Origin of the sequence: Aurantiacibacter rhizosphaerae (assembly GCF_009807005.1) — a bacterium.
GTDB lineage: Bacteria > Pseudomonadota > Alphaproteobacteria > Sphingomonadales > Sphingomonadaceae > Alteraurantiacibacter > Alteraurantiacibacter rhizosphaerae.
On sequence record NZ_WUBR01000003.1, the window covers coordinates 56,152 to 110,354 of the forward strand.

General features: G+C 61.3%; 63 protein-coding genes and 1 pseudogene (2 of these 64 only partly in view). 37 read left to right on the forward strand and 27 right to left on the reverse strand.

The features are described 5' to 3' along the window. Positions 1-346, forward strand: the end of a protein-coding gene (gene pheT, locus GRF63_RS12565; protein ID WP_160486411.1) for a phenylalanine--tRNA ligase subunit beta. 2,045 nt of this gene lie to the left of the window's left edge; only the last 346 of its 2,391 coding nucleotides appear in the window; its start codon lies off the left edge, out of view; its stop codon occupies positions 344-346. 39 nt (positions 347-385) lie between these two features. Here the strand turns inward: pheT and GRF63_RS12570 are convergent, their stop codons facing one another. Then, positions 386-985 carry a hypothetical protein gene (locus tag GRF63_RS12570; RefSeq protein WP_160486412.1) on the reverse strand — a complete coding sequence of 200 codons (600 nt, stop codon included), beginning with the start codon at positions 983-985 and terminating at the stop codon, positions 386-388. Positions 986-1,175: 190 nt separating this feature from the next. Between GRF63_RS12570 and GRF63_RS12575 the strand changes: the two genes are divergently transcribed. From GRF63_RS12575 to GRF63_RS12605, 7 genes are all read left to right on the forward strand, one after another. Further along, a complete protein-coding gene (locus GRF63_RS12575; protein WP_160486413.1) occupies positions 1,176-2,711 on the forward strand; it encodes a peptide chain release factor 3 in 1,536 nt (511 codons plus the stop codon). Positions 2,712-2,742: 31 nt separating this feature from the next. Next, positions 2,743-3,315, forward strand: a complete 573-nt coding sequence (locus GRF63_RS12580) for a pyridoxamine 5'-phosphate oxidase family protein (RefSeq protein ID WP_160486414.1) — start codon at positions 2,743-2,745, stop codon at positions 3,313-3,315. Further along, the gene (locus tag GRF63_RS12585) at positions 3,315-4,028 is read left to right on the forward strand and encodes an endonuclease/exonuclease/phosphatase family protein (protein WP_160486415.1); all 714 of its coding nucleotides are present in this window, start codon (positions 3,315-3,317) and stop codon (positions 4,026-4,028) included. Before GRF63_RS12580 ends, GRF63_RS12585 begins: the two co-directional genes overlap by 1 nt. Before the next feature lie 162 nt (positions 4,029-4,190). Then, positions 4,191-4,529, forward strand: a complete 339-nt coding sequence (locus tag GRF63_RS12590; RefSeq protein ID WP_120076376.1) for a P-II family nitrogen regulator — start codon at positions 4,191-4,193, stop codon at positions 4,527-4,529. A gap of 17 nt (positions 4,530-4,546) precedes the next feature. Then, positions 4,547-5,887: an ammonium transporter gene (amt, locus tag GRF63_RS12595; RefSeq protein ID WP_237392481.1), complete on the forward strand. Its 1,341-nt coding sequence runs from the start codon at positions 4,547-4,549 to the stop codon at positions 5,885-5,887. A 236-nt stretch (positions 5,888-6,123) separates the two neighbouring features. Next, positions 6,124-6,462 (forward strand): P-II family nitrogen regulator, encoded by a 339-nt coding sequence (locus tag GRF63_RS12600; protein WP_160486416.1) that lies wholly within the window; start codon positions 6,124-6,126, stop codon positions 6,460-6,462. Between the two features lie 277 nt (positions 6,463-6,739). Then, positions 6,740-7,852 carry an OmpA family protein gene (locus GRF63_RS12605; protein WP_160486417.1) on the forward strand — a complete coding sequence of 371 codons (1,113 nt, stop codon included), beginning with the start codon at positions 6,740-6,742 and terminating at the stop codon, positions 7,850-7,852. Positions 7,853-7,935: 83 nt separating this feature from the next. Here GRF63_RS12605 and GRF63_RS12610 read toward each other — a convergent pair whose 3' ends face one another. From GRF63_RS12610 to GRF63_RS12620, 3 genes are all read right to left on the reverse strand, one after another. Further along, the gene (locus GRF63_RS12610; RefSeq protein WP_160486418.1) at positions 7,936-8,829 is read right to left on the reverse strand and encodes a sterol desaturase family protein; all 894 of its coding nucleotides are present in this window, start codon (positions 8,827-8,829) and stop codon (positions 7,936-7,938) included. A 93-nt stretch (positions 8,830-8,922) separates the two neighbouring features. After that, positions 8,923-9,312: a hypothetical protein gene (locus GRF63_RS12615; RefSeq protein WP_160486419.1), complete on the reverse strand. Its 390-nt coding sequence runs from the start codon at positions 9,310-9,312 to the stop codon at positions 8,923-8,925. Positions 9,313-9,316: 4 nt separating this feature from the next. Next, entirely contained in the window at positions 9,317-9,757 is a 441-nt protein-coding gene (locus GRF63_RS12620; RefSeq protein WP_160486420.1) for a protein tyrosine phosphatase family protein, read from the reverse strand. 244 nt (positions 9,758-10,001) lie between these two features. On the opposite strand from GRF63_RS12620, the gene GRF63_RS16695 reads away from it, so the two are divergent. The 4 genes from GRF63_RS16695 to hslO all read left to right on the forward strand — a co-directional run bounded on the left by GRF63_RS16695 (position 10,002) and on the right by hslO (position 13,992). After that, on the forward strand, positions 10,002-10,766 hold the full coding sequence (locus GRF63_RS16695) for a cold-shock protein (RefSeq protein ID WP_160486421.1): 765 nt from the start codon (positions 10,002-10,004) through the stop codon (positions 10,764-10,766). A gap of 141 nt (positions 10,767-10,907) precedes the next feature. After that, the gene (locus tag GRF63_RS12630; RefSeq protein ID WP_160486422.1) at positions 10,908-12,098 is read left to right on the forward strand and encodes an aspartate aminotransferase family protein; all 1,191 of its coding nucleotides are present in this window, start codon (positions 10,908-10,910) and stop codon (positions 12,096-12,098) included. Beyond that, positions 12,095-13,057 (forward strand): ornithine carbamoyltransferase, encoded by a 963-nt coding sequence (gene argF / locus GRF63_RS12635; protein ID WP_202131744.1) that lies wholly within the window; start codon positions 12,095-12,097, stop codon positions 13,055-13,057. Before GRF63_RS12630 ends, argF begins: the two co-directional genes overlap by 4 nt. 29 nt (positions 13,058-13,086) lie before the next feature. Next, positions 13,087-13,992, forward strand: coding sequence for an Hsp33 family molecular chaperone HslO (gene hslO / locus GRF63_RS12640; RefSeq protein ID WP_237392482.1), 906 nt, complete (start codon positions 13,087-13,089; stop codon positions 13,990-13,992). 140 nt (positions 13,993-14,132) lie between these two features. Here the strand turns inward: hslO and GRF63_RS12645 are convergent, their stop codons facing one another. Continuing rightward, a complete protein-coding gene (locus GRF63_RS12645; RefSeq protein WP_160486424.1) occupies positions 14,133-14,420 on the reverse strand; it encodes a hypothetical protein in 288 nt (95 codons plus the stop codon). A 98-nt stretch (positions 14,421-14,518) separates the two neighbouring features. Here GRF63_RS12645 and queC point away from each other — a divergent pair, with 98 nt between their 5' ends. Further along, positions 14,519-15,211: a 7-cyano-7-deazaguanine synthase QueC gene (queC, locus tag GRF63_RS12650; RefSeq protein WP_160486425.1), complete on the forward strand. Its 693-nt coding sequence runs from the start codon at positions 14,519-14,521 to the stop codon at positions 15,209-15,211. A 32-nt stretch (positions 15,212-15,243) separates the two neighbouring features. Here the strand turns inward: queC and GRF63_RS12655 are convergent, their stop codons facing one another. The 4 genes and pseudogenes from GRF63_RS12655 to GRF63_RS12670 form a co-directional block, all read right to left on the reverse strand. Further along, a complete protein-coding gene (locus GRF63_RS12655; protein ID WP_160486426.1) occupies positions 15,244-15,774 on the reverse strand; it encodes a superoxide dismutase family protein in 531 nt (176 codons plus the stop codon). Positions 15,775-15,831: 57 nt separating this feature from the next. Further along, a complete protein-coding gene (locus GRF63_RS16565; protein WP_237392483.1) occupies positions 15,832-16,242 on the reverse strand; it encodes a DUF2793 domain-containing protein in 411 nt (136 codons plus the stop codon). Beyond that, positions 16,232-16,687: pseudogene (locus tag GRF63_RS12665) on the reverse strand (terminase large subunit domain-containing protein); the annotation flags it as partial. The pseudogene GRF63_RS12665 and the gene GRF63_RS16565, both read right to left, overlap by 11 nt. Next, entirely contained in the window at positions 16,674-17,153 is a 480-nt protein-coding gene (locus GRF63_RS12670; protein WP_160486429.1) for a hypothetical protein, read from the reverse strand. The pseudogene GRF63_RS12665 and the gene GRF63_RS12670, both read right to left, overlap by 14 nt. A gap of 236 nt (positions 17,154-17,389) precedes the next feature. Between GRF63_RS12670 and GRF63_RS12675 the strand changes: the two genes are divergently transcribed. Genes GRF63_RS12675 through GRF63_RS12685 form a run of 3 tightly spaced genes read left to right on the forward strand, consistent with a single transcriptional unit; the run spans position 17,390 to position 19,277 of the window. After that, positions 17,390-18,046 carry a YqaA family protein gene (locus GRF63_RS12675; protein WP_160486430.1) on the forward strand — a complete coding sequence of 219 codons (657 nt, stop codon included), beginning with the start codon at positions 17,390-17,392 and terminating at the stop codon, positions 18,044-18,046. 27 nt (positions 18,047-18,073) lie between these two features. Continuing rightward, positions 18,074-18,589 carry an arsenate reductase ArsC gene (locus tag GRF63_RS12680; protein ID WP_160486431.1) on the forward strand — a complete coding sequence of 172 codons (516 nt, stop codon included), beginning with the start codon at positions 18,074-18,076 and terminating at the stop codon, positions 18,587-18,589. Further along, a complete protein-coding gene (locus GRF63_RS12685; RefSeq protein WP_237392484.1) occupies positions 18,582-19,277 on the forward strand; it encodes an aquaporin in 696 nt (231 codons plus the stop codon). Before GRF63_RS12680 ends, GRF63_RS12685 begins: the two co-directional genes overlap by 8 nt. Here the strand turns inward: GRF63_RS12685 and GRF63_RS12690 are convergent, their stop codons facing one another. The 4 genes from GRF63_RS12690 to GRF63_RS12705 form a co-directional block, all read right to left on the reverse strand. Further along, entirely contained in the window at positions 19,278-19,709 is a 432-nt protein-coding gene (locus GRF63_RS12690; protein ID WP_160486432.1) for an OsmC family protein, read from the reverse strand. A gap of 52 nt (positions 19,710-19,761) precedes the next feature. Next, positions 19,762-21,012 (reverse strand): serine palmitoyltransferase, encoded by a 1,251-nt coding sequence (gene spt / locus GRF63_RS12695; protein ID WP_160486433.1) that lies wholly within the window; start codon positions 21,010-21,012, stop codon positions 19,762-19,764. Between the two features lie 7 nt (positions 21,013-21,019). Next, entirely contained in the window at positions 21,020-21,262 is a 243-nt protein-coding gene (locus GRF63_RS12700; RefSeq protein ID WP_160486434.1) for an acyl carrier protein, read from the reverse strand. 246 nt (positions 21,263-21,508) lie between these two features. Continuing rightward, positions 21,509-21,898, reverse strand: coding sequence for a response regulator (locus GRF63_RS12705; RefSeq protein ID WP_160486435.1), 390 nt, complete (start codon positions 21,896-21,898; stop codon positions 21,509-21,511). A 159-nt stretch (positions 21,899-22,057) separates the two neighbouring features. Here GRF63_RS12705 and GRF63_RS12710 point away from each other — a divergent pair, with 159 nt between their 5' ends. From GRF63_RS12710 to GRF63_RS12730, 5 genes are read left to right on the forward strand one after another with little or no spacing between them, the layout of a single operon-like run. Then, the gene (locus GRF63_RS12710; protein ID WP_419865962.1) at positions 22,058-22,267 is read left to right on the forward strand and encodes a DUF3572 family protein; all 210 of its coding nucleotides are present in this window, start codon (positions 22,058-22,060) and stop codon (positions 22,265-22,267) included. Beyond that, complete coding sequence (locus tag GRF63_RS12715) at positions 22,264-22,893, forward strand: HAD family hydrolase (RefSeq protein WP_160486436.1); 630 nt, start codon at positions 22,264-22,266, stop codon at positions 22,891-22,893. The genes GRF63_RS12710 and GRF63_RS12715 overlap by 4 nt, the downstream gene beginning before the upstream one ends. Then, positions 22,890-23,351: a RidA family protein gene (locus tag GRF63_RS12720; protein ID WP_160486437.1), complete on the forward strand. Its 462-nt coding sequence runs from the start codon at positions 22,890-22,892 to the stop codon at positions 23,349-23,351. The genes GRF63_RS12715 and GRF63_RS12720 overlap by 4 nt, the downstream gene beginning before the upstream one ends. 3 nt (positions 23,352-23,354) lie before the next feature. Next, a complete protein-coding gene (locus GRF63_RS12725) occupies positions 23,355-24,101 on the forward strand; it encodes a glycerophosphodiester phosphodiesterase family protein (RefSeq protein WP_160486438.1) in 747 nt (248 codons plus the stop codon). Positions 24,102-24,111: 10 nt separating this feature from the next. After that, positions 24,112-25,248, forward strand: coding sequence for a GNAT family N-acetyltransferase (locus tag GRF63_RS12730; RefSeq protein ID WP_160486439.1), 1,137 nt, complete (start codon positions 24,112-24,114; stop codon positions 25,246-25,248). A gap of 15 nt (positions 25,249-25,263) precedes the next feature. On the opposite strand, the gene GRF63_RS12735 is transcribed toward GRF63_RS12730, so the two are convergent. Beyond that, on the reverse strand, positions 25,264-25,596 hold the full coding sequence (locus GRF63_RS12735; protein WP_160486440.1) for an SEL1-like repeat protein: 333 nt from the start codon (positions 25,594-25,596) through the stop codon (positions 25,264-25,266). A gap of 287 nt (positions 25,597-25,883) precedes the next feature. Here GRF63_RS12735 and dksA point away from each other — a divergent pair, with 287 nt between their 5' ends. The 6 genes from dksA (at position 25,884) to kynU (ending at position 30,923) form a co-directional block, all read left to right on the forward strand. Further along, complete coding sequence (dksA, locus tag GRF63_RS12740; protein ID WP_160486441.1) at positions 25,884-26,342, forward strand: RNA polymerase-binding protein DksA; 459 nt, start codon at positions 25,884-25,886, stop codon at positions 26,340-26,342. 185 nt (positions 26,343-26,527) lie between these two features. Beyond that, positions 26,528-26,887, forward strand: coding sequence for a PilZ domain-containing protein (locus GRF63_RS12745; RefSeq protein WP_160486442.1), 360 nt, complete (start codon positions 26,528-26,530; stop codon positions 26,885-26,887). 53 nt (positions 26,888-26,940) lie between these two features. Continuing rightward, complete coding sequence (locus GRF63_RS12750) at positions 26,941-28,422, forward strand: ABC transporter substrate-binding protein (RefSeq protein WP_160486443.1); 1,482 nt, start codon at positions 26,941-26,943, stop codon at positions 28,420-28,422. A 19-nt stretch (positions 28,423-28,441) separates the two neighbouring features. Continuing rightward, positions 28,442-28,870 carry a DUF4112 domain-containing protein gene (locus GRF63_RS12755; protein WP_419865963.1) on the forward strand — a complete coding sequence of 143 codons (429 nt, stop codon included), beginning with the start codon at positions 28,442-28,444 and terminating at the stop codon, positions 28,868-28,870. 35 nt (positions 28,871-28,905) lie between these two features. Further along, entirely contained in the window at positions 28,906-29,700 is a 795-nt protein-coding gene (locus tag GRF63_RS12760; RefSeq protein WP_160486444.1) for a tryptophan 2,3-dioxygenase, read from the forward strand. Beyond that, a complete protein-coding gene (gene kynU, locus GRF63_RS12765) occupies positions 29,697-30,923 on the forward strand; it encodes a kynureninase (RefSeq protein ID WP_160486445.1) in 1,227 nt (408 codons plus the stop codon). Before GRF63_RS12760 ends, kynU begins: the two co-directional genes overlap by 4 nt. 75 nt (positions 30,924-30,998) lie before the next feature. Here kynU and GRF63_RS12770 read toward each other — a convergent pair whose 3' ends face one another. The 3 genes from GRF63_RS12770 to GRF63_RS12780 all read right to left on the reverse strand — a co-directional run bounded on the left by GRF63_RS12770 (position 30,999) and on the right by GRF63_RS12780 (position 32,402). Then, a complete protein-coding gene (locus tag GRF63_RS12770; protein WP_160486446.1) occupies positions 30,999-31,406 on the reverse strand; it encodes a GNAT family N-acetyltransferase in 408 nt (135 codons plus the stop codon). Positions 31,407-31,526: 120 nt separating this feature from the next. Further along, positions 31,527-31,739: a hypothetical protein gene (locus GRF63_RS12775; protein ID WP_160486447.1), complete on the reverse strand. Its 213-nt coding sequence runs from the start codon at positions 31,737-31,739 to the stop codon at positions 31,527-31,529. 54 nt (positions 31,740-31,793) lie between these two features. Further along, a complete protein-coding gene (locus tag GRF63_RS12780; protein ID WP_160486448.1) occupies positions 31,794-32,402 on the reverse strand; it encodes an HNH endonuclease in 609 nt (202 codons plus the stop codon). 121 nt (positions 32,403-32,523) lie between these two features. Between GRF63_RS12780 and gluQRS the strand changes: the two genes are divergently transcribed. Genes gluQRS through GRF63_RS12800 form a run of 4 tightly spaced genes read left to right on the forward strand, consistent with a single transcriptional unit; the run spans position 32,524 to position 34,585 of the window. Next, a complete protein-coding gene (gene gluQRS / locus GRF63_RS12785; protein WP_160486449.1) occupies positions 32,524-33,381 on the forward strand; it encodes a tRNA glutamyl-Q(34) synthetase GluQRS in 858 nt (285 codons plus the stop codon). Beyond that, positions 33,378-33,605, forward strand: a complete 228-nt coding sequence (locus GRF63_RS12790; RefSeq protein ID WP_160486450.1) for an HIG1 domain-containing protein — start codon at positions 33,378-33,380, stop codon at positions 33,603-33,605. The genes gluQRS and GRF63_RS12790 overlap by 4 nt, the downstream gene beginning before the upstream one ends. Before the next feature lies 1 nt (position 33,606). Then, the gene (locus GRF63_RS12795; RefSeq protein WP_160486451.1) at positions 33,607-34,188 is read left to right on the forward strand and encodes a cob(I)yrinic acid a,c-diamide adenosyltransferase; all 582 of its coding nucleotides are present in this window, start codon (positions 33,607-33,609) and stop codon (positions 34,186-34,188) included. A 52-nt stretch (positions 34,189-34,240) separates the two neighbouring features. Continuing rightward, positions 34,241-34,585 (forward strand): hypothetical protein, encoded by a 345-nt coding sequence (locus GRF63_RS12800; RefSeq protein ID WP_160486452.1) that lies wholly within the window; start codon positions 34,241-34,243, stop codon positions 34,583-34,585. Here GRF63_RS12800 and mutS read toward each other — a convergent pair whose 3' ends face one another. Next, positions 34,586-37,195, reverse strand: coding sequence for a DNA mismatch repair protein MutS (gene mutS / locus GRF63_RS12805; protein WP_160486453.1), 2,610 nt, complete (start codon positions 37,193-37,195; stop codon positions 34,586-34,588). A gap of 115 nt (positions 37,196-37,310) precedes the next feature. On the opposite strand from mutS, the gene GRF63_RS12810 reads away from it, so the two are divergent. Together GRF63_RS12810 and GRF63_RS12815 are read left to right on the forward strand one after the other, a co-directional pair. Beyond that, positions 37,311-39,575 carry an NADP-dependent malic enzyme gene (locus GRF63_RS12810; RefSeq protein WP_160486454.1) on the forward strand — a complete coding sequence of 755 codons (2,265 nt, stop codon included), beginning with the start codon at positions 37,311-37,313 and terminating at the stop codon, positions 39,573-39,575. A 189-nt stretch (positions 39,576-39,764) separates the two neighbouring features. Beyond that, positions 39,765-40,367 carry an outer membrane protein gene (locus GRF63_RS12815; RefSeq protein WP_160486455.1) on the forward strand — a complete coding sequence of 201 codons (603 nt, stop codon included), beginning with the start codon at positions 39,765-39,767 and terminating at the stop codon, positions 40,365-40,367. A gap of 56 nt (positions 40,368-40,423) precedes the next feature. Here the strand turns inward: GRF63_RS12815 and trmB are convergent, their stop codons facing one another. Next, the gene (gene trmB, locus GRF63_RS12820) at positions 40,424-41,125 is read right to left on the reverse strand and encodes a tRNA (guanine(46)-N(7))-methyltransferase TrmB (RefSeq protein ID WP_160486456.1); all 702 of its coding nucleotides are present in this window, start codon (positions 41,123-41,125) and stop codon (positions 40,424-40,426) included. A gap of 100 nt (positions 41,126-41,225) precedes the next feature. Between trmB and GRF63_RS12825 the strand changes: the two genes are divergently transcribed. Continuing rightward, positions 41,226-42,437 carry a mechanosensitive ion channel family protein gene (locus GRF63_RS12825; RefSeq protein WP_160486457.1) on the forward strand — a complete coding sequence of 404 codons (1,212 nt, stop codon included), beginning with the start codon at positions 41,226-41,228 and terminating at the stop codon, positions 42,435-42,437. 16 nt (positions 42,438-42,453) lie between these two features. On the opposite strand, the gene GRF63_RS12830 is transcribed toward GRF63_RS12825, so the two are convergent. The 7 genes from GRF63_RS12830 to lptB all read right to left on the reverse strand — a co-directional run bounded on the left by GRF63_RS12830 (position 42,454) and on the right by lptB (position 49,997). Further along, positions 42,454-43,557: a S41 family peptidase gene (locus tag GRF63_RS12830; protein ID WP_160486458.1), complete on the reverse strand. Its 1,104-nt coding sequence runs from the start codon at positions 43,555-43,557 to the stop codon at positions 42,454-42,456. A 134-nt stretch (positions 43,558-43,691) separates the two neighbouring features. Then, positions 43,692-44,393 carry a response regulator transcription factor CtrA gene (ctrA, locus tag GRF63_RS12835; RefSeq protein WP_160486459.1) on the reverse strand — a complete coding sequence of 234 codons (702 nt, stop codon included), beginning with the start codon at positions 44,391-44,393 and terminating at the stop codon, positions 43,692-43,694. A 318-nt stretch (positions 44,394-44,711) separates the two neighbouring features. Further along, positions 44,712-45,647 carry a hypothetical protein gene (locus GRF63_RS16570; RefSeq protein WP_237392486.1) on the reverse strand — a complete coding sequence of 312 codons (936 nt, stop codon included), beginning with the start codon at positions 45,645-45,647 and terminating at the stop codon, positions 44,712-44,714. Continuing rightward, complete coding sequence (locus GRF63_RS12845) at positions 45,644-47,110, reverse strand: glycosyltransferase family 2 protein (RefSeq protein ID WP_202131746.1); 1,467 nt, start codon at positions 47,108-47,110, stop codon at positions 45,644-45,646. The genes GRF63_RS16570 and GRF63_RS12845 overlap by 4 nt, the downstream gene beginning before the upstream one ends. A 244-nt stretch (positions 47,111-47,354) precedes the next feature. Then, entirely contained in the window at positions 47,355-47,567 is a 213-nt protein-coding gene (locus GRF63_RS12850) for a hypothetical protein (RefSeq protein WP_160486460.1), read from the reverse strand. A 175-nt stretch (positions 47,568-47,742) separates the two neighbouring features. Further along, complete coding sequence (gene rpoN, locus GRF63_RS12855; RefSeq protein WP_160486461.1) at positions 47,743-49,200, reverse strand: RNA polymerase factor sigma-54; 1,458 nt, start codon at positions 49,198-49,200, stop codon at positions 47,743-47,745. A 32-nt stretch (positions 49,201-49,232) separates the two neighbouring features. Further along, on the reverse strand, positions 49,233-49,997 hold the full coding sequence (gene lptB, locus GRF63_RS12860) for an LPS export ABC transporter ATP-binding protein (protein ID WP_160486879.1): 765 nt from the start codon (positions 49,995-49,997) through the stop codon (positions 49,233-49,235). Positions 49,998-50,256: 259 nt separating this feature from the next. Between lptB and GRF63_RS12865 the strand changes: the two genes are divergently transcribed. Next, complete coding sequence (locus GRF63_RS12865) at positions 50,257-50,679, forward strand: hypothetical protein (RefSeq protein WP_237392487.1); 423 nt, start codon at positions 50,257-50,259, stop codon at positions 50,677-50,679. 25 nt (positions 50,680-50,704) lie between these two features. Further along, positions 50,705-52,138 (forward strand): mechanosensitive ion channel family protein, encoded by a 1,434-nt coding sequence (locus GRF63_RS12870; protein WP_202131747.1) that lies wholly within the window; start codon positions 50,705-50,707, stop codon positions 52,136-52,138. Between the two features lie 128 nt (positions 52,139-52,266). Here GRF63_RS12870 and ppa read toward each other — a convergent pair whose 3' ends face one another. After that, complete coding sequence (gene ppa / locus GRF63_RS12875; RefSeq protein ID WP_160486462.1) at positions 52,267-52,812, reverse strand: inorganic diphosphatase; 546 nt, start codon at positions 52,810-52,812, stop codon at positions 52,267-52,269. Positions 52,813-53,010: 198 nt separating this feature from the next. Between ppa and hisS the strand changes: the two genes are divergently transcribed. Next, a protein-coding gene (gene hisS, locus GRF63_RS12880) for a histidine--tRNA ligase (RefSeq protein WP_160486463.1) crosses the window boundary here: on the forward strand, positions 53,011-54,203 show its 5' portion. The gene runs 64 nt beyond the window's last position; only the first 1,193 of its 1,257 coding nucleotides appear in the window; its start codon is at positions 53,011-53,013; its stop codon lies beyond the right edge, outside the window.

The window sequence follows — 54,203 nt, forward strand, 5'->3', positions numbered from 1 at the left end:
TCTCGACGCCATTCCCGCAAAGAAGGGCAAGAGCGGTTTCGAAAAACCCGCCTACGCGCCGCCCGCATTGCAATCGGTGGAGCGCGACTTCGCTTTCCTGGTGCCGCAGGATCTTGCGGCCGGTGATCTGCTGCGCGCGGTGAAGGGTGCGGACAAGGCCAACATCGTCGATGCCCGCGTGTTTGACGTGTTTGCCGGTCAGGGCGTGCCCGAAGGCAAGAAGAGCGTGGCCATCGAAGTCACGCTCCAGCCGGGCGAGAAGAGCTACAAGGACGAAGAACTGAAAGCGATCAGCGACAAGGTGGTGGCCGCGGCTGCAAAGCAGGGAGCGGAACTGCGGGGCTAGCGCAGCCTTGCAATCCATTTTGGCGCGCTGGCGGGTAGCCTAATAACCGACGCCCCAGTCGTCCGCGCTGCTGCCGGTTTCGTCGCCCCAGCCGCTGACTGCACTGGGCGCGGCGTAGGAGCCTTGTTCGCTGCGTGACCATTCATCGGCGGCACGGTTTGCGCTTTCAACCTCTGAGGCAGCGTCCGGCATTGCGCCGATCATGGCGTTGGCAGCCGGGTTCATCGCCAGCATGTTGAACGGCCGTTTCTCGATCGCCGCGGCAACATGCTCGTCCGCCACCAGCGCCAGCAAGGATACAGCGTAGCCCTGCTTCTTCATCGCCTCCACGGCGCGCTCGGCATTCTCGCCTTGCGGCGGCTCGATCTCGGTATCGACGAGTGAACCCGTGCCGTCCGCCTCCACGGTGGTGACGAAGCGCATCAGTTCATTGTGGTTTTCGTCAAGCAAGGCGGTGACGATTGTGTTGTCGTCTGGCGTGGTGACGCGGGAGCCCATCACATAGCTGCCCAGCACGTGAAGAGGCACGCTCGCCTGCTTCAGCGACGCCCGCACCTGATCTGGTGGCTGCTCGAAATGCTTGCCGCCGCCGCTCCAGCCCATCCACAGGATACTGGCCAGGAACGGCACAAACATCATCAGTAGGCGTATTTTGAAGAAACCCCAGGCCAAAACGATAGCTCCCCAGCCGTAACGGCGAAGAGCATCCCGCCGATTTGCTAAATTGTGGTAAAACGGCAGAAAATCGTGTGGCCACGGGCGGGAAAGGCCCATTTGCACAACGCCCGAGTGGACGGCAACTGATAGCGGCGCTATCTGCGCGCCTCCCATGACTTCCAATCGCCGCACCTTCGCCATCATTTCGCACCCTGACGCGGGCAAGACCACGCTGACGGAAAAGCTGTTGCTGCAAGGCGGGGCTATCCATCAGGCGGGCCTGGTAAAGGCGCGCGGGCAGGCGCGGCGTGCCCGGTCCGACTGGATGAAGATCGAGCAGCAGCGCGGCATTTCCGTCACCTCCAGCGTGATGACGTTCGAAAAGGACTATGATGGTGAGACGATCACCTTCAACCTGCTCGATACGCCGGGGCATGAGGATTTCTCCGAAGATACCTATCGCACGCTGACCGCGGTGGATTCCGCCATCATGGTGATCGATGCTGCCAAGGGTATCGAGCCGCAGACGCGCAAGCTGTTCGAAGTGTGCCGTCTGCGATCCGTGCCGATCATCACCTTCGTCAACAAGGTGGACCGCGAAGGCCGCGACCCGTTCGAGACGCTGGACGAAGTGGCCGATATGCTGGCGCTGGATGTCAGCCCGCAGATGTGGCCCATCGGCATGGGCGGCCTGTTCGAAGGCCTGCTTGATTTCCGCACCGGCGAAGTGGCCCGGCCCGAAGGCGGTTCGAGCGAATATCTGGGCAAGCGCGATGTCGATGCGGAGATCCCGGAGAATTTCGAGGAAGAATACCAGCTGGCACAGGCAGGCTATCCAGAGTTTGACCTGGAAGCCTATCGCAATGGCGATCTGACGCCGGTCTATTTCGGATCGGCCCTGAAGAATTTCGGTGTGGAGGAGCTGATCGATGCCATCGCGCGCCTCGCCCCGCCGCCGCGCCCGCAGCCGGCCGGGGATGAACTGATCGAGCCGAGCCTTGACGAGGTGACAGGCTTCATCTTCAAGGTGCAGGCCAACATGGACCCGAACCACCGCGACCGCATCGCCTTCATGCGGCAGGTTTCGGGCACCTTCAAACGCGGCATGAAGCTGACGCCAAGCGGCCTTGGCAAACCTATTGCCGTGCATTCGCCCATCCTGTTCTTCGCGCAGGACCGCGAGATTGCTGACACCGCAGAGCCGGGCGACATCATCGGCATTCCGAACCACGGTACATTGCGCGTGGGCGATACGCTGAGCGAAAAGAACGAGATCCGTTTCACCGGCCTGCCAAACTTCGCGCCGGAAATCCTGCGCCGCGTGCAGTTGAAGGATCCCACCAAGACCAAGCAATTGCGAAAGGCGCTGGACGATCTTTCCGAAGAGGGCGTGATTCAGGTCTTCTATCCCGAAATCGGCGGCAGCAGCATCGTGGGCGTCGTCGGCCAGTTGCAGCTGGACGTGCTGGTTTCGCGCCTCTCCGCAGAATACAAGGTGGAGGCAGGGCTTGAGGCATCGCCCTTCGCCACCGCCCGCTGGCTGAAGGGCAGCGATGCGGCGCTGCGCGATTTCGAGAAGTTCAACCAGGGCAATCTGGCGCGGGACCGGGACAATGATCTTGTGTTCATGGCGAAAAGCGCGTGGGACGTGGGCTATCAGGAAGAGAAAAATCCCGACCTGAAGTTCTCCGCCACCAAGGAGCGGTGACACGCGCCGCGTTCGAGCGTAGTCTTTGGCGATGGAATTTTTCGACGCCCTGAACTTCAAGCATGTCGAGATGATCGAATCGCAGCCGGTCTTCTTCGTCGCCACCGCCGCCGATGACGCGCGCATCAATCTTTCGCCCAAGGGCCTGCAGGACACTTTCCGCGTCATCTCTCCCACGCGCGTCGCCTATCTGGATCTTGGCGGCTCCGGCAACGAGACGAACGCGCACCTGCTGGCCGATGGCCGCATCACCGTGATGTTCTGCAATTTTCAGCAGCCCGCACTGATCCTGCGCATCTATGGCACGGGCAAGCCGGTACTGCCGTGGGAAAGCGGGTGGGACGAGATTTCGCAGCACTTCACTATGCTTCCCGGCACGCGGCAGATCTTCGATATCGCGGTGGAAAGCGTGCAGACATCATGCGGCTGGGGCGTTCCGATCATGGAGCATGACCGCGAGCGCAAAACGCTGATCAAGGCGCATAGCAATGCCGATCCGCAGGAATGGGCAGGCAAGCACAAGCGCCGCCGGGAAAGCATAGACGGGCTGCCAACGCGCACCACCGATCGCTATATCGCCGGTGAAACACCGACAGACAGCTGATGCAGCTCACCTTCGCCAGCTACAATATTCACAAGGGCATCGGCGCGGATCGCCGGCGCGATCCCGATCGCATCCTCTCCGTTATCGAGGAGGTCGATGCCGATATCATCGCGCTGCAGGAAGTGGACGAACGCTTCGGCTCTCGCCGTGCAGTGCTGGACAAGGATGATATCGCCGCGCTGGGATGGAATGTGGCGGCCCACTCCACCAAGCCTGCCAGCATGGGTTGGCACGGCAATGCGCTGCTGGTGCGCAGCCATATCAACGTGCTGAAAGTGGATGCCGAAACCCTGCCACGGCTGGAGCCGCGCGGCGCAGTGCGGGTGAAGCTGGACACCGGCGGCGGTGAAATCTGCGTTACCTGCATGCATCTGGACCTGTCCGGCCTCAGGCGAAAACGGCAGTTCGCGCATCTTTGCACCAACAGCCGCGCACCCGGCCTGCCTGCGGTGATGATGGGTGATTGCAACGAATGGATCCGCCCCATCGGCGAGGAGCGCGGCCTTGCCGCACACTGGCAGATGGTGGAACCCGGACCCAGCTTTCCCGCGCGCCGACCGCTGCTGGCGCTGGATCGGGTGATGCACACACCGCATTGGGAGATGCTGGGCGCAGAGGTGCATTCCAGCCGCATGGCGCGGCAGGCATCCGATCACCTGCCCATAAAGGTAACATTGCGATTGCAGGATGCGCCTAATGTGCACGATTCTTAGGCACGCTGCCTGAGAATTAGGCGCGGCGCCCGGTTCGGTGGGCAGCATGAACGCCGAATGTTCGCTCAAGTTCCCGAAATATAACCTTTCATCACTTCTGGCACGGCTGTTGCATTGCACAATCGCGGCCGGGAGCGACCCGGCAAGTCATAGGGGTCAGGGATGAAATTCGTCATCGCCATCATCAAACCATTCAAGCTCGACGAAGTGCGCGAAGCACTCGCCGGATTGGGCGTCGCCGGCATGACCGTGTCGGAAGTGAAGGGCTTCGGTCGCCAGAAGGGCCAGACCGAAATCTACCGCGGCGCCGAATATTCGGTGAACATGCTGCCGAAGGTGAAGCTGGAAATCGCGGTGAGCGATGAGCTGATGCCGAAGGTCGTCGAGACCATCCAGGAAACGGCCAGCACGCAAAGCATCGGTGACGGGAAGATCTTCGTGCTCGAACTGGCTTCGACCACGCGCATCCGGACCGGTGAGACCGACGAAACCGCGCTTTGATCAGGGGGTCAGACACAATGAAATCTGCACTAATGAAATTTGGCGCTGTCGGTGCGATGGCACTGATGGCCACCAGCCCGGCTCATGCCGCCGCGCCTGCTGTCGATGCTGCGGCAGAGGCAGTGGGCGGCGGAACGGCCTATATCTTCAACACGCTGCTGTTCCTTATCGGCGGCTTCCTGGTCATGTGGATGGCAGCGGGCTTTGCCATGCTGGAGGCGGGCCTCGTGCGCGCCAAAAACACCTCCACGCAGTGCCTCAAGAACATCGGCCTCTATTCCATTGCCGGCCTGATGTTCTGGGTAATCGGCTATAACATCGCCTACCCTGGCGACATGGGCACCGACTGGAACGGCTTTATCGGCGGCTTCAGCGGCGTTTATTCGATGCAGGGCGTTGGCGAGGCTGACACCGGCACGGGCTATTCCGTTGCTTCCGACTGGTTCTTCCAGATGGTGTTCTGCGCCACCACGGCCTCGATCGTTTCGGGCACGCTGGCCGAACGCATCAAGATCGTGCCGTTCTTCATCTTCGTCACCATCCTTACCGCCGTGATCTATCCGGTCGTGGTGAGCTGGGAATGGGGCGGCGGCTTCCTTGATACCGACTGGGGCTTCTCCGACTTTGCAGGTTCCACGCTGGTTCACTCTACCGGCGGCTGGGCTGCCCTGGTTGGCGCGCTGATCCTGGGGCCACGTCTTGGCCGCTATGTGGACGGCAAGGTGCAGGTCTTCCCCGGCACCAACATCCCGCTGGCAACGCTGGGTACCTTTATCCTGTGGCTCGGCTGGTTCGGCTTCAACGGCGCCTCGCAGCTTGCGATGGGCACCGTGGGTGACGTGTCCGACGTGTCGAAGATCTTCGTGAACACCAACATGGCTGCCTGTGGCGGCGTGGTGATCGCGATCATCCTGACGCAGATCCGTTACAAGAAGGCCGACGTTACCATGGCCATGAACGGCGCGCTGGCCGGCCTCGTGTCGATCACCGCAGAGCCGCTGGCACCCACCGTTGGCCAGTCGATCCTGATCGGCATGATCGGCGGCGCCATCGTGGTGTTCACCGTTCCGCTGCTCGACAAGCTGAAGATCGACGATGTTGTCGGCGCCATTCCGGTCCACCTCGTGGCTGGCATCTGGGGCACGCTGATCGTGGCCTGGACGGGCGATGCCACCTTCGTGGGTCAGCTGGTTGGCGTTCTTGCCACCATGGTCTGGGTCTCGGTTGTCTCGGCAATCGTCTGGACGGTCCTCAAGGTCACCATTGGTCTGCGCCCATCCGAGGAAATCGAGCTTGCTGGTCTCGATATCCATGAGACCGGCGTGGAAGCCTATCCGGGGCTCGCCAACCAGGCGTAACCCCACACCGAATTGGCGGGGGCGGGACCTTCCTCCTCTCCCCCCGACCCCGCCAACAATCGTTCCTCCTGCGAACGTACAACTTGACAAGGGCCGGAGCCGTAAAGCTCCGGCCCCTTTTTTTGCCTGTTTGCAGGGTCCGATCTTTTTAGTTGCCAGCCGCCCCGCCTGTTCGTTTACAAGCGTCGCTCATGTCGCGCGGATACGGCGCACGCTCAACTATCGGGGGAACATCCATGAAAATGGTCGTCGCAATCATCAAGCCGTTCAAACTGGAAGAGGTTCGCGAAGCGCTGGCCGCCATCGGTATCTCTGGCATGACAGTGTGCGAGGCCAAGGGCTTCGGGCGGCAGAAAGGCCAGACCGAAATTTATCGCGGGGCAGAATATGCCGTGAACATGCTGCCCAAGGTGCGCCTGGAAATTGTGACGAGCGACGAGATAGCGCCAAAGATCGTCGAAACCATTCGTGAAGCGGCGAACACCAATTCTATCGGCGATGGAAAGATTTTTGTGCTGGAGGTGGGCGACGTTACGCGTATTCGCACAGGTGAAACCGGCGAATTGGCTGTTTGAATTGACGCTGCCAAAGAATTGTCACTGAAGAACGCGCGGCTGCTTAAGCCAGGATTGTGACATTCCGGCAACAGCAACCAGGCGCTGGCCCGCATTGACCGGGCGAAGCACTTGAATTACATGGCCGATCTGTGCCGCGCAATATCAGGAAAAGCGAAAACAGAATTACTATCCTGATGTGTCTGGCGCTAGGGAACAATACAGTCAAAGGTCACTTTAGATTGTCACGTTCGGTCCGCGCTCTTATGGGCTGAACAGAACTACTTGGGGAAACAATATGATACGTAAGAGTGCTCTGGCCATCGGCGTTGCCGCAACGGCGCTTGCCGTTCCGGCAATGGCGCGTGATGGCGATGTGTACATCGGCCTTGATGCCGGTGCCATTGAGGTTGGTGAAACCGATCTCGATATTCCTGGCGTCTCCAGCGCCACCATCGATTACGACGCCGGCTTCGATGTCGATGCCGTCCTCGGTTACGACTGGGGCCCGATCCGTACGGAAATCGAAGGCTCCTACAAGGAAGTCGGCAGCGAAGATCTCAGCAGTGCTGCAGTTGGCGCGCCGATCCCTCCGCAGACGATTCCTTTCGCCGGTGTTGAGCAGCGCCTCACCTCCGTGATGGCCAATGCACTGCTCGATCTGGGCGGTGAAGAAGGCAAGGTCGGCTTCGCACTTGGTGGTGGTTTCGGCCGCACCTGGACCGGCATCGACACGGACAACACCGTGCTTGGCGGCAACCTGCTCGACGATGAAGACAATGCCTGGGCATACCAGGGTCTGGCGCAGGTTCGCCTGCCGGTTTCGGACAATATCGAGCTGGGCCTGAAGTATCGCTACTTCCGCACTGCCGAGCTGCGCGTCACCGATTCGCTGGGTCGTGACATCGATTACAATGTCGATTCGCACTCTGGCCTGGTGAGCTTCATCTACAACTTCGGTGCAGCAGAAGTGGCTCCGCCGCCTCCGCCGCCGCCGCCTCCGCCTCCGCCGCCTCCGCCGCCGCCTCCTCCCCCGCCGCCGCCGCCTCCGGCCGCAGTGTGTGAGCAGGGCCCGTACATCGTGTTCTTCGATTGGGATCAGTCGGACATCACGCCGGAAGCAGCCACGGTTCTGAACTCTGCAATCACCGCCTATGGCGATTGCGGCACGGCAGCAATCATGCTGGCCGGTCACACTGACCGTTCGGGCAGCGTCCAGTACAACATCGGTCTCGCCGAACGTCGTAACGACTCGGTCGAGAACTACCTGACCGGTCGCGGCATTCCGTCGACCCGCATCACGACCGAAGCCTTTGGCGAAAGCATGCCTCGCGTGCCGACCGCTGACGGTGTTCGTGAACTGCAGAACCGGCGCGTGGAAATCACCTACGGTCCGGGTTCGGGGATGTAAGCGATTACGCTTCTACGAATGTGAAAGGGGCCGGGGGAGCAATCCTCCGGCCCCTTTTTTTTAACATTGCTCATGTCTCCCTATTATCGGTGGCGTTTCCCGCGCGATGCCTCCCAGCGGGCCCGGATCATCTCCGATGTCTCGCGGCTATCATCGTGGCTCCAGCCCGGCGCACGCCAGATGTAGGATAATTTGTGTCGCCACGGCGCCCGCCACACGTCGCGCACTATGCCCAGCCATTCGTGAAAGACGACATGCAGCAGGTTGAAGCTGCCCAACTGGCTGACGATGCCGTAGCGAATCCGGTCCTCGTCATCCTCCGGCGCGAATGTGCCGAAAAGCTTGTCCCAGATGATGAAGGTGCCGGCGAAATTCCGGTCCAGATAGCGCGCGTTTACCGCGTGATGCACGCGGTGGTGCGAAGGCGTGTTCATCACCGCCTCAAACCAGCGGGGCATGCGTTTCACCGTCTCTGTATGGATCCAGAACTGGTAGACCAGATTCAAACCCGCGCATGCCAATATCATGCCCGGCTCAAACCCGGCAAGGGCCAGCGGCAGGCGAAAGATGAAGGACAGCGCGATAAATCCCGTCCAGCTTTGGCGCAGCGCGGTGGAGAGGTTGTAGTTCTGGCTGGAGTGGTGATTGACATGGCTTGCCCAGAACCACCGCACACGGTGGGCGCTTCGGTGAAAGGCGTAATAGGCCAGGTCGTCCAGCACGAAGCACAGGGGCCAAGCCCACCATGCCCATCCGATTGATAGGGGCAGCAAGCCATGCGCCCACACCAGCATCGCCGCCGTCAGCCCCCCGGTTGCCGCGGCCGCAATCGTACTGCCAAGACCGATTGCGAGGGAGGTGCCGGTATCGCGCCACTCATACGCATGGCCAGCACCCGTTTTGCGGGACCACATAAGTTCAGCCACGATGAGGGCGACGAACACGGGGATTGCATAAGCGACAGGATCGAACGGCATCCAGGCTTATTAGCATCGCTGTCAGTAGCGGCCCAGCCCTGACTGCGGCCCGGCATCCAGCCCTGTAATCAAGCCCTGTAGTCAAGCTCCGTATCAGTTGCCGGGCGTTTGCCAGCGTTCGGCGCTTTCTCCCAGATCGAGCTGCAGGGATTCAATACCCGCGATTTGCAGCACGCCGTCCCTTGCGGTGATGGCGGAGCCTTCATTCAGCAGGCGAACGACGAAGTGCGTGCCATGGGGCACCAGCACGGCGATTCGCCCCTGCGCATCACGCGCGATCGCCGATGCACCTTGCCGATCAAGCGCCAGGCTGGCTGGTTCAAACCCGCCTGGTGCAAGCTGGAACTGCGCGGTGGCTTCAGCCTCCGAATCCAGCTTTGCCGCGGTTCGAAAGCCTAGAAACCAGGTCAGCAGCACGATCAGGACGACGGCGAGCAGTGACCCGAGAAACTGTACCCAGACCCCATCCACGCCGCCATCCACCGCGTCAGTCGCGGGCCTTGTTGGCCAGCATTTCCAGCGTGGGTGTGATGGAACTGATGTCGTAGCGTGCACCCTGCGCGGCCTGCACCAGTTTCGCCGGGTCTTCCCCGCGGCTCGCCTGCGCCAGCGCCCACAAATAGGTGGAGCGTGTGCCGGAGCGGCAATAGGCCAGCACCCTGCCATCCGCCACTTCCAGCGCATCGGCCATAGCTTTCACCTGCGCCTCTCCAAAACCTGCGTGGCCTACGGGAATGGCCGTATAGGCCATGCCATTGGCGGCGGCGGCGGCGCTGATGGCATCGCCCTCAGGCTGGCCTTCTTCCTCGTCATCGGGCCGATTGTTGATCAGCAGCGTAACGCCCTGCTGCGCCGCATCGGCAACGTCCTGGACGGTGATCTGCGGGCTGGCCCACATTGATTCTGTCAGCTTGCGGAAATCACTCATCCTGCCCTCGTCCTTTTGGTGAAACGCCGTTGCGCGCGGCCGATTTGCCGCGTTCAATGGCCCAAGACGGGCGGCTTCGCAAATGGTCATGGCGCTGTAATCTTAAATCATTCGCGTCCAACGCGATTATACGTTATAAACCTTGCCCGAAGTGTCGGGGAAAGTCCGTCATTTCCGGCCGCCGAGAATTTCGCTCGCGTCGGCGGCTGGTGTTTCAGGGCGGGAATGAAGGTTTTGCGAATTCATGGGTTATGATCGAGGACGTCGCGGTCGGGGACGCGACAAGAGGGACAACATTGGCGAAGAAGGGTTCGATCCCTTCATGGACGGATCTCCGCCCATGGATAGCGGCGGCTGGCGTGACGGCGGCAATGATCGCGGCGGCTTCGGCGGCGGCGGCGGTGGCCGTTTCAACGACGATCGTGGCGGCGGCTTCGGCGGCGGTGATCGCGGCGGCGGCGGTGGCGGCTTTGGCGGCGGCGCAGGTCGCGGCGGACCGCGCGGTGGCGGCGGCGGCGGAATGCCGGCGCAGGTCGTTGGCGCAGGCCAGGGCAAGGTAAAATTCTTCAACGCACAGAAGGGCTTCGGCTTCATCCAGCGCGATGAGGGCGGCGAAGATGTTTTCGTGCACATCAGCCAGGTCGAACGCGCCGGGCTTGAAGGTCTTGCCGAAGGGCAGGAGCTTCAGTTCAACCTCGTTGATCGCGGTGGCAAGGTGTCCGCTGCCGATCTGCAGGTTGTGGGCGATGTGATCGAGGCACCGGCCAAGGCACCCCAGCGTGAGCTTACGGGCGAAAAGGCCGTGGGCACGGTGAAGTTCTTCAACGCCATGAAGGGCTTTGGCTTCATCACCCGCGATGATGGCAAGGAAGATGCCTTCGTGCATATCAGCGCTGTCGAACGGTCGGGCCTGCAAGGCGTTGCCGAAGGTGACCGATTCGAATTTGACCTCGAAGTTGATCGACGAGGCAAGTATTCGGCAGTCAACTTGGTGCCGGTGCAGGGCTAAGGCCCCCACCTGCAACCACCCAAGGTAGTGGCGGCCGAGTATGTTTGACCGGCCGCCACCACCCTCCTAGATGAGAACGTAATGGCGGTCCGGAGAGGCCGCTTTTTTTGATTTCACGATTTCATCAAGGACGTTTTCAACATGTCGATCACCCCGCTTATGCCCGTCTACCCACGGTGCGACGTGCGGCCCGTAGAGGGCGACAATTGCCACCTCATCACCGAGGACGGCACTCGTTATCTGGACTTTGCCGCAGGCATCGCGGTCAACCTGCTTGGCCATTCGCATCCAGGCCTGATCGGCGCGATCCAGGATCAGGCGGCCAGGTTGATGCATGTCTCCAACCTTTATGGCAGCCCCCAGGGCGAGGCACTGGCGCAGCGGCTGGTGGACAAGACTTTCGCTGACACGGTGTTCTTCACGAACTCTGGCGCCGAAGCGGTGGAAACCGCAATCAAGGTGGCGCGCGCCTATCACCAGCACGTGGGTAATGATGAAAAGTTCGAACTGATCACTTTCAAGAACGCCTTCCACGGGCGGACGATGGCGACGATCAGCGCATCGAATCAGGAGAAGATGCACAAGGGTTTCAATCCCTTGCTGCCGGGCTTCAAATATGTCGATTTCGATGACCTGGAAGGGGTCAAGGCCGCCATCGGGCCAAACACCGCCGGCTTTCTGGTGGAGCCAGTGCAGGGCGAGGGCGGCATCCGCGTCGCCTCGAAGGAATTCATGCAGGGCCTGCGCAAACTGGCGGACGAGCATGATCTGATGCTGGTGCTGGACGAAGTGCAGTGCGGCGTCGCGCGCACCGGCACGCTCTACGCCTATGAACAGTTCGGCATCATTCCGGATGTGATGGCCACTGCCAAGGGTATCGGCGGCGGCTTCCCGATGGGTGCCTGTCTCGCCACCGAAAAGGCCGCGCGCGGCATGGTGTTCGGCACACACGGCTCCACCTATGGCGGCAATCCGCTGGCGATGGCAGCCGGCATGGCGGTGATGGACGCCGTGGCCAATGACGAATTTCTGGCCGAAGTGCGCGCCAAGGGTGAGCGGCTGCGGTCACGGCTTGAACAGTTCATCGGCAATTACCCCGACCTGTTTGAAAGCGTGCGCGGTATGGGCTTTATGCTGGGGATCAAGATGAAAGCCGAGCCAAGGCCCTTCATGCAGCATCTTCGCGATCACCACCAGCTGCTCACCGTCGCAGCGGGCGATTCCACGCTGCGGCTTTTGCCGCCGCTGGTGATCGAGGATGCAGAGATGGACGAATTTATCGAGAAGCTCTCCGCAGGAGCTGCAGATTACGAGGTCCCAGCCGAGTCATGACCACAAAACCTCCCTTGGAAGTATCTCCCGTGATCCGCAATTTCATCGATCTGTCCGACGCTGGCGGCAATGCGATGGCGGCCATGATCAACGGCGCGCAGGATCGCAAGAATGCGCGCCGTGGTTGGCCGAAGGCCATGCCAGACACAGATCAGCCGCTGGCTGGCCACGTTCTGGGGATGGTGTTCGAGAAAAGCTCTACCCGCACACGGGTGAGTTTTGATATCGCCATGCGCCAATTGGGCGGCAGCGCTCTGATCCTGGATGCCAGCACATCACAACTGGGGCGGGGCGAATCGATTGCCGATACTGCCCGCGTGCTCAGTCGCATGGTCGATGCGATCATGGTGCGGACCGATGATCATGCCAAGATAGAGGAAATGGCGCATTACGCGCATGTGCCGGTCATCAACGGGCTGACGGACCGATCGCACCCCTGTCAGATCATGGCGGATCTGCTGACCATGATTGAACATCGCAAGGCGCTGCCAGGGCTGGAAGTCGCTTGGTTCGGGGATGGAAATAACGTGCTGCACTCAATTCTTGAGGCAGCAGCGCTGATGAAGTTCAACGTGCGCGTGGCAACGCCTGCGGGGTATGAGCCGGATGGCGAGTTCGTGCAGATGGCCCGCAAGGCAGGTTCCACCATCACGCTCACCAATGATGCCGTGGCTGCCGCATCGGGGGCCGATGTGCTGATAACCGACACGTGGATATCAATGGGTCAGGACCACGCCGACGAGAAGTTGACCGCAATGGAGCCATTCCGCGTGGATGCCGCGCTGATGGGGAACGCCAAGTCCGACGCGATCTTCCTGCACTGCCTGCCCGCCCATGTGGGGGACGAAGTGAGTGCCGAAGTTTTCGAAGGACGCCAATCGGTCGTTTTCGATGAAGCGGAAAACCGCATTCACGCGCAGAAATCCGTCTTGCTGTGGTGTTTCGGGAAGCTCGGCTAGGCGCTTCACAATACGGGACGGCGCACCATATGATGCGTATGAACGAAACCCGATCCGATACATTCTCCGACGAACTGCTCGGCTTTTCCATTCCGTCGCGCGATTCGCGCGGGCGCGCCGTAAGGCTTGGCCCCGTGGTGGAAGAGATTCTTGCCGCGCATGATTATCCCCCCGCGCTGAAACATGCCTTGGCAGAGGCGCTGGTTCTGGCCACGCTGATGGGCGGGCTGATGAAGGACGAAGGCGACCAGTTGACCATGCAGGCGCAGGGCGAGGGCGGCATCGTCAGCCTGCTGGTGTGCGATTACCGCGATGGCGCGATCCGCGGCTATATCGAGCATGACGAGGAGCAGATGGCGGCTGAGGGGGCTAACCCTTCGCTCGATGCGCTGTTCGGAAAGGCTCACCTCGCGATCACCTTCGACATCGCCAAGACGGGGAAGCGTTACCAAGGCATCGTACCGATGGAAGGCGATTCGCTATCGGCAGCGGTAGAAAGCTATTTTATGCAGAGTGAGCAGATCCCCACCCTGATCCGCACCGCCATCAGCTCCAGCAAGGGGCAAACCGTGGCGGCGGGCCTGCTGGTGCAGCACCTGCCCGAAGGAGAGGAAGGCCGTGAGCGCCTGCACGTAGAGCTTGATCATCCGGAGTGGGAGCATGTCTCCATCCTGGCTGACAGTCTGCGGCATGAGGAGCTTGTCGAGCCGGGTCTGTCATTGGAAGATATCGTCTGGAGACTTTATCACGAGGAGGACAAGATCCTTGTCTCCCCGGGGGCGCAGCTTTCGAAGGGCTGCCGTTGCACCATCGAACATTTCGAAGAGGTTCTGGCGCGTTTTCCCAAGGAGGAACGCCGGGACATGGCCGATGATGAAGGGATCATTTTGGTCGACTGCGCATTCTGCTCGAAGGTTTTTCCAATCCAGGATTAACCATTCGTCGTACCTATAGTGCAATTGGTCGTTCATGTTGGCCGTGCTATAAGCGAGCAAATAGGAGTCTAACCGTCGTGGCAGGTATCAAGGGAAAATTGGGTGTGTGGAGTGCGGCTGCGGCAGCTGTTTTTGCATTCTCACCAGTGTCCGCCCAAGCGCCAGAACTTGCGATGCTCGATAATTTGCAGCGCGGCGCATGGGAATTGCGCGTGCGCCCCGGAAACGCCACGCAGCGAATTTGCGTCCGCACCGGCCGCGAACTGATCCAGCTGCGCCATCGCCAGCCGTCCTGTGGCCGTTTCGTGGTGCAGGATGAATCGAATGAGGTGACAGTCCAATACACATGCCGTGGCAATGGGTATGGCCGCACCACTATTCGCCGTGAGAGCCGCGATGTCGTGCAAATCCGCAGCCAGGGTATTCATGGGGGCTCGCCATTTTCGATCGAAGGCGAAGCGCGCCGCGTCGGCTCCTGCTGATCGCGCCTCTTGCCCAATCGGGCATGACTGCCTAGCCAAATCTGATGGATGATAATGGAAAGATCGCAGTCGTGCTGCTTTCGGGCGGGCTCGATTCGATGGTGACGAGCGCCATCGCACTGGAGCAGGGCTACCGCCTCAACGCGCTCACCATCGATTATGGCCAGCGCCATGTGCGTGAATTGCAATCGGCAGAGTTTATTGCGCAAAAACTGGGCGTGGAGCGGCATGTGCGGCTCCCGCTGGATCTCCGTCAGTTTGGCGCCTCCGCGCTGACGGCGGATATCGACGTACCAAAGTCTGGCGTCGGCACAGATATCCCTGTCACCTACGTTCCCGCGCGCAATCTGCTGTTCCTGTCGTTGACAACGGCCTTTGCCGAGAGCGCGAGCGCGAGCGACATTTTCATCGGGGTCAATGCCCTGGATTATTCGGGATATCCCGACTGCCGGCCAGAATTCATCGCCAGCTTTGCCGAAACAGCTCGGCTGGGCACAAAGCAAGGGGTGGAAGGGCAAGCCTTTTGGATTCACGCGCCTCTTCAGCACATGACGAAGGCGGAAATTGCGCGAGAATGTGCAAGGCTCGAGCTTGACCCGGCGTGGAGCTGGTCTTGCTATGATCCCACGCCGGATGGGCAGGCGTGCGGTTTATGCGATAGCTGCCGCCTGCGGCTGAAAGGCTTTGCTGAGGCTGATGTGAAGGACACGACTAACTACGCCAATAAACCCGAGTAGTTAGCGCTCCTTACACGGAGCCATCCACAAAATTAGCTTTGCGAGAAGACGCCGCAGGCTACGCGGCTTCCGGCATCGCCAGCAGGATCGGAGCGATAATCATCGGCGCCCTCGTGCACGACAAGAGCCGTGCCGTCCGCATCAAAAATCTCGGTCAACACCGTTGCGCGCGTCCCGCGAAGGGTCGTGCTAATGGTGCCAACGCCAGCTGAAGAGACTTCTGCATTGGGAAGATCACCCAGGTGCGCGCCCTGAGGATTGAGGGTGCCGTGTTCATTGCCCATGGGGTTGAGGTGCCCGCCAGCGGACGTAAAATCGGTGGCGCTGCAATCGCCAGTGGTGTGCAGGTGTACGGCGTGTGTACCGGCAGGCATACCCTGCAGTGAAACGGATACCGTTACCTCGTCACCTTCGGAATACAGCATGGCAGAGCCAACATTGTTACCGCTGCGATCCATCAGCATTGCAGATCCAAGCTCAGATCCTGTCTCTTCGTAGGCCGTGGCACAGCCGGAAGTGGCGAGCAGGGCGAGGGCGACGAGGGGAAGGCTGCGATAGCGCATGATGGCTCCTTAAATTTGATCTCACCCTCACTACGCACACCTCCAAAGAAGGGTCCGTTATTCTGTGGCCAGGATACCAGCTGCCTTCAGTGCCTCCACGATCTCCCCGATTGCCGCGCGCGCCTCTGCATCCACCGTAGCACCTGCTACTGGCAGGTTGACGGCGGCAGGCACGATCCATCCGCCGTTGTAGCGCGCAGTGCGGTTTGCCGACCGGTTGAATATCACCATGCCCTCAACCGGAGAGACAAACAGCCAGTTGCCACCTTGGCGGCAGGCGAATCGGCCCGCATTGCCAATCCATTCGCCGGTCGGCTGGCCACCGACGATCCAGCATTCGCCATCGGCTGGAGTGGCAGGGGGATTGTCGGCCACTCCCTCTATCACGGGGTGTAGCAGGGCATCGATCAGTGCGAATGCCTCGTTCACCGTGAACTCTTTCTGCGCCTGTGCCGCACGCATAACCATGTTGCGGGCCGCGCAGCGATTCCGGTTCGCTGGCTGAGTACAATGTGGCCTGCGCGCCATTGGGCCAGGTGAGCCTGCGCAGAGAGGGTTCAAAATCCGGTGCTTCGGGATATTGGTGGCAGGCAATGATTCCGCTTTCTCCTTCCACCATGACGGCGCGCGCCTCCGCAATAGAGCGGGTTACCAACGCGATGCGGGCGTGCGGGTCTTCTTCTGCGATATGACGAACCCATTCGGCACCTGCCCGCGTCTTGCCGAAACCACGCCCAGCGCAGATCAGCCACAGGCGCCAGTCGCCGTTGGGCGGCATTTGTTCGGCACGGGCCCACAGGGGCCAGTGGCCTTCCAGCAGGTCTCTTTCATCGCCGCTCAGCTCTGAAAGGAAATCATAGCGTTCCGGATCGTCCAGCGCGGTGAGCGCGCGCCGGTTCTCAGTCCCGTTCATTGGGAATGATCTCGATAACGCGATCCTCTTTCAGCAGGCGTTCGGCAGCGGCGCGGCGCTCGCGCATCCGGTCCAGCTTGGCATTCAGGCTGGCCAGAACGGCGGCCTTGTCTCGCTTGCCCTGGCGGGCCTTTTCCTTTGCCGCCGCCTCGCGATGTGCGGCCAGCAGCCTGAGGGCATTGGCGATATCGAACTTGGTATCGCCCGGCGGCGTGCCGAAACGCAGGCGCTGCAGCGTTTCCATCTCCAGGTGCTCATACCCCTCCAGCAGAGCGGCGCTCCACTGGGCGCGGAATTCCGGGCTCTCGCGCCGCCATTTATAGGCATAGGACGTCATCGCGCCCGATTTGCGCGCGGCCTCGGAAACATTGGAAGTCTCGGCCAGTGTTTCGAGGAAAATGAGCTTCCAGTTCTGGCTCAGGTTCTGACCTTTCTGGTCCTTTCGCGGTTTTACGCGTTTTGCCATGTGACCCCACCCTTGCAGTTGCTTTGATCAGATCGGCTGCGGGCACGAAAAAGGGCGGTTCCCCTGCGGGACCGCCCTGAAAACAGCTTGCTGCCGACTCGCTTTATCGCGATGTTCCTTTTCTCTAACCAAACAGTGTCACGATGTCAATGATAAAGTGCCATATGGGTTAGTTTGTAGGACTTGCCGGGCGTGCAAAGCTGCACTAAGCGGCGGACAGCAATTCAGGACCGGCCATGCTTCGCGGATTATACAACTGGACTATGGCCAAGGCCGCGCATCCCCATGCGCAGTGGTGGCTAGCCTTCTTCTCCTTCATCGAATCAAGCTTCTTCCCCATCCCGCCGCATCCGCTGCTGGGACTGATGTGCCTGGCAGAGCCGAAGCGTGCGATCCGCTATGCCGCGATATGCACCGCGGCATCGGTGCTGGGCGGCCTGTTCGGCTATATGATCGGCTTCTTTTTGTACGAGGCGGTGGGCGAATGGCTAATCGGCGCGCTGGGCCTGACGGACAGTTTCCCGGCTGCGGCATGCTATATCCGCGAACAGGGCGCGATTGCCGTGTTCCTGGCGGCAGGCACGCCGATCCCGTTCAAGCTGATGACGATCACCGCCGGCTTTATCGAGATGAACCTCGTTACCTTCCTGATCGCCGCGATTGCCGGGCGCGCGCTTATCTTCATGGTGGTGGGCGTGCTGTTCCAGTTCTTCGGCGCACCGATCAAGGCCATTATTGACAAATATCTGGGCACGGTGACCACGATTTTCGTCGTGCTGGTGGTGGGCGGCTTCCTGGCGATCACGCAGCTTGGCGGCGGTCATGACGATACCGGCGCATCGGATGATCCATGTGCCAATGTCACTTCCATGGAAGATGTAAGGGCACAGTAAGCCGCATTCGCAAACCGGGGAGGGGCCATGCGCAATATCCTGTTTCTCTGCACCGCCAATTCCGCGCGCTCGATACTGGCGGAGGCGATATTGCGCGATGCCGGTGCAGGCCGCTTTGCCGCCTTTTCTGCCGGCAGCACGCCGCGCGGCGTGCCCAATCCGCTGGCGTTGCAGCTGCTGATGGCAAAGGGGCACAGCGTGGAAGACATGCGATCGAAGAGCTGGGATGAATTCACCACGCCGCACGCACCGACGATCCACGCAGTCATCACGGTGTGCGACAATGCGAAGGGCGAAAGCTGCCCGATCTTCCCTGGCCATCCCGGTCAGGCGCACTGGGGCATTCCCGATCCCGCCAGCGTGGCGGCGGATGGCACGCATATCGACGGCGATCTCAGCGGATTCGAGACCGCCTATCGCCGCCTGTCGAGCAGGATCGATGCGATGCTGGCGTTAGATGAAGAGGCGATCACGCAGCGCGAGTGGCGCGATGCTCTCACCCAAATCGGTCGCAACGCAGAAGGATCGACGGGAAATGGCTGAGTTTGATCTGCCCAAACGCCTTGTAGCCGAAGCAATCGGAAGCTTTTTCCTGTTTGCAGGGGTGATCGGGTCCGGCGTCATGGCGGAAGCGCTGGCGGGCGGCAATGTGGCACTGGCACTGCTGGCCAACACGATTGCAACAGGCGCGATCCTCTATGTGGTTATCGTCATGCTGGGCCTTGTATCCGGTGCGCATTTCAATCCTGCGGTGACGCTGGCCTTTGCGCTGCGGAGAGAGATCGGATGGTGCGCGGGCGGGGCATATGTCGTCACGCAGATCGCTGCAGGGGCACTTGGGGCATGGGCGGTCCACGTGATGTTCGATCTGCCCATCCTGCAATTCTCCACGAAGGCTCGCGTCGGCATCGGCCAATGGACAGGCGAGTTCGTGGCAACGTTCGGCCTGGTGTTCACCATCCTCGCGCTGGTGCGATTGCGGGAAAGCGCCATCCCCACGGCAGTCGCGCTGTATATTACGGCGGCCTACTGGTTCACCAGTTCCACAAGCTTTGCCAATCCTGCGATCACGCTGGTGCGCAGCCTGTCTGACACATTCGCCGGTATCGCACCCGCCGATGTTCCGGGATTTATCGCGGCGCAGCTGGCCGGCGCGGTGATAGCCGTGGCACTGGCTGGCTGGATGTTTGAGAGCCAAGCCAGTGCTGCACGGTCTAAGTCGACGGACTGATTATCCCTCGAAGCTGGTTTCCAGCGTGATCTCGCAATTCAGCAGTTTGGAAATCGGGCAGCCTTCCTTCGCTTCGGCTGCCAGTTCCTCGAACTTTGCCTGATCCATGCCGGGGACCTTGGCCTTTGTCGCCAGCGCGGACTTGGTGACGGTGAAACCATCGCCATCCTTTTCCAGCGTAACCTCGGCATTGGTGGTGACGGAGCCGTCGGTGTGGCCAGCCTCCGCCAGCTTGAAGCTGAGCGCCATGGTGAAGCAGCTGGCATGGGCCGCGCCGATCAGTTCTTCGGGGTTGGTGCCGGCTGCATCCTCGAACCGCGTCTGAAATCCATAGGGCTGCGCAGACAGCGCGCCAGACCCGGTGGACACGTGGCCCTTACCATCTTTGCCAAGGCCTTCGTAAGTTGCGGAGCCGGTGTTCGTCGTCTTCATGAAAAATTCTCCTTTCCATGAAGACGTGCAGGCCTGACCGCTGGTTCCGAAGCTAGATAATACCCACGGCCTTGCCCGCACGTTCGAACATGCCGAGAATGGTTTCCACCTCCTCGTCCGAATGTTCGGCGCAAAGCGAGCAGCGCAGCAGCGTCATGTTGGCAGGCGTTGCGGGCGGGCGCGCAAGGTTGACGTACAGGCCTTCTGTCAAAAGCGCGCTCCACATAGCAGCGCCTTTCTCAAGGTCAGGCATGATAACCGCCACGATGGCGCTTTGCGGTTCGTCCGTTCCTAGCGTGAAGCCCAGCTCCGTCAGCCCGCTGTGCAGCCTGCGCGAATTCTTCCACAAATGCTCACGCTTGGCCGAGGCCGTCATCAGCTTGCGGATGGAGGTGGCTGCCGTGGCCACCACCGATGGCGGCAGGGATGCCGTGAAGACATAGGGGCGGCACACCAACCGCATGATTTCAAACTTGGGATGGTTGGAAACGCAGAAGCCGCCCACCGTGCCCACGCTTTTTGAGAAGGTGCCGATGATGAAATCGACATCGTCGATCACACCTGCATCTTCCACCACGCCGCGGCCGTTCTCGCCAATGAAGCCCATGGAATGCGCCTCGTCCACCAGCACCATGGCGCCGTTTTCCTTGGCGATGCGCACCATCTCCTTCAGCGGGGCGATATCGCCCAGCATGGAATAGACGCCTTCCAGAACCACCAGCTTGCCCGCGCCTTCGGGAATGCGTTTCAGGCGCTTTTCCATGGCGGCAATGTCATTGTGCTTGAAGGGCACGATCTCGGCATTGCCCATGGCGCAGCCGTCCCAGATACTGGCATGGCTATCGATATCCAGCACCACATAGTCGCCCTTGCCCGCGATGGTGGAGATGATGCCGAGGTTGGCCTGGTATCCGGTGGAGAATACCATGGCATGATCCATGTCATAGAACTCGCGCAGCGCGTCCTCGCACTCCTTGTGGCCCTGGTATGTGCCGTTCAACACGCGGCTGCCGGTGGTGCCCGATCCGAAATCGGCAAGGGCCTGCTGGCCTGCTGCCACGACATCGGGATCGAACGTCATGCCCATGTAATTATAGGTGCCCAGCAGGATCGTATCGCGCCCGTTGCAGATGGCGCGCGTGGGAGACAGGACCTGCTCCATCACCAGCGAGAAGGGATCCTCCACCCCGCTGGCAAGCAGGTTTTCGCGCAAGGCGATCGTATCGTCGAACTTGCTGAAAAGATCGGGCGTATCGCCCGTGCGCCGGGGCGGCTTGTCCGCCTGGATGATACCTTCGCTCATGATAGCCTCAATTGCTGACCTGGCTGTGCACTGCATCGACCAGCTGGCCGTATTTCTCGATTTCGGCCTGCTGGTTCATGGTGATGATGATATCGAAATCATCCTCGATCGCGGCGACGAAATCCATCACGGTCAGGCTGTCGAATTCAAGATCGCCAGCAAAGGTGGTGTCTTCGGTGATGACGATGCCCTTCTTGTTGAAGGGTTCGATGATCGTGCGGATGCGGGTGTCGACTTCGGCGCGGTCCATTGGGGAAAATTCCTCGGGCTAAAAAGCGGTTGCCCCCTATAGTGCAGGGCGGGCGTTGCGGCAAAGCTTTCGCGTCGCCGCTTGTCAAGCGCGGCCAGCAGGCGGCCTTCAAGCGCACAAGCACGTGGTGCGCTGAACAGGGCGTGAGCGAGCGTTGCGGGGGAGTCGCGGATGCGCCGCGTGCAATCCTGGGATGGCCGCCAAAATGGCAACTCACGGTCGTGGACAGTCTTTTAACGGTCAGGTTTATTCGGCCGCTTCGGCAGTCGAATCTTCGACAAGATCCCTGACGGCTGCCATGAAAGGCCCGATGCTGACGGGCTTTGACAGGTAACTGTCCGCCCCCGAATCGCGAATGCGCTCCTCATCGCCCTTGCCGGCATAGGCTGTGACCGCCAGCACCGGCACATCGGCAAGCTCGGCATCGTGTTTTAGGATGGAGATGAGGTCCAGGCCAGATACGTCCTGAAGCTGAATGTCCATGACGACCAGGTTCGGGGTGAAGGCCCGCGCCCTTTCGATGGCGAGGTTTCCGTCGGCAACAGGCTCGACCGAAAAGCCACCGGCCTGCAGCACGTCGCAGAAAAGCTTCCTATTTAAATCGTTGTCCTCGACAACGAGGATACGCTTCGTCATTTAGCCCCCAAACGCCTCCAGCTTCTGTGGAGGTCTGCAACCAGTTATTGTTATATCGGACCAGATTACAATTGTTATATCGGACCACTTACAATTAGCAACGTCAATGAAAATTCCGTTAAGGATGCCTCCGCACTCGCCCTGGCAGCGCTCGGCTGGGTGCTGGCGGATGATGCCCGTGCGCAGCGCCTGCTGGACCTGACGGGCCTCACGCCAGACGGTCTGCGCGATGGCATCACCGAGACGCAAACCCACCGCGCAATCCTGGATTTCCTCTGCCAGCACGAGCCGGACCTGATCGGCGCGGCAGAGGCGCTGGAGATTGCGCCAGAGCAACTGGTGGCCGCAGCCAGGGAGTTACACCGATGAGCCGTCCACTGGTGGTTACCGATTGCGACGAGGTGTTGCTGCACATGGTGCGCCACTTCCGCGAATGGCTGGATACGCAGCATGACATCGAGTTTCAGCTGGAGGGCAATCCGTTCGTTCAGTCGATGCAGCGGCGCGGCAGTGACGAGGCGCTGGCGGAAAAGGAAGTGTGGGCCCTGCTGGGCGGATTTTTCGACACGCAGATGAACAGCCAGTTGCCCATCGAAGGCTCTGTCGATGCCATCGCGCAATTGCAACGCGATGCCGACGTGGTTGTCCTCACCAACCTTACCGATGCCCGCAACGAAGCGCGCCAGCACCAGCTGAAGACACTGGGCATCGATGCGAAAGTCTTCACCAACCAGGGGCCGAAAGGCGAGGCGCTGAAGCGGATCGTGGAGGAGCACGGGAGCCAGCGCGCCGTCTTCATCGATGATCTGGCGCAGCACCACCAATCGGCCTTTGAAACGGTGCCGCATGTCCACCGCCTGCATTTCTGCGGAGAGCCTGCCATTGCCCCGCATATCCCGTGCGCGCAGCAGGCAGGCCATGCCAACGCGCGAATAGACAATTGGGCCGATGCCCTGCCATGGATCCAGGAAACCCTGCACGGAGAGACACGATGAGCATTGAACAGCGTCTGCAAGAACTGGGCATCGAACTGCCCGAAGTATCGCCGCCCTTGGCAAGTTATGTGCCGGTGATGGTGCAGGGTGATCTGGCTTTTGTTTCAGGCCAGCTGCCTTTCATCGATGGGGAACTGGTTACGGGCACGCTGGGTGACGATGTGGACGTGGATCGCGCAATGGCCGCAGCCCGTGCCTGCGGCCTGATGATCCTTGCCCAGTTGCAGGGGGTGATCGGCTCGCTCGACAAGGTAGAGCGAATCGTCAAGCTGGGCGGCTTCGTTGCCTCCACCCCGTCGTTCACCGATCAGCACAAGGTGGTGAACGGCGCATCCGATCTGATGTTCGAAGTGTTTGACGAGGCCGGACGCCATGCCCGTGCCGCCGTGGGCGTGCCCAGCCTGCCGCTGGGCGCTGCGGTGGAGGTGGACGCGGTGATTGCCATTCGCGGCAACTGATCGATGTCGCGGGCCGAGCAGATTGCGGCACTGAAGGCCAGCGCGTATGCCCATCGCGGCCTGCATGATAGCGCCGTGCCCGAAAATTCTCTCGCCAGCTTTCGCGCGGCGATTGCCGCCGGGCTGGGCATTGAATGCGACATTCGCAAAAGCAGCGATGGCCGCGCAGTCGTGTTCCACGATGCCGATCTGGAGCGGATGACGGGCCGCGCCGGGCCGACCGCCGCATCTCCAGTGGGGGAACTCACCCGCATGATGCTGACCGGCAGCGAGGAACCCATTCCCACCTTGCGCGATGTGCTTGATCTGGTGAATGGGCAGGTGCCGCTGCTGCTGGAGATCAAGAGCGATGATCGCCGCCCGATCGATGCCATCTGCCGTGCCGTGCGCCGCGATCTGGATGGATATCGGGGCGCTGCCGGTGTGATGAGTTTTGATCCGCGCGTGTCCCGCTGGTTTGCCGCTAACGAGCCGGATTGCCCGCGCGGACTGGTGATGACCCAGCAGAATGCCCGCACGTTGACAGGCGCGATCAAGCGCAGGCTTTCGATCGTAACCGCCAGGCCGGATTTTCTTGCGCTCGACATTCGCGATCTGCCCAGCAGCCTGTCACGCGCGCAGGGGCGCAAGGGCAGGGCACTGTTCAGCTGGACCGTGCGCACCGCCGCGCAGCTGGATACGGCGCTGGAAAGCGGCGCCGTGCCGATTATGGAAGCTGCAGGGGTGGCAGCCTGGCAGGGCGGCGCCTAGATAGGCGCGGATGACCCAAACCGCGCTCTCTGCAAGAATTGCTCCTGCCGTCGGCAGCATCGCGCAGGCCGATTGGGACAGGCTGGCAGGTCCTGACAATCCCTTCACCAGCCATGCGTTTCTAACCCTGCTGGAAGATTCGGGCAGCGTCGGCCCCGGCAGCGGCTGGCAGGCGGCGCCGCTGCTGCTGGAAGATGGCAACGGCAGGCTGGTTGGCGCGCTGCCCAGCTATCTGAAAGGGCATAGCCAAGGCGAATATGTGTTCGATCACGCCTGGGCCGATGCGTGGGAAAGGGCGGGCGGCGATTACTATCCCAAATTGCAGGTCTGCGTGCCATTCACGCCCGCCACCGGCCCGCGGCTGCTGCTGGAAGACAATCGCTATGCCGCGCCCATGCTGCGCGCAGCAGAGCAACTGGTGGATCAGAACGGCTGGTCCGGCGCGCATGCGACATTTGTGGAACCCGCCCAGCACGATCTGTTTGAGGACGCGGGATGGCTGCGGCGAGAGGATATCCAGTTCCACTGGTACAACCGCGACTATGCCGATTTCGACGGTTTCCTGGCCGATCTCACCAGCCGCAAGCGCAAGGATCTGCGCAAGGAACGGCTGGCGGCAAACGAAGGCATTTCCATAGAGGCGCTGACCGGCGCGGATATCAAACCCGAGCATTGGGATGCCTTCTGGCTGTTCTACCAGGATACCGGAGCGCGCAAGTGGGGCACCCCCTATCTGACGCGTGAAGCGTTTGACCTGATGGGGCAACGCATGGCCGACAAGCTGTTGCTGCTGCTGGCGTTCGAGGATGGCATACCGATTGCAGGCGCGCTGAATTTCATCGGCACGAAGGCGCTTTACGGTCGCTATTGGGGCTGCCTGTCAGACCGCCGCTTCCTGCATTTCGAGCTTTGCTATTACCGGGCCATCGATGCCGCCATCGAGCTGGGGCTGGAGCGGGTGGAGGCTGGTGCGCAAGGCGGGCACAAGCTGGCCCGCGGATATGAACCGGTGGCGACAGTGTCGATGCACTATATCGCCGATCCGGGTTTTCGCGACGCGGTGGAAGATTTCCTCTCCCGCGAGCGCATGGGCGTGGGCATGGACCAGTTGCACCTGGCCGAGCGAACGCCGTTCAAGCAGCGTTAGCTACGCCACACTTGCTCAAGCGGCCTTGCGCACGCCCTGACGAAGCCATTCGCGAGCCCGGCGCTGCGCCTCTGCAATATCGCGGGCGGTCATCTCATCCGATACATCGGCACGGCACCAGCTGGCAGCTTCATGACCATGCGCGGCGGCAAGGTTGAACCACTTGTGCGCTTCGATCAGATCGCAGTTCACACCGTGGCTGCCGGTGGAATAGGCAACGCCAAGGTCGTAATAGGCATCGGTGTCACCCTCTGCTGCGGCTGCCAGGCAGCGCGGCACCAGCATGTCCGCCGCCGAAACATCGGCTGACTGGATTTTTGCGAAAGTCTCGATCTTGGCAAGTTCCATGATCGTAAGTCCCCTGTTTAAGTCCGATCCCCTGTGTCCGGACAAGCCCATTTCTTCGCCAACGTGGTCAAGAAATGGTTAACAAGGCTGCGAATTTATGGATGCGCCCCTTCAGACAGCTTCATATCGGTGCCAATTTAGATTGCCGCTTGTGCCAGCATTGCGGGCACCGTATAGGCCCGCCGGATCACGGCTTCAGCAGCCGGGGGGATAGAGCCCGATAAATATGGGCCGGTCACCGGATGCAGCAGGGGAAGCCCCCCGCGATCGGATTTCGGAGTGACTGAATGGCCATAGCCACACATGACGATATCGACATCCTTGCCAAGGCGAAGCGAGCCCTGCCTGCTGATTATTCGCCCAGCGAAGATGAAGAGTATATGTCAGAAAAGCAGCTGAACTATTTTCGCGTTCTGCTGCTGGAATGGAAGAAGAGCATCGTCTCGGCATCTGCGGGGACACTGCAGAATCTGCAAGACGGGCCTATTCGGGAGCCTGACCTGAATGACCGTGCTTCCAGCGAAACCGACTGGGGCATAGAGCTGCGCACGCGAGACCGGCAGCGCAAGCTGATTTCCAAGATTGATGCCGCCCTGCGCCGCCTGGACGAGGGTGAATACGGCTGGTGTGACAAGACGGGCGAACCCATCGGCATCAACCGCCTGATCGCCCGCCCCATCGCCACGATGACGGTGGAGGCGCAGCAGGCGCACGAACGCCGTGAGAAGATTTCGCGCGACAATTGAGAGCCTCGGAACTGGCCCAGAATGGGACAGGGCATGCACGCATTGGATATCTTAACGTCTCGTTAGCTATTCGGCCCGCATTCCGGCGGTAACTATTCACAAGCCCGGATTGCCACCGCCACCCGGCAGGCGTGCAAAACAGGCCGGGCACGACAGGATCGCAAAACACCGATGAGGGCCAACGCATGAGTAACGTCGATACCCGCCAGGTCGATCGCGACAGCCTGTTCCTGTTGGCACAATTGCGTGTCGACGGGCAGAGTGAGATTTTTCGCGTGAAGGTGCGCAATCTTTCTGCCGGCGGCATGATGGCAGAGGGCGAAGTGCGGGTTATCCGCGGTGCTCTGGTCGAGGTGGAACTGCGCAATATCGGCTGGATCGAGGGGACCGTCGCCTGGAAGCAGGACAACCGTTTCGGCATTGCCTTTGTCGACGAAATCGATCCCAAGCGCGCCCGTGCACCCGTGACGGGCAGCACGGTTTCGCAATATTCCGCCACCACCCATGCCCCGCAGTCAGAGCCGCAGGTGCTGCGCAAATTGTAATCCGGCGTCAGCGCGGTTGAAGCGATGGCGCGCGCGGCCTATTCGCATGGGCGATGATCGCGCGCCGCTCCATAGTTTTGCCTGCCATGTGCCTGGCCCTTGCGGCCTGCGGGTCCAGTGACGACGGCGCCATCGATGTTGCGCTGATCGGCTCTCCTGAAGATGTGCTGACCAGCAGCCTGCGCCTGAACAGTTCCGCGCAGCACGTGCGCGCGGCCACGCAATCGGGTCTCGTTACGCTCAATCCTCAAGGCGAAACCGTGCCGGCCCTGGCAGAACGCTGGATCGTGACGGATGACGGGCGCAGCTTCATCTTTCGCCTGCGAGAAGGCAACTGGCCAGATGGCACCCCGATGAGCGCCGCCAGCGCCCGCGATGCCCTGCTGGAAGCACTGGCGGGGTTGGAGGGCACTTCGCTGGGCCTTGATCTTGAGCCGATTGAGGAAGTGCGCGCCATGGCCGGGCGCGTGATCGAGCTGCGCCTTTCCAAGCCAGAGCCCTATTTGCTGCAAATGCTGGCCCAGCCTGAAATGGCGTTGCGGCAGCCCGGCGGGGAAACCGGCCCCATGGTGCTGGAACGCGAGGAGGACAGCCTTGCGCTGGCACTGAAGCCCCCGCTCGAACGCGGCCTGCCGGATGATGAGGAATGGCAGCGCGATGTGCGCGAGATCCGCCTGCACATCGCACCGGCGCGCGAATCGATCGCCCTGTTCTCCAGCGGGGAGGCTGAGGCGGTGCTGGGCGGCACGCTGGGCGATCTGGTGCTGGTGGAAACCGGCCCGCTTTCCTCCGGCACGCTGCGGCTGGACACCACCCTTGGCCTGTTCGGGCTGCAGGTGCGAGCGGATGACGGCCTGCTTTCCAACACCGGTGTGCGCGAGGGGCTGGCGATGGCAATCGACAGGCAGGCCCTGATGGCGCCGTATAACATCAGTGGCTGGATACCGACCACGCGGCCCGTATCGCCGGGTCTGCCGGGCGATCCCGGCCTGATCCGCGAACGCTGGGACGGGGAAGATCTGGACGGCCTGCGAGCAGAAGCGGCGGCCCGGATCGCCGCGTGGCGCGAACAGTTCGATACGGGCGATCGCTCCCAACCGGCCACCATCACCATCGCCATGGGCAGCGCGCCCGGCTGGGACATGCTGTATCGCGATCTGGCGCGGCAATTGTCCACCATCGGCCTGCGGCTGGTGCGCGCGCAGGATGCATCCACGGCGGATCTCGTGCTGGTGGACCGCGTGGCGCGCTATCCCGCACCGCGGTGGTTCCTCAACCAGTTCAATTGCTCGCTCGACAGGGGCCTGTGCGAGGAAGATGTCGACGCCCTTGTGGAGCAGGCGCTGGAGGAGACGGACCCCGCCCTGCGCGCCCGCACGCTGGCGCAGGCCGAGGCGGAACTGACGCTGGCGAATGTCTATATTCCTTTCGGCGCGCCGCTGCGCTGGTCATTGGTGCGCGGCACGGTGGAGGCGTTCATGCCCAACCCCTACGCCTTCCATCCCTTGCCGGAGCTGGCGCAAATACCCAGATAAGCAGGAAGGAGAGCTGAGAATGATGGCCGAAAACCTGCAAAAACCGCGCCCTATGGCGATGAGCCAGGACCTGCCCGTGGGCAAGGATCCGGTCTCCATTCGCCGCCGGATAGAGGCGATGGAGAAGGTGCTGGAGCGCAGCTTCGTGGTGCCGGGCATCAATCGCCCCGTGGGCCTGGACGCGATCATCGGACTTGTGCCGGTGGTGGGCGATATCATCGCCATGGGCATGGGCGCCTATATCGTGTGGGAAGCCCGCAATCTGGGCTTGCCGAAATGGAAGCTGCTGCGCATGGCTGGCAATGTCGCCTTTGACAGTGCCGTGGGCGCGGTGCCGTTCGTGGGCGACGTGTTCGACTTCATGTTCCGCTCCAACACTCGCAACCTGCGCATCGTGAAAAAGCATCTCGACAAGCATCATCCCGGCTCAAGGGTGATAGAGCAGTAGTTTCAAATGCGACTTCGTGTCGCTAAGGCAGGGTGATGGCCAACAGCGACGTAACCTATTCCTCCTATCTCGATCTGGATCGCATTCTTTCGGCGCAGCACCCTGCGTCAGACGCGCATGACGAGTTCCTGTTCATCATCGTGCATCAGGCCAGCGAATTGTGGCTGAAGCTTTGCCTGCACGAGCTGGAAGCCGCGCGAGAGCAGGTGATTGCCGACACGCTTGGCCCTGCGTTCAAGATGCTGGCGCGCGTGGCACAGGCGCAGCGGCAACTTATCGCCAGCTGGGATGTGCTGGCCACCATGACGCCGCATGATTATTCCCTCGTGCGCCCGCATCTGGGCAATTCCAGCGGCTTTCAATCGGCGCAATATCGGCTGATGGAGTTCATTCTGGGTGGCCGCAATCCCGATATGGTGACCATGCATGAGGCGACGCCGGATGTTGCCGCAAAGCTGCGGGCCGAGCTTGCCCGACCCAGCCTTTACGACGAGGTTTTGCGCCTGCTACAGCGGCGCGGCTTCGACATTCCCGATGCCCTGATAGAGCGCGATCTGGAAGGCCCGCACGAGCCGGTGGAGGCGATCACGGCGGCGTGGGCGCAGGTGTATCGCGACCCGCAGCAATATTGGGATCTGTATGAACTGGCCGAAAAGCTGGTGGATCTGGAATATCATTTCCAGCGCTGGCGTTTCGGCCATCTGAAGACGGTGGAGCGCGTGATCGGCTTCAAGCGTGGCACTGGCGGCACGGCGGGCGTGCCATATCTGGAAAGCGTGTTGAAACTGGGGTTCTTCCCCGAATTGCTGGCGGTGAGGACACAGATTTGACCGACTGGAAAGCCGAGGCAGAGCGGCTCGACAAGGCCGATCCGCTGGCGCGGTATCGCGGCGATTTCCTGCTGGATGATGACCTTGCCTATCTCGATGGCAATTCGCTGGGAGCACTGCCCAGGGCCACGCCCGCGCGGATAGAGGGCGTGGTGCAGGAAGAGTGGGGCAAGGGCCTGATCTCGAGCTGGAACACCGCGAACTGGATCGATCTGCCGCAACGCGTGGGCGCGAAGATCGCCCCGCTGGTGGGCGCGCACGAAAACGAGATCGTGGTGGCCGACAGCGTCTCTGTAAACCTGTTCAAGCTGATCAGCGCCGCGCTTTCGATGCGCGATGGCCGCAAGGTGGTGCTGTCGGAACCCGGCAATTTCCCAACCGACCTTTACATGATCGATGGGCTGGAAGGGCAGGGCCTGGCGCAGCGGCGGCTGGCCGAGCGGGATGGGATCGAGGCCGCGCTGGATAATGACGTGGCGCTGCTGTTGCTGACCCATGTGCATTACAAGTCTGGCGAGATGTTCGACATGGCGCGCCTGACGAAAGCCGCGCATGATGCAGGCGCGCTGGTGCTGTGGGATCTTTCGCACAGCGTGGGCGCGGTGCCCGTGGATTTGAACGGCGCGGGCGCGGATTTTGCCGTGGGCTGCGGCTACAAATATCTGAACGGCGGCCCCGGCGCGCCCGGCTTTGCCTTCGTGGCGCAGCGGCATCACGATGGCTTGCAGCAACCGCTGAGCGGCTGGATGGGCCACGCAAAGCCGTTTGAATTCTCTGACGATTACCGACCCGCCCCCGGCGTTGACCAATTGCTGTGCGGCACGCCGCCGATCCTTTCGATGAGCGCGCTGGAAGTGGGCGTGGACCTGATGACCGGCATCGGCATTGATGCGCTGGTGAAAAAATCGCGCCAGCTTTCCGAATTCACGCGCGCGGCGATGGCGCAGGCTTTGCCTGAACTGCCGTGCATTTCACCCGATGAGCCGGAGCGCCGGGGCAGCCAGCTCTCCTTCCGGCATGATCATGCCTATGAGCTGTGCCAGGCCCTGATCGCGCGCAAGGTGATCGGCGATTTCCGCGCGCCCGATATCCTGCGGCTGGGTTTTGCACCCGCCTATGTCCGCTTTGCCGATTGCTGGCGTGCGGTCAGCGAATTGCGCGATATTCTGGAGAGCGGGGAATGGCAGAAGGCTGAATATGCGGAGCGGGCGCCGGTAACCTAAGGCGGTAGCAAGCCCTTCAAATCCGCCCTGTGTTGCGATCGGACAATGCCGTGAATTTCGGAGTGAAAGCTGTTCTCAGCGCGTTTGAGGATAAAGAAACGCTCGGTCCGAAACCGGCATGCCAATTTTCTGATAGAAGCCAACAGCGTCTGGTGCGGATATCAGAAGCAACATCGCTTCTTCGCCAACCAGTGTGCGAGTCTCCTCGATCAACCGCCTCCCGATACCGCGCCCTTTGAACGCCGCGTCCACAGCCAGGTCTGAAAGATAGGTGGCATAGGACCAATCGGTGATCGAACGCGCAATTCCAACCAGTTGCCCGGTCTCGGCCAGCCTTGCAGTGACAATCAGATTGGCATTGTCGAGCATACGTTGAAGCCGGGGAAAATCGCTTACGGGTCTTCGCTGGGCAAGTCCGGATTTGTGCAACAAGTCCGCAAACTGCGCGGCGGTTACGGTTTCGCGCTTATATCGAAACTCCATATCGTGACCTGTCCACTCAGCTTGTTTTGCCGTTACCTGATGAAGAAAATGCAATAGATATGGGCAGCGGCCTTGTCCACGCCGCCTGGCCCCCGCCAGACCCTATCAACTAACGATTGATCAGAGGTCGAACCCGGGCTGCGGGGTTAGCGCGGCCAGTTCCATGCGAACGACCGGAGCGTTCTCCGGATGCAGCATGTCGTTGATGAATACGCCGAAGACAGCCGCGCTCGACAGCATGACGACGAACATCAGCACGCACCACGCCCGTTGCATTGCGCCAAGAGGTTTGCGTTCGCCCTCGTCGAAAGTGTGGGTTTCATCAGCAGACATAGCTAGCGCACGATAGCTGGCCGGGGTTGCAAAACGGTTAAGTGAGAGGGCGCGCTATTCCTCCAGCTCGATATCCCAATACAGCCAGTCCCGCCATGTTTCGTGCAGATAGTTGGGCGGAAACGCCTTTCCGTGCTGCTGCAACTGCCATGTGGTTGGGCGGATCGGCTTGACCCGCAATTGCATGCCCGCCTCTCTTGGCGTGCGACCGCCCTTTTTCATGTTGCAGGGCGCGCATGCGGTGGCAATATTTTCCCACGTGGTTTTCCCGCCCTGTCGGCGCGGGATGACGTGATCGTAGGTAAGGTGCTGCTGATTGCCGCAATACTGGCAGGCAAAGCGATCGCGCAGGAACAGGTTGAAGCGTGTGAAGGCGGGAAATTCGCTGGTTTTCACATATTGGCGCAGCGCGATCACGGATGGCACCTGCATATCCAGCGATTGGGAATGCACGGCGCGATCGTAACTCGCCACGATATCCACCCGCTCAAGGAACACCGCCTTGATCGCGGTTTGCCACGGCCACAGGCTGAGCGGATAGTAGGACAGCGGCGTGTAATCGGCATTGAGCACAAGCGCCGGGCAGCTATCCAGCGTCCGGGTCGGGTCCTCCGCCGCGCTCCGGAAATTCGCGGCCCGTTCAATCAGTTCGGCTTTGAACACGGTGTGTCCTCCCTGATAAAACCAAGAATGCATTTGCACGCCAAAGCGTCAAGCCTGTTACAGACAGGCTATCCACAGTGATATTCACAAGGCCAAAGCCAATTTTCGAGTCGCACCACGCATGATCGTTACCCGCTTCGCACCCAGTCCCAACGGCCCGCTGCACCTTGGCCATGCCTATTCCGCGATTGTGGCGCATGATCTGGCACGCGATGCGGGCGGGCGTTTTCTGCTGCGGATAGAGGATATCGACGGCGCACGATCACGCCCCGAATTGGCCGATAATTTCCGCCGTGATCTGGAATGGCTGGGGCTGGAATGGGAGGAAGTGCCCGCGCAATCCACCCGGCTGGACAGCTATGAGGCAGCAGCGCGGCGGCTGATGGAAGAAGGACTGCTGTACCGCTGTACCTGCACCCGGGCGGAGATTCAGGCGCTTGAGCCGCGCATGGGGGCGGAAGGGCTGGTGTATCCCGGCACCTGCAGGGGAGAGCGTTTCGATCCATCGCGCCCGTCGGCCATGCGGCTGGACATGGAAGCCGCGATGGCGCGAGCGGGGGAAATCGTGTGGGAGGATGCAGACGCGGGCGCCGTCATCGCCGATCCGCGTGAATTCGGGGACGTGGTGCTGGTGCGCAAGGATGCGCCCGCCAGCTATCACCTTGCCGCCACGCTGGATGATGCGGCGGACGGTGTTTCACTGGTTACGCGGGGGATGGACCTGTTCTTCGCCAGCCACATTCACCGCGTGTTGCAGCAATTGCTGAACCTGCCCGTGCCGCGCTGGCACCATCACCAGCTGTTGCTGGACGACGATGGCCGAAAGCTGGCGAAAAGCCGCAATTCGGGGGAGGGCAGGCTGGGCCTGTCTGAATTGCGTATCGCCGGGGAAGATGGCACTGCGCTTGCCGATCGTCTGCGCATGGGCCAAATCCCGTGTGGCATTACGCTGTCACGCTACCCACATGGTGCATCATGAACACATTTCTCGTCATCCTCATCGCCATTTTCGCCATTCTGGTCGTCGTCTCGCTGGTGCGCGGCATCGTGGCTTTTCTACAAACCACCAAGGTGGACCTGGAAAGCGGCGGCGAAAATTCGAAACGCCTGATGGAAGTGCAGAACAAGGCGATGTTCAACCGCATCAAGTATCAGGCGTTGGCCATCGTGGTGGTGGCCGTGCTGCTGATGGTGAACAGCTGAGGTGGTAAAGCTCAACAAGATCTACACCCGCACAGGAGACGATGGCACCACCGGGCTGGTGGACGGATCACGCCTGGCAAAACATGCCTTGCGCATGCAGGCGGTGGGCGATGTTGACGAGGCGAACTCCTCTCTCGGCTTTGCCGCGGTGGAGGCGGATGGTGATCTGAAGGCCGATCTCGTTCGCTTTCAGAACGACCTGTTCGATCTGGGCGCCGATCTGGCAACGCCGCTGGGCGAAGTTGGCGGAGAGGATTTCGAACCGTCTGAAATGGTTTTGCGCATGGTGCCCTCGCAGGCGAGCCATGTGGAGGCCCGCATCGATGCTTTGAATGACAGGCTGGAGCCGCTGACCAGCTTCGTGCTGCCCGGCGGCACGGAACTTGCCGCGCGCCTGCACCATGCGCGCACCGTCACACGCCGCGCAGAACGTTGTATGACGGCGCTGGCAGAGGCGGAGCCGGTTAACCCCGCCGCACTCGCCTACATCAATCGCCTGTCCGACTGGCTGTTCGTCGCCGCGCGTATTGCCAATGACGAAGGCCGCGCCGATGTGAAGTGGGTGCCCGGCGCCAATCGATAGCGTGGAACAAGCCGCCTTTGCCGCCCGTTGATAGGGCAAAGGAGAAATTCACATGACCGACACCACCAAGAAATCCGATCCTGAATCGCAAGAACAGCGCATGGCCGACCTCGCGCCGGAAACGCATAATGACGAGCAGGACGATCACCGCATGCAGGCGCAGGAAGTCGCCGAAGAGGCTCAGCAGACCACGGGCAGCACCCGCTCTCCCACGGAAAGCACCAAGAGCCCCACCAAGTCTGACCTGATGGGCGATTCCACGCAGGACACGGTGGACAAGATGCGCGACATGGAAAGCTCCGGCCGTATCGACATGCACGCCTATGATGGTGAGCCGAACCACGACGATAACACCGGCAAATATGGCAAGGGCCATATGCCGTCCGACAACAGCTGATCAGATTTCGCGCTTGAGCTCGTAAAGCAGGTCAAGCGCCTCACGCGGGGACAGGGCGTCTACATCAACGCCCTCCAGCTTCTCGCGCAGGGTATCGCACTCTTCTTCCTCCGCCTCCATGGCGGCGGCAAACAGGGGCAATTCGCCGAGGCCAGCGGCAATCCCGCCGGTCTCGGCGCGACCTTTTTCAAGCTTGTCCAGCACGCTGCGCGCACGCTTCACCACCGGGGCAGGTACGCCTGCCAGCTTGGCCACGGCTAAGCCGTAGGAGCGATCTGCCGCGCCTTCGGATAACTCGTGCAGCAGCACCAGATCGCCCTTCCATTCTTTGGCGCGCACGTGATGCAGCGACAACGCGTCGCAGCTATCGGCCAAACGTGCCATCTCGTGATAATGGGTGGCGAACAGGCAGCGGGACCGATTGGTTTCGTGAATCGCCTCCGCCACGGCCCATGCCAGCGCGAGGCCATCATAGGTGCTGGTGCCGCGCCCCACCTCGTCCAGTATCACGAAGCTGCGCTCGCTCGCTTGGGACAGGATGGCGGCGGTTTCCACCATTTCCACCATGAAGGTGGAGCGGCCACGGGCCAGATTGTCCGACGCGCCCACCCGGCTGAACAACTGGTCCACAAGGCCGATATGGGCAGAGCGGGCAGGCACAAAGCCGCCCGCCTGCGCCATCAGCACGATCAGCGCGTTCTGGCGCAGGAAGGTGGATTTGCCGCCCATGTTCGGCCCGCCGACCAGCCACAGCCGGTCTTTTTCCGACAGCGAGCAGTCGTTCGCCACAAACCGCTCCCCATTCGCCGCCAGCGCTGCTTCCACCACCGGATGGCGCCCGGCCTCGATTGCCAGCATGGGCTCTTCCGAAACCCTCGGGCGGCACCATTCGCCGTCGGAGGCTCGCTCCGCCTGCCCCGCCGCCACGTCCAGCCGCGCCAGCGCCGCAGCGGTGGCGGCAATCGCCTCGCGCCGGGCAGCGATGCGGTCCACCAGTTCCTCGAAATGCGATTCCTCGGCTGCCAGCGCGTGGCCGCCTGCCTCGGCAATGCGGCTCGCTTCCTCGTGCAGGGTGAGGGAGTTGAAGCGCACCGCATTCGCCATGGTCTGGCGATGGGTGAAGCCGCTGTCGGCATCCATCAGCTTGTCGGCATGCTTGCTGGGCACTTCAATGAAATAGCCGAGCACGCCGTTGTGCTTGATCTTCAGCGATGGCGTGTCGGTTTCGCTGCGATAGCGCGCCTCCATCGCCGCGATGGCGCGCCGCGCGCTGCCGCTGACTTCGCGCAGTTCATCCAGCGCGGCGTCATATCCTTGCGCGATATAGCCGCCCGATTGCCGCTCCGTCGGCGGGGCGGGGACCAGCGCGCGGGACAGCAAATCCGTCAGTTCGCCGTGCCCCGCAAGGCTGGGCAGTAATTGGTCGAGCAGGGCAGGCCGCTCTCCCTTCGCTTTCAGCAATTCGTGCAGGCGGCGCGCCTCGCCAAGGCCATCGCGGATCTGGCCAAGATCACGCGGGCTGCCGCGCCCTGCCACCAATCGGCCAAGCGCCCGGCCAATATCGGGAAGGCTGCGCAATATGGTGCGCAGATCGCCGCGCAGCAGCGGATCGCCCAGCATATAGTCCACCAGCGCCAGCCGCGCCTCGATCTGCGCCCGTTCGGCCAGCGGGGCGGACAGGTCTTCGGCCAATTGCCGCGCGCCGGCGCCTGTCACGCAGCGGTCTATCGCGGCAATCAGGCTGCCGCTTCGCCCACCCTGCTGGCTGGCGAGGATTTCCAGGCTGGCGCGCGTCGCCTCGTCCATGGCCATGTGCCCGCCGCTGGCGCGCAGGGTGGGCGGCAGCAGCAGCGGCAGGTCGCCGCGCCCGGCGTGTTCCAGATAGGCGACGAGGCCGCCCGCTGCCGCCAGCATCGCGCGGCTGAATTGCGCGAAGCCATCCAGCGTGGCCACGCCGTGCACCTTTTTCAGCTGCGCCTCGCCCCTGTCGCTGCTGAAGTCCCCGCGCGGACGAACCACGGCGTCTACTGGCATGTCGTTCCAACCTTCCGGCACCACGATCTCGCTCGCGCCGATGCGCGCCAATACGGCGGGCAGGCGCTGCGGTTCGCATTCCTCCAGCTGCATCGCGCCTGTAGAGATATCGCAGGCCGCAACGCCGCATGTGCCGCGCAGGTCGCACACGGCGGCCAGCATATTGGCGCGGCGCGGTTCCAGCAGCGCCTCTTCCGTCAGCGTGCCCGCCGTCACGAAGCGCACGATGTCACGCTTCACCAATGCCTTTGACGATGGCGTGCCCTCACGCTTGGCACGTGCCTTTGCCTCCTCCGGGGTTTCCACCTGCTCGGCGATGGCCACGCGGCATCCTGCGCGGATCAGCCGGGCGAGGTAGTTTTCCGCCGCATGCACGGGCACGCCGCACATCGGCACCGGCTCTCCTGCATGTTCGCCGCGCGTGGTGAGCGCGATGTCCAGCACGCCGGCGGCGATCTTCGCGTCCTCGAAGAACAGCTCGAAAAAGTCGCCCATGCGATAAAAAAGCAGGCAATCTCCCGCCTCGGTCTTGAGGTTGGAATATTGCGCCATCATAGGGGTGGGAGAGCCGGACATTGCGCCTGCGCGAATACATGGCAGCACGCCGATTCGGGAAGGGGCGATGTCCCGCTTTCCCCTATCGCAGCGGCGAATAGGGCTCTATGGCCCCACTCAACACGGGAGATTCAGCTTGGCAGACGAAAAAAACAACAGCTTCACGGCGCGCGAGGCACTGTTTTATCACGAGACTATCCGGCCAGGTAAGATAGAGATCATCGCGTCCAAGCCGATGACGACCCAGCGCGATCTTAGCCTGGCATATTCGCCCGGCGTCGCCGTTCCCGTGGAAGAAATCGCCCGTGATCCTTCGCTGGCTGCGCGATATACCGCACGCGCCAATCTGGTTGCCGTGATCTCCAACGGCACCGCCATCCTTGGCCTGGGCAATCTGGGCGCGCTGGCATCCAAGCCGGTGATGGAAGGCAAGGCCGTGCTGTTCAAACGCTTTGCCGACGTTGATTCCATCGATATCGAGCTGGACACCGAAGACCCCGAGAAATTCATCGAAGCCGTCGCCCTGATGGAGCCATCGTTCGGCGGCATCAATCTTGAGGATATCAAGGCGCCGGAATGCTTCATCATCGAGCAAGCCCTGCGTGAGCGGATGAATATCCCGATCATGCATGATGATCAGCACGGCACCGCCATTATCGCGGCGGCTGGCCTGATCAATGCCGCCTATCTGACGGGCCGCGATCTGAAGGATTGCAGGATGGTGGTGAACGGGGCAGGCGCATCCGCGCTGGCCTGCACCGCGCTGATCAAATCGGTTGGCGTGCCGCATGAAAACGTGATCGTGTGTGACCGTTCTGGCCCGATCTATCCCGGCCGTGATGGCGTGGACCAGTGGAAGAGCGCCCATGCCGTGGAGACGGACGCGCGCAGCCTGGAAGAGGCGCTGGATGGCGCGGATATCTTCCTCGGCCTGTCAGCCGCTGGCGCGCTGAAGCCTGAATGGGTGAAGAAGATGGCGGACAGCCCGATCATCTTTGCCATGGCCAATCCCACGCCCGAAATCATGCCGGACGAGGCAAAGGCCGTGCGCCCCGATGCCATCATCGCCACCGGGCGCAGCGATTTTCCCAACCAGGTGAACAACGTGCTGGGCTTCCCCTTCATCTTCCGCGGTGCGCTGGATGTGCGCGCAACCACGATCAATGAAGAGATGAAGGTCGCCGCAGCCCGCGCCATCGCCGAACTGGCGAGAGAGCGCGTGCCGGAAGAGGTGGCCGCGGCATATGGCATGAACCAGCAGTTCGGGCGGGAATACATCATCCCCGCACCCTTCGATTCGCGCCTGATGGAACGGGTTTCCTGCGCCGTGGCAAAGGCGGCGATGGATTCCGGCGTGGCGCAGGATCCGATCAAGGATTTCGACGAATACACGCTGCGCCTGCGCAGCCGCCTGAACCCCACCACATCCGCGCTGACGCGGGTGTATGAGGATGCCAAGGCCAATCCGAAGCGCATGGTGTTTGCCGAGGCGGAAGAGGACGTGGCGCTGCGGGCCGCAATCCAGTTCCGCGATTTCGGCTATGGCACGCCCATTCTCGTGGGCCGTACCGAACGGGTTCTGGAAAAGCTGCGAGAGCTGCAGGTGGACGATCCTGAAAGCTATGAAATCGCCAATTCGGCCAATTACGCCGAGATAGAGCCGATGGTGGAGTACCTCTACAAGCGGCTGCAACGGCGCGGCTACACGGAACGTGACGTGCGCCGCATGGTGAACCAGGAACGCAATGTCTTTGCCGCCCTGCTGGTGGCGCTGGGCAAGGGTGACGGCATGATCACCGGCCTTACCCGCCCGTTCAGCCAGTCTGCGCGCGATATCGGCAAGGTTCTCGATTCCAAGGAAGGCGCAACGCCGTTCGGCATTCACATGGTGCTGGGCAAGAACCACACCACCTTCCTGGCAGATACCACCATCAACGAGCGGCCAACTGCCGAGCAGCTGGCGCATATCGCCAAGGAAACCGCTGCCGTTGCCACGCGCATGGGCCACGAACCGCGCGTCGCCTTCCTCTCCTATTCCACATTCGGCAATCCATCGGGCCAGTGGCTTGGCAATATTCGCGATGCGGTTGCCATTCTGGATGCCGATGAAAGCGTGAATTTCGAATATGAGGGCGAGATGGCGCCGGACGCCGCGCTGAATGCCAAGGTGATGGAGCTGTATCCCTTCAGCCGCCTTTCAGGCCCTGCAAACGTGCTGATCCTGCCAGGTCTGCAGAGCGCCAATCTCTCTGCCAAGCTGCTGCGCGAATTGTCTGGCGATGCAGTGATCGGGCCGATGATGATCGGTTCGGAAAAGCCGGTGCAGATCGCCCCGATGACGTCCATCGCGCCCGATATTCTGACACTGGCCGTGCTGGCAAGCGCCGGGATCCTTGGATAAGGAAGGGCCGGGCAAGGCCTTAATTCCGGGCCATCTTTTCAGAATATTATACCGCTTCGCTATCGTTCCACGGGACGGGCGGAGCGGCCTGTCCCATCGCCATGGCCTGCCTGCATCCGGTTCATTTCGCAGCAAGCGGCGGGGCCGAATTGGCGGTTTGTGCATGTAACCCGCACGAAAGGACAGATTATGAAAAAGACAACCGCAGCTATCGCAATCATCATCGGCATGGCGGCAACGCCTGCCATGGCGCAGGATGCAGGGCCAGGCGGCCTCTATGTTGGTGTTATCGGCGGATACGAGGGGCTGAGCGTTGATTCGGATGACGGCGTCGTTACCGCAGATGGCGATTCCGCCGTCTATGGTGTGACGGCCGGATATGATCTTTCGCTGGGCAATGCCTTTGTCGGCGTGGAGGGTGAAATCTCCAAAAGCGGCGGTTCCACCGAATTTCCCAGCAATTTTGCCGGCGCTCGCGATGGGCTGGATACCGATGGGCAATATTACGTCGGCGCGCGCGCCGGTGTGGCCTTGACCCCCGGCATCGCCGCCTATGGCAAGGTAGGCTATACCGCGCTGGATACGCGCGCCTTCACCTCCTCAGGATCGCTGACGGAGCTGGAAGAGAACGCCGATGGCATCCGCTTTGGCGGCGGTTTGCAGATCCAGCTACCCGGCCCGCTGGAAGCGCGCGTCGAATACCGCCGATCGCAATATAACGATGTTGGCGATGCGGACTTTGGCGATGCCACCACCGATCAGGTTGTCGCAGGCGTCGGCCTTCGCTTCTAAACTTCGTACAACGAGGGGCCGCTGTGCAGATGGCGGCCCCGCATTACCTGCCCGCCCTATTTACGGCGGTAGCGGAAGTACCAGACTTCGTGCCCCATCTTCGTGCGGGCCTTGTTCTCATAGCGGGTTTCAGACCAGCCCGACGGGCGATTGCGGAAGGCGTCCGGCCCGTCTGCCACCCATTCGAACACATCGGTAAACCGGCGCATCACCATCAGCGCGTGGCGCACATAGATCGGGTGATCGGTGCCAAAGCGGAATTCGCCGCCGGGTTTCAGCTTGTCCGCGATCATTTGCACCGGGCCATCGTTCATCATCCGCCGCTTGGCATGGCGCGCTTTTGGCCACGGATCGGGATGCAGCAGATAGGCCATGGTCAGCGCGCCATCGGGCACGCGGCCCAGCACTTCCAGCGCGTCTCCAGCGTGCAGGCGGACATTCGCCAGCTTGCCATCGCGGATATGCGTCAGCGCCTGCGCCACGCCGTTGATAAAGGGTTCTGCACCGATGAAGCCGTGATTGGGCAGCAGGTCCGCGCGGTAGGCCAGGTGCTCTCCGCCGCCGAAGCCGATCTCGAAATGCAGCGGGCAATCCTCGCCAAACAGGCGCTGCGCCGTAACCGGGCCTTCATCGGGCACGGAAATCTTGGGCAGGAAGCTGTCGACCAGATCCTGCTGCTGCGCGCGCAGCGGCTTGCCGATGGATCGGCCATATAGCCGTTTGAGCGTAGTGGGATCGCCGTCCTTGTGGGCTGTCATGTCGCGCTCGCTAGAGGGGGCAGGCGGGTCTTGTCCAGATGGCATGTGAAAGCGCTGGGGGTTGAGCAGCGCCATCGCTCTCGGCTAGGCGCGCGAGGACATGGATCAGGCACTCAATCTTTTCGACGCGCAACCGGTGTGGGCGCAATCGGCCATCGGGCTTGTCGCCCTTGCGCTGGTGGCGCTGGCGGTGAACTTCCTGCTGAAAAAGGTGCTGCTGCGGCTGGCCGCGCCCTTTCTCGATACGCGCACGCTGACGGCAGACCGGGCCGCCGCGCGGCTGGCCACGGTGGCGCCGCTGCTGATCATTGCCAACGGCATCGACCTGGTCCCCTATCTCTATCCCTTCGTGCGCACTTTCGTGCACAATATCGCGATGGCCAGCGTGGTGCTGAGCGTGGCGATGGCGATCAGCAAGGGGCTGGATTACGTCAACGAGCTGTATGAGCGGCAGCCGCAGGCGAAGAACAAGCCGATCAAGGGCTATGTCCAGGTCCTGAAGATCGTTGTCTATTGCGCCGCTGCCATACTGGCGATTGCCGCGCTGATCGAACAGTCGCCGCTGCTGCTGCTATCGGGTCTTGGCGCAATGGCGGCCGTGCTGCTGCTGGTGTTCAAGGACACGATCCTCTCGCTGGTGGCATCCGTGCAATTGTCCAGCAACGATATGCTGCGCGTGGGCGACTGGATCGAGATGCCATCCATGAATGCCGATGGCGACGTGATCGATATCGCCCTGCACACGGTGAAGGTGCAGAATTTCGACAAGACGATCACCACCATTCCCACCTATCGGCTGATCGGTGACAGCTACAAGAACTGGCGCGGCATGCAGGATGCAGGCGGACGCCGCATCAAGCGCGCCCTGCCGCTGGACCAGAACTCCGTCCGCTTCATGACGCAGGAGGAGGTGGAGGAGATCAGCCGTTTTCGCCTGCTTTCCGATTACCTGGTGGATAAGGACAAGGAGCTGGCCGAATGGAACGCGCGGGAGCTGGCTGGAAACAGCAATCCCGTGAACGCCCGGCGGATCACCAATATCGGCACCTTCCGCGCCTATGTGATCGCCTATCTGCGAGCCCATTCGGAATTGAAGGGTGCAGGCTTCACCCTGCTGGTGCGTCAGCTGGACCCCACGCCGCAGGGGCTGCCGCTGGAAATCTATTGCTTTGCCGACACCACCGACTGGAACGAGTTCGAGCGGATCCAGGCCGATGTGTTCGACCACCTGATTGCCATACTGCCAGAATTCGGCCTGCGCCTGTTTCAGGAACCGAGCGGGCTGGACCTGCAGGGTCTCAAATCCGTCTGAGCCGCGCTGCGACCGGTCAGTCGGCCTGTCTCTCCAGCCAGGCTTGCGCCCAGGCTATCTCGTCCGCGACACCGCCTTCGGGGAAGGGCACATCGGGCTGAACGCCCACATTGTCGAACGGTTCTTCCGGCAGGCGCATGGATCGTGTCATCGGCCACGCAAGTTCGAAATCGCCCGATGGCGCGGGTGCTGTCAGGACGTTGGAATAATCGATCACGCCCGCCGTCGGTCCGCCCAGCAGGCTTACCTTGTAACTGGCGCGGGCATCGATGGCGAACTGGTCTCCCGATGATCCCGCGCCCTCGGCCAATATGCCAACACGCCGTGGAAATTCATAGATCTGCGGATAGGTTACGATCTGGAAGCCGCCTTCGGCCAAAGGCACGAAATCACTGTCTGACGCCGCTGCACGGTCCAGCACGTTCTGCACGAAATCGTGCACTTCCGGAGGATATTCGCCTTCGTCGATATTGGCCTGCAGCGATGCAAGATTGCGCGGTGTATCGCGCAGTTCCACGCCGATCTGATAGATGGGGCGCGTATAGAGGTAGCTCATCAGCCGCTGATACATACTGTCCGATCCGCCATTGTTGCCACGCAGGTCAATCAGCAGGTTCGGCGTCGAGGTGATCGTTTCGTGATGCTCTTCCAGTAAATCCTCGAACTCTTCCAGATACTCTATGTGGAATGTTGGCACGCGCAGAAGCACCGTGTCGGGCGACAGGCGGCGAAAGGCAAATTCGTTACCCGGTGAAGGCGTGAAATTGCGAGAAGCGCTGTCGTCACCTTCATCAGCCCAAGGATTGGGCGGCGAGACGATATTGCTCCGTATGCTGATATGGTCATCCTCGAACCAGTCGAGGATGGCGGCCAGCGCCCACATGCGCGCTTCGGGATTTTCGGCAATGCGCTGGCGGGCAATGGCCACCGCGCTTTCAAATTCAGCCTCTTTACCGTCCGCCGTCTTCGTTTCCCAACCTGCGTAATCGGTGCGCAGCACATCGAGGACGAAATCGATGTCATCATCATAGGCAGTTGTCTGCGCCATGGCGGCAACGGGCGTCAGCAGGATTGCCAGGGCGGCGAGCAAGGCCCTGATGTGCCAGTGAATCGTTTTCATCCCCCTTTTATGCGCCCGCTTTTGAAAATCTTGAAAACAATTTTGCAGCGGACAAGACAAGGCCCCGGAAACGCAATGCTTCCGGGGCCTCGATACTCTCGTCCAAGAGTTGTTCGTCAGTTTCGTGGCAAGCGTCAGGCTGCCTCGGTTTCCTCGGCAGCATCGGGATCGCGCAGCACGTAGCCGCGGCCCCACACCGTTTCGATGTAGTTCTCACCGCCGCATGCGCTGGAAAGCTTCTTGCGCAGCTTGCAGATGAACACGTCGATGATCTTCAGTTCCGGCTCGTCCATGCCGCCATAAAGGTGGTTCAGGAACATTTCCTTGGTCAGCGTGGTGCCCTTGCGCAGGCTGAGCAGTTCCAGCATCGCGTATTCCTTGCCCGTCAGGTGAACGCGGGCACCGTCGACTTCCACGGTCTTGGCATCCAGGTTCACGGCCAGCTTGCCGGTGCGGATGATCGACTGGCTGTGGCCCTTAGAACGGCGCACAACGGCGTGAATGCGGGCAACCAGCTCGTCCCGGTGGAAAGGCTTGGTCACGTAATCATCGGCGCCAAAGCCGAAGGAGCGGATCTTGCTATCCATCTCGGCAATGCCGGAAAGGATAAGGACCGGGGTCTGTACCTTGGCAACGCGCAGCTTCTTCAGCACGTCATACCCGTGCATATCCGGCAGGTTCAGGTCCAGCAGGATGATATCGTAATCATACAGCTTGCCCAGATCGAGGCCTTCCTCGCCAAGGTCCGTCGAATAGACATTGAAGCCTTCGGTGGTGAGCATCAGCTCGATTGCCTTTGCCGTTGTCGGCTCGTCTTCGATCAACAGAACGCGCATTGTGTCAAACCCCTTCATGTCCCCGCAGGTGACCTCCGGCCAGGAGGTGTTGCCTGTTATTAACCACGCAACTTCTCACCAAAAAAGGTTAACAAAGAGTTTCAGCTGTTAAGACTTTGTGGGTGCGCCCTTTTGGTTACAGTGCCTTGAGCGGCTTTTCAGGGTCATTTTTCCAGCCGTAAGCCGCCCGTTTTACGGATAGAATAGCGCCGCATCTGGCAAGGCGCGGCGGCGCGCGGCCCGCCGTTAAGGGGTTGGCCGCCAGCCGTTAAGATCGCGGGCGGCGGCCGATGTTCACCAATGCTGTTTGCCGGGCGATTACAGGCGCAGGGTGAGCGAGACGAGAGCCTGGACGTAATCATAGCCGGAGCCGACAACCGCATTATTGCCGGGCGTCTGCGAATAGATGGCCTCTCCCGAAATCGTCAGATTGCTATCCGGAGGGCTGACGACGCGAAGCTGCGCGAAGTTGGATTGCTGCCAATCCGTGCCGGTGCTGCGCTGCGCGCCGATGCCGCCTGCCGCAAGCAGCTGCCAGCCATCCACAAAGCGCCTGACCTGCACGACGGGCAGGATCTGTCCGTAATCCTCTGGTGAGAAGTAATCGAATTCGCCCGGCACCGTGCTGTGAAAATAGCGCGTGCGCAGCTGTGCGCTGATGCCAAGATCGCTATCCACCACGTGGACATAGTTTCCGCGCAGATGCAGGCGAACATTGTCGCCGGTAAACTCCTGCACGCCGCCCAGCACGGTGAAAATGTTGTTCTCGTCAGCCGGCAGATCGACCGCCGCGCCGATGAAGGTGGTGTAAATGCCTTCATCAAGCCCGCGCGGCGTTTCCACGATGTCCCGCTCGATGAAGGCTTCCTTGCGGAACTTCGAAGTGTCGTTGATGGAGGCTGCACCGATGATCGTGTCGCCATCCGTGCCAACGCGCGCGGACCATTCCACATTGCCGCCGCGGTCCGCCATTTGCAGGAACACGCGTTCACGCTCCACCGTGCCCCGGCCCAGCGGATCGTACCACGCCTTTTCCACGCGCACGCCAAGGCGGCTGCCGTCAGGATCGTTGCGCAGGTCAAAATCGCCGGCAACGCGCAGCACGCTGGTATCGTCGCTGTCGCTGGATACGAACACCTCAGTACCGATGGCAGGACGGATTGCGGAACCGGCATCGGCACCGTCCTGCGCCATGGCGGGCGCGGCCAGCGTGAGAAGGCCGATCAGGCTTGCTGATTTCGGTAAGTAATTCACTGCCACTCTTTCTTTCGTCCGAACAGTTCCGAGGCATATCCCCAGACGGAAACGGGTTGCATGATGAAGGGATAGATGAAGGCGAACAGCAGGAAGCCTGCGAAGCTTTTCTTCATCTCGATGTCGTTGCGCCTCAGCATCCGCGTCTGGATGCGGAAGATCACGATGTTCCATAGCCCCGCCAGCGGCAGCACCAGCAGGGTAACCGGCCCGGCAAGCCAGAAGATGCCGAAGGCGGCCAGCAGCAGGCCCGGAATAAAGGCAAGCGTGAATGCCAGATCAATGCTGATGAACATCAGGTTCCAGTAGATAAACATGGTGGAGAGGCGAGGCTTGAACAGCAGGCTCTTGTGGATGGCCAGCGCCTCTATCATGCCGCGCGCCCAGCGTTTTCTTTGCCGGGATAGTGCGCCCCAGCTTTCGGGCGCGTGGGTCCATGCCACCGCGTCCTCCGCATGGCGCACGATATAGCCGCGCCGCAGCAGCGACCAGGTCAGCACGATATCCTCACCAACGGTATCGGGCCAGCCGCCCGCCTGTTCCAGTGCATCGCGGCGATAGAGCGAGAATGCGCCCTGTGCCACCAGCGTGCCATTGAAGTTGCCCTGCATCCGCTTGACCGCGGAAATGCCGTGGAAATAGTCCCACTGCTGCGCGCGGGTGGACCAACTTTCCATCGGGTTCGCCAACAGGATGGCCCCGGCAATCGCGGCCGTCTGCGGCGGGCTGGCATACAGATGCGCCACGATGGAACTGAGGCTGCCGGGCTCCAGCAGCGTATCGGCATCGATCGTGACGATCAGATCATAGGTGGCAAGCGTCAGCCCGTGATTGAGGGCCTGCGCCTTGCCGCTGTTGCGCGCCATACGCTCCACATGCAGCGAGAACCGGGGATGACCGGCGAACAGCGACTGGCAGGCCTGCGCCCTTGCAAGTGTATCGTCCTTCGAACCATCGTCGATCACGATCACTTCCACCAGGCCCGCGTAATCCAGCGCGGCCAGGTTCTCCAGCGTATTCGCGATCAGCGCTTCCTCCTGATAGGCGGCCACCAGGATGGAGATCGCCGGCCAGTGTTCGGGATTTTCCTTCAATGCCGATGGCCTGAGCGCCAGCGTGGACAGCAGGAAGGCGTTCATGAAGCCCGGAACATAGGCGATGAATGTCAGCACGGTCAGCGCAACGACCGGGTGCGACAATTGCGAAAGATCGCTCAGCCACGGCAGCGACAGCCATACGCTGAAAAAGGCCCATGCCGTGGCAATAAGGCAGGATGTGGCGAAAATCGTATTCCTGCGCCGGGCGCGCCCGCGCCAGTACCCGGTATCGCGGCGCAATCCGAACGCGCGGCGTTCAGGCTGGCTGTAATAGATATCGGAGCCAGAGGCAGAGACAGGTTCAGGCGCGGGATCAGTTACCGGGCCGGTTGCTGGCGAAGCCGCATCTCGTTGCGTGTAATCCATGCTTGGATAAGTCCTAGACCGACCATGCTAAACAGGTCGGTAACGAAAGATCGAAGGTAATTCGCAAGGTGGGGCGCCCATTCATGCTCCACCCCCACGGAGACCCGATCATGACAGCCCCGCTATACGAACGTTTTGGTGACGTGCTGTTAACAGTCGGCATCTTCGCCACGAAGGCTTACATCGCCATTTCATTGATGTGAGTTGAAATTTGACTGGAGAATAACGCCGAACAAGATGGCGATTATTCGACCAGCCCCTTCACGGCGAGCGGTTCCGGGATCAACCCCGCCTCTATGCCTGCGCTTATCAAAGTGAAGGCAAGATACACGCAAATGATCGTCGCAAGGGCTACGCACAGCGCCAGCGCGAACACCATCCTTGGGTTGGTATTTGCGAATCGATAAGATCCTGCAGCATCTGCACTCTTATCCAGTTTCCATTCGGGTTCAGCCATATCGGCTGCCTAACGCACTAAATGGCAAAAGGTTTGCCAACAATTGCGAAAATTACGTAGTGATGCGGGTGTCGCCCCCCCCGGTCTGCTTGGGTCTGCATAGGGCGGCATGGGGCTGCACGGGTCTGCGTGGCGCATATCCGCCCTGCGCATGCCCTATCCGCAGGCCTAGCGATCAGCCCATCGCAGCCAGCTTTTTCGCCCGCCGTCGCTGCACTGATGATCCGATCCCGATAGCTTCCCGGTATTTCGCAACGGTGCGCCGTGCTAGGTCGAACCCTTCGTCCTTCAGCAATTCCACCAGCTTGTCGTCCGACAGGATCTTCTTCGGGTCTTCTGCATCGGTCAGCGCCTTTATACGCGCCTTCACCGCCTCGGCACTGGCGCCTTCGCCGTCCGAACCGCCGCCAACTCCGCTGGTAAAGAAGTATTTGAGTTCAAAGGTGCCGCGTTCGCAGTGGAGGAACTTGTTGCTGGTGACGCGTGACACGGTGCTTTCATGCATCTCGATCGCCTCTGCCACGGTCTTCAACGTCAGCGGGCGCAGCTCGGATACGCCGCGGCGAAAGAAGCCATCCTGCTGCTTCACGATCTCCGCCGCGGTTTTCAGGATGGTTTTCTGCCGCTGATCCAGCGCCTTTATCAGCCAGTTGGCATCGGCCAGCTTCTCGCTCAGCCAGCCTTTCGCCTCCTTGCCGGTGCAGCCAGCGCGCAGCTCCACGTAATAGCTGCGGTTCACCACCAGCCGCGGCAGGGTCGCCTCGTTCAGCTGGATGTCCCAGCCTTCATTCCCTTGCGCATCGCGTGCCGCTTTCAGCAGGACATCGGGCACTACCGCGCTACTGGGAGAACCGCCGAATTTCAGGCCCGGCTTGGGGTCATATTCCCGCAACTCGGACAGCATGTCAGCGAAATCCTCGTCATCCACGTTACAGATGCGCCTGAGATGCGCGAAGGAGCCCTTGGCGATCAGCTCGAGGTTGTTGATCAGCACTTCCATGCACGGATCGAAGCGGTCCGCCTCCTTCGCCTGCAGCGTCAGGCATTCGGACAGGGATCGCGCGCCAACGCCGGTGGGGTCCAGCGATTGCACCACCTCCAGCGCGGCTTCCACGCGGGCCAGCGGTACATCCAGGTTGGTGGCAATGTCGCGCAGGTCGGCGGAAAGATATCCCGCCTCGTCCAGCAGGCCGATGATGTGGCGGGCGATGAACTGGGTGCGTGCATCGGGCGATGCCGGGCCAACCTGCGCATCAAGGTGATCGGCCAGCGACAGCTCCTCGCTGCTGCGGTTTTCGAAATCAGGCGCCTCCGCACTGCCGCCTGCATGTTCGGCAGACCAGTCGCCTGTGTCGCGATCCATATCCAGCGCGCCGGCATCGATATCCAGCGCCTCGTTCCCGTCGCTGGCGGTGGAATCGGCGATCTGCGGCTCTTCACTTTCGGGCGCGACATCGCGATCCTCCGCGCGCACTTCACCCGCTTCCAGCAGCGGATTGCTTTCCAACGCATCGCCGATGAAAGTCTCTATCTCAAGGTTCGACAGCGCCAGCAGCTTGATCGCCTGCTGCAACTGCGGCGTCATCACCAGCGATTGCGATTGCCTGAGGTCTAGCCTTGGCCCCAGAGCCATATCAGACCCCCAAAGTCATTGCCGGACTGGCATTACAATTCAAAGCCTTCGCCAAGGTAAAGGCGGCGCACGTTCTCATCCGCCACCAGTTCTTGCGGGCTGCCCGCGAACAGCACCTGACCGCCGTAGATGATGCAGGCCCGGTCCACGATATCCAGTGTTTCGCGCACGTTGTGATCGGTGATCAGCACGCCGATGCCGCGCCGCTTCAGGTCTTTCACAAGATCGCGGATATCGCTGATGGACAGCGGATCGATCCCGGCGAAGGGTTCGTCCAGCAGCATGATTGAAGGTTTTGCCGCCAGCGCGCGGGCAATTTCGCAGCGGCGCCGTTCACCGCCGGACAATGCCATGGCGGCACTGTCGCGCAGGCGGGTGATGTTGAATTCGTCCAGCAGCCGTTCCAGCTCGGCTTCTCGCGTCGCCTTGTCCGGCTCCACCATTTCCAGCACGCAGCGGATGTTCTGTTCCACCGTCATGCCGCGAAAGATGCTGGTTTCCTGTGGCAGATACCCAAGCCCCAGAATCGCGCGGCGATACATCGGCAGCTTGGTAACATCCACGCCATCCATCATGATGCGGCCGCTATCGGGTTTCACCAGCCCCATGATGGAATAGAAACAGGTGGTCTTGCCTGCGCCGTTCGGCCCCAGCAGGCCCAGCACTTCGCCCTTCGCCACGGTCAGCGAGATATCGGAAAGAACCGCCCGCTTGTCATAGCTCTTGGCGATGGAAATCACCTCAAGCCCGCCCGATTCGGGCAGGTCGGGCGCGGCGTTCGATGGCGCTTCGGCCATCGCTTCCGCCAGTGCCTCTTCATCCAGAAATTCATCGTTAAGCGCGCTCATGCTGTGCCATCTAGCATGATTGCCTTCGCTTTGAAGGGGCTTTGAGGCCTGTTTGGCAAGATTCGTGCATGGGAGCATTGTTTCACACCTGCACGCGGGCACCCTGGCATGATATGACACATCGCGATCGGCGCATCGTCAGCGGCCTTGCCAGATTGCCATATAAGTGAAATACCTCTGAGTCGGGTTAAAGAGAGGGGAAGGCCTGATGAACAAGGCACTCGACCGGTCGCACGCACGCACAGTAGCGCGCACAGTGGCACGTCATGCATCGAATGAAGGCATGCACGCACACGCTGGGTACAAGCTCGACTGGCGTCGCAAGATCAGCAACCACGTGGCCTATGGCCTGCTGGCCTACACCGGCCTGCATATCTTCCTCACCATGAAAGAGCTGAAAACCGGCAGCGGATCATTGCTGCCCTATATGGCGCTGGTGGTGCTGGTGGCTGCCATCATTCCGGCGGCCCGCTGGTTCGAAATGCGCTGGAGAGAGCTTTCCGACGCAGAAGCAAGCGACCCGGCGCTGGCCCCTGCTTTCCGGCGCGAGGTTACCCTGTTGTGGCTGACGGCGATTGGCCTGCCCGCCGCGCTGACCTTCGGCTTCATGGCCGTTGCCTCTCTTTTCTGAAAAATCCTGATCTGAAGCGCTTTTCTTGATCATCCTTCGCCGCCTTGTTGCCGCGCTGCTGTTCAGCCTGCTGGCAGTGCAGGCCCATGCCACCGCATTGGTGCCGGATACCGCGGCAGAGACAGAAGCCGCCACGCCAGCGCCGGAAGCGGGCTCCATTGAACTGTCGCAAGACCCCGGCGAGGATGGGCGCATCGAAGCGCGCCTTAACGACATCTTCGCCAACGTCCCCAGCCTGGCCCAGGTTGATGTGAACGTGCGCCGGGGCGTGGTGATCCTGTCCGGCACCGTGCCCGACGATGCAGCCGCCGCCCGGGCAGAGGCCATCGCCGCCGGTGTGGAAGGCGTGGCCACCGTGGAAAACGGCATCGAACGCGATGTCTCCGTCAATCTTGAAGAGGGGATCGGCGGGCTGGGCGACCGGGTGCAGAAGTTCACCCGCGTGCTGCCGCTGGCAGGCGCGGCGCTGTTGATTGCGCTGCTGATCGCGGCTTTTGGCTATCTCATCGCGTCGTTCACGGGCTTTTGGCATCGCGTTGCGCCTAACGGATTTCTCGCCGAACTGATCGTCAGCGCGATTCGCTTTGTCTTCGTCATTCTCGGCATCGTCATCGCGCTGGACATGATCGGTGCGGGCGCGCTGCTGGGCGCTGTGCTGGGCGGTGCGGGCGTGGTGGGTATCGCGCTGGGCTTTGCGATGCGCGATACGGTGGAGAATTACGTCGCCTCCCTGATGCTGAGCCTGCGCCAGCCATTCCGCGCGAATGACCACGTGGTGATCGAAAGCCACGAAGGCCGCGTGATCCGCCTGACCAGCCGCGCCACCGTGCTGATGACGCTGGATGGCAATCACCTGCGCATTCCCAATTCCACGGTCTTCAAGGCGGTAATTCTCAATTACACGCGCAATCCGCAGCGCCGTTTCGATTTCGAACTGGGCGTGGATGCGGATGACGATGCCGAGGCCGCCCGGCGGCTGGGCCGTGATACGCTGGGCGCGCTGGCCTTTGTGTTGAACGATCCATCACCCGAAGTGCGCATCACGCAGGTTGGCGATTCCAACGTGATCCTGCGCTTCCTGGGCTGGGTGGATCAGCGCGAGGCGGACTGGCACAAGGCCAAGAGCCGATCCATCGCGGCGTGTAAAACGGCGCTGGAGGAGGCAGGCTTCGCCCTGCCAGAGCCGATCTACCGCCTGCGGTTTGACCAGCGCACGATGCCATTGCCGTTCGAGAATGTTGGCGAAATCAGCGGCACCAAGACTAGCGCGCGGCCTGCGGTGCCTGAGCCTGCAACAGAACCGGCACCCGAATCCACGCCATCACCGGCTCCGGCAAAGACCATGCTGGAAGAAGACGTGGGGCCGGAGGACGAAATTGCCCGCATGGTGGAAGATGAACGCGCCAGCGATAGTGATCAGGCGAAGGACCTGCTCGATTCGTCCCGCCCCGTGGAATGATCATCCAGCCGGATTAAGCTGGCATCGCGGTGTGCTGTATAGTCCGCACTGCAAAAACAGCGCCTTCAGGAAATAAGGGCTGGCGGCCGGATTGACAGACCCGGCCCCGCGCTCGGCATCCGGGTCTGTTACCCGTTTGCCTTCTTGTCTGCCTCGTAACGCTCGATCGCTTCGAGAACGATCTGCTTGGCTTCTGCGGCGTCGCCCCATTCGCCAACGCGCACCCACTTCTCCTTCTCCAGATCCTTGTAGTGGGTGAAGAAGTGTTCGATCTGCTGGAAGATGATGCTGGGCAGATCCTTCGTTTCGCCAACGTCGGAATAATAGGGGAAGGTGGTGTCCACCGGCACGCAGATCAGCTTTTCGTCGCCGCCATGCTCGTCTTCCAGGTTCAGCACGCCGATGGGGCGCGCACGCACCACGCAGCCTGCGATGAACGGGGAGCGCGCGATCACCAGCGCATCCAGCGGATCGCCATCGGGTGAAAGGGTGTGCGGCACGAATCCGTAGTTTGCCGGATAGCGCATCGGCGTGTGCAGGATACGATCCACGAACAGCGCGCCCGATGGCTTGTCGAACTCATACTTCACCGGTTCGCCGCCGGTGGGAACTTCGATGATGACGTTCAGGCTGTCAGGCGGATTGTCGCCCACGGGAATATGTTCGATGCGCATTGCTTTACCTTGTCATGCGGGCGCCGAAACTCTTCTGCAGAGCAGGCCCTTGTTAGTCTTGGCGGGCACCTAGCCGCGCGGTTTCGGAAAGAAAAGGGTGCGTTGAAACTGAATCGCCTCTGCGCGGCCCTGATTGCGGCCTGTGCCGTTTCGGGAAATGTTGCGGGGAGTTTGCGCGCGGCCTAAAGGCCTCCTCCCATGAGCAAGAGCAAAACACCGTCCGTGAAGACTCCCCAGGCCATTCGCGGCACGCAGGATATCTTCGGGCCCGAAGCAGAAGCCTTCGCCTTCGTCGTCGAGACGTTCGAGCGGGTGCGCAAGCTGTATCGCTTCCGCCGGGTTGAAATGCCGGTGTTCGAAAAGACCGAGGTGTTCGCCCGCTCGATCGGCGAAACCACCGACATCGTCTCCAAGGAAATGTATTCTTTCGAGGACCGCGGCGGAGAATCGCTGACGCTGCGCCCGGAATTCACCGCCGGTATCGCCCGCGCTTTCCTGACGAATGGCTGGCAGCAGCATGCCCCGCTGAAGGTGGGCACACACGGCCCGCTGTTCCGTTACGAACGTCCGCAGAAAGGCCGTTATCGCCAGTTCCACCAGATCGACGCCGAGATCATCGGCGCCGCCGAACCGCAGGCGGACGTGGAACTGCTGGCCATGGCGGACCAGATCATTCGCGAGCTGGGCATCGAGGATGTGACGCTGCACCTCAACACGCTGGGCGATGGCGATAGCCGCGATGCATGGCGCGCGGCGCTGATCGAATATTTCGGCGCGGTGAAGGATGAATTGTCTGAGGATTCGCAGGAGCGGCTGGAAAAGAACCCGCTGCGCATTCTCGACAGCAAGGATCGGCGCGACCAGAAATTCGTGGCCGATGCGCCGAAGATCGACGCCTATCTGTCGGACGAGGCGACCGCCTTCTTCGATGCCGTCACCAGCGGGCTGGATGCGGCGGGCGTGAAGTGGAAGCGCGCTGAAAGCCTCGTGCGCGGCCTCGACTATTACCGCCACACCGCGTTCGAGTTCATTCCCGACGAAGGTTCGGCTGCGGCGGATGCGCTGGGTTCTCAGAGCACGATCCTTGGCGGCGGGCGTTACGATGGCCTTATGGAATCGCTCGGTGGCGCGCCGACGCCTGCGGTGGGTTGGGCCGCCGGGATCGAGCGGCTGGCGATGCTGGTGGGCGAAAAGGGCGAAGCGCCTGCGGATGCTACTGTCGTGGTAGAGGACGACAGCCTGATAACCGAAGGCGTGCGCTCGCTGGGCAGGCTGCGGGCCGAGGGCCTGTCTGCCGAAATGATCGCCAGCGGCAGCCCGCGCAAGCGTTTCGACAAGGCGGTGAAAGCTGGCGCGCGTGCCATAGTGGGCCTTTCGGTGCAGGACGGCGA

What these genes read in the sequence shown, in the direction of transcription:
- ppa (WP_160486462.1), bottom strand. Translation starts at nt 52,812, where the DNA reads ATGCGCATCGAACATATTCCCGTGGGCGACAATCCGCCTGACAGCCTG.
- GRF63_RS12755 (WP_419865963.1), top strand. Translation starts at nt 28,442, where the DNA reads ATGATGGCCGAAAACCTGCAAAAACCGCGCCCTATGGCGATGAGCCAG.
- queC (WP_160486425.1), top strand. Translation starts at nt 14,519, where the DNA reads ATGGATGATAATGGAAAGATCGCAGTCGTGCTGCTTTCGGGCGGGCTC.
- GRF63_RS12670 (WP_160486429.1), bottom strand. Translation starts at nt 17,153, where the DNA reads ATGGCAAAACGCGTAAAACCGCGAAAGGACCAGAAAGGTCAGAACCTG.
- GRF63_RS12685 (WP_237392484.1), top strand. Translation starts at nt 18,582, where the DNA reads ATGGCTGAGTTTGATCTGCCCAAACGCCTTGTAGCCGAAGCAATCGGA.
- GRF63_RS12750 (WP_160486443.1), top strand. Translation starts at nt 26,941, where the DNA reads ATGATCGCGCGCCGCTCCATAGTTTTGCCTGCCATGTGCCTGGCCCTT.
- GRF63_RS12590 (WP_120076376.1), top strand. Translation starts at nt 4,191, where the DNA reads ATGAAATTCGTCATCGCCATCATCAAACCATTCAAGCTCGACGAAGTG.
- GRF63_RS12790 (WP_160486450.1), top strand. Translation starts at nt 33,378, where the DNA reads ATGAACACATTTCTCGTCATCCTCATCGCCATTTTCGCCATTCTGGTC.
- GRF63_RS12690 (WP_160486432.1), bottom strand. Translation starts at nt 19,709, where the DNA reads ATGAAGACGACGAACACCGGCTCCGCAACTTACGAAGGCCTTGGCAAA.
- GRF63_RS12730 (WP_160486439.1), top strand. Translation starts at nt 24,112, where the DNA reads ATGACCCAAACCGCGCTCTCTGCAAGAATTGCTCCTGCCGTCGGCAGC.
- GRF63_RS12680 (WP_160486431.1), top strand. Translation starts at nt 18,074, where the DNA reads ATGCGCAATATCCTGTTTCTCTGCACCGCCAATTCCGCGCGCTCGATA.
- GRF63_RS12600 (WP_160486416.1), top strand. Translation starts at nt 6,124, where the DNA reads ATGAAAATGGTCGTCGCAATCATCAAGCCGTTCAAACTGGAAGAGGTT.
- GRF63_RS12815 (WP_160486455.1), top strand. Translation starts at nt 39,765, where the DNA reads ATGAAAAAGACAACCGCAGCTATCGCAATCATCATCGGCATGGCGGCA.
- GRF63_RS12580 (WP_160486414.1), top strand. Translation starts at nt 2,743, where the DNA reads ATGGAATTTTTCGACGCCCTGAACTTCAAGCATGTCGAGATGATCGAA.
- GRF63_RS12645 (WP_160486424.1), bottom strand. Translation starts at nt 14,420, where the DNA reads ATGAATACCCTGGCTGCGGATTTGCACGACATCGCGGCTCTCACGGCG.
- trmB (WP_160486456.1), bottom strand. Translation starts at nt 41,125, where the DNA reads ATGACAGCCCACAAGGACGGCGATCCCACTACGCTCAAACGGCTATAT.
- GRF63_RS12570 (WP_160486412.1), bottom strand. Translation starts at nt 985, where the DNA reads ATGATGTTTGTGCCGTTCCTGGCCAGTATCCTGTGGATGGGCTGGAGC.
- GRF63_RS12630 (WP_160486422.1), top strand. Translation starts at nt 10,908, where the DNA reads ATGTCGATCACCCCGCTTATGCCCGTCTACCCACGGTGCGACGTGCGG.
- amt (WP_237392481.1), top strand. Translation starts at nt 4,547, where the DNA reads ATGAAATCTGCACTAATGAAATTTGGCGCTGTCGGTGCGATGGCACTG.
- GRF63_RS12825 (WP_160486457.1), top strand. Translation starts at nt 41,226, where the DNA reads ATGGATCAGGCACTCAATCTTTTCGACGCGCAACCGGTGTGGGCGCAA.
- dksA (WP_160486441.1), top strand. Translation starts at nt 25,884, where the DNA reads ATGGCCATAGCCACACATGACGATATCGACATCCTTGCCAAGGCGAAG.
- GRF63_RS12575 (WP_160486413.1), top strand. Translation starts at nt 1,176, where the DNA reads ATGACTTCCAATCGCCGCACCTTCGCCATCATTTCGCACCCTGACGCG.
- rpoN (WP_160486461.1), bottom strand. Translation starts at nt 49,200, where the DNA reads ATGGCTCTGGGGCCAAGGCTAGACCTCAGGCAATCGCAATCGCTGGTG.
- GRF63_RS16695 (WP_160486421.1), top strand. Translation starts at nt 10,002, where the DNA reads ATGGGTTATGATCGAGGACGTCGCGGTCGGGGACGCGACAAGAGGGAC.
- GRF63_RS12720 (WP_160486437.1), top strand. Translation starts at nt 22,890, where the DNA reads ATGAGCATTGAACAGCGTCTGCAAGAACTGGGCATCGAACTGCCCGAA.
- GRF63_RS12610 (WP_160486418.1), bottom strand. Translation starts at nt 8,829, where the DNA reads ATGCCGTTCGATCCTGTCGCTTATGCAATCCCCGTGTTCGTCGCCCTC.
- GRF63_RS12760 (WP_160486444.1), top strand. Translation starts at nt 28,906, where the DNA reads ATGGCCAACAGCGACGTAACCTATTCCTCCTATCTCGATCTGGATCGC.
- lptB (WP_160486879.1), bottom strand. Translation starts at nt 49,997, where the DNA reads ATGGCCGAAGCGCCATCGAACGCCGCGCCCGACCTGCCCGAATCGGGC.
- argF (WP_202131744.1), top strand. Translation starts at nt 12,095, where the DNA reads ATGACCACAAAACCTCCCTTGGAAGTATCTCCCGTGATCCGCAATTTC.
- GRF63_RS12850 (WP_160486460.1), bottom strand. Translation starts at nt 47,567, where the DNA reads ATGGCTGAACCCGAATGGAAACTGGATAAGAGTGCAGATGCTGCAGGA.
- GRF63_RS12845 (WP_202131746.1), bottom strand. Translation starts at nt 47,110, where the DNA reads ATGGATTACACGCAACGAGATGCGGCTTCGCCAGCAACCGGCCCGGTA.
- GRF63_RS12705 (WP_160486435.1), bottom strand. Translation starts at nt 21,898, where the DNA reads ATGACGAAGCGTATCCTCGTTGTCGAGGACAACGATTTAAATAGGAAG.
- GRF63_RS12620 (WP_160486420.1), bottom strand. Translation starts at nt 9,757, where the DNA reads ATGAGTGATTTCCGCAAGCTGACAGAATCAATGTGGGCCAGCCCGCAG.
- GRF63_RS12775 (WP_160486447.1), bottom strand. Translation starts at nt 31,739, where the DNA reads ATGTCTGCTGATGAAACCCACACTTTCGACGAGGGCGAACGCAAACCT.
- GRF63_RS12725 (WP_160486438.1), top strand. Translation starts at nt 23,355, where the DNA reads ATGTCGCGGGCCGAGCAGATTGCGGCACTGAAGGCCAGCGCGTATGCC.
- gluQRS (WP_160486449.1), top strand. Translation starts at nt 32,524, where the DNA reads ATGATCGTTACCCGCTTCGCACCCAGTCCCAACGGCCCGCTGCACCTT.
- mutS (WP_160486453.1), bottom strand. Translation starts at nt 37,195, where the DNA reads ATGTCCGGCTCTCCCACCCCTATGATGGCGCAATATTCCAACCTCAAG.
- ctrA (WP_160486459.1), bottom strand. Translation starts at nt 44,393, where the DNA reads ATGCGCGTTCTGTTGATCGAAGACGAGCCGACAACGGCAAAGGCAATC.
- GRF63_RS12655 (WP_160486426.1), bottom strand. Translation starts at nt 15,774, where the DNA reads ATGCGCTATCGCAGCCTTCCCCTCGTCGCCCTCGCCCTGCTCGCCACT.
- GRF63_RS12675 (WP_160486430.1), top strand. Translation starts at nt 17,390, where the DNA reads ATGCTTCGCGGATTATACAACTGGACTATGGCCAAGGCCGCGCATCCC.
- GRF63_RS12735 (WP_160486440.1), bottom strand. Translation starts at nt 25,596, where the DNA reads ATGGAACTTGCCAAGATCGAGACTTTCGCAAAAATCCAGTCAGCCGAT.
- hslO (WP_237392482.1), top strand. Translation starts at nt 13,087, where the DNA reads ATGATGCGTATGAACGAAACCCGATCCGATACATTCTCCGACGAACTG.
- spt (WP_160486433.1), bottom strand. Translation starts at nt 21,012, where the DNA reads ATGAGCGAAGGTATCATCCAGGCGGACAAGCCGCCCCGGCGCACGGGC.
- GRF63_RS12830 (WP_160486458.1), bottom strand. Translation starts at nt 43,557, where the DNA reads ATGAAAACGATTCACTGGCACATCAGGGCCTTGCTCGCCGCCCTGGCA.
- GRF63_RS12700 (WP_160486434.1), bottom strand. Translation starts at nt 21,262, where the DNA reads ATGGACCGCGCCGAAGTCGACACCCGCATCCGCACGATCATCGAACCC.
- GRF63_RS12715 (WP_160486436.1), top strand. Translation starts at nt 22,264, where the DNA reads ATGAGCCGTCCACTGGTGGTTACCGATTGCGACGAGGTGTTGCTGCAC.
- GRF63_RS12605 (WP_160486417.1), top strand. Translation starts at nt 6,740, where the DNA reads ATGATACGTAAGAGTGCTCTGGCCATCGGCGTTGCCGCAACGGCGCTT.
- GRF63_RS16565 (WP_237392483.1), bottom strand. Translation starts at nt 16,242, where the DNA reads ATGGTTATGCGTGCGGCACAGGCGCAGAAAGAGTTCACGGTGAACGAG.
- GRF63_RS12800 (WP_160486452.1), top strand. Translation starts at nt 34,241, where the DNA reads ATGACCGACACCACCAAGAAATCCGATCCTGAATCGCAAGAACAGCGC.
- GRF63_RS12865 (WP_237392487.1), top strand. Translation starts at nt 50,257, where the DNA reads ATGAACAAGGCACTCGACCGGTCGCACGCACGCACAGTAGCGCGCACA.
- GRF63_RS12745 (WP_160486442.1), top strand. Translation starts at nt 26,528, where the DNA reads ATGAGTAACGTCGATACCCGCCAGGTCGATCGCGACAGCCTGTTCCTG.
- GRF63_RS12585 (WP_160486415.1), top strand. Translation starts at nt 3,315, where the DNA reads ATGCAGCTCACCTTCGCCAGCTACAATATTCACAAGGGCATCGGCGCG.
- GRF63_RS12770 (WP_160486446.1), bottom strand. Translation starts at nt 31,406, where the DNA reads ATGGAGTTTCGATATAAGCGCGAAACCGTAACCGCCGCGCAGTTTGCG.